The sequence below is a fragment of the Exiguobacterium sp. s128 genome, assembly GCF_018618815.1.
Classification (GTDB): Bacteria; Bacillota; Bacilli; order Exiguobacteriales; family Exiguobacteriaceae; genus Exiguobacterium_A; species Exiguobacterium_A antarcticum.
This window is the reverse complement of the sequence record NZ_JACSMT010000007.1, coordinates 57,672-100,282: the sequence shown is the minus strand read 5'-3', so window position 1 is coordinate 100,282 and position 42,611 is coordinate 57,672. Positions and strand designations below refer to the sequence as shown.

At 49.7% G+C, this 42,611-nt stretch carries 43 protein-coding genes and 2 pseudogenes; 13 read left to right on the top strand and 32 right to left on the bottom strand.

Features of this window, described 5'->3' with window-relative positions:
- Nucleotides 1–120: 120 nt before the first annotated feature.
- The 3 genes from KNQ13_RS05025 to KNQ13_RS05015 all read right to left on the bottom strand — a co-directional run bounded on the left by KNQ13_RS05025 (nt 121) and on the right by KNQ13_RS05015 (nt 1,799).
- Nucleotides 121–306: a hypothetical protein gene (locus KNQ13_RS05025; RefSeq protein ID WP_026831214.1), complete on the bottom strand. Its 186-nt coding sequence runs from the start codon at nt 304–306 to the stop codon at nt 121–123.
- A gap of 13 nt (nt 307–319) precedes the next feature.
- Complete coding sequence (locus KNQ13_RS05020; RefSeq protein WP_026831213.1) at nt 320–1,195, bottom strand: SDR family oxidoreductase; 876 nt, start codon at nt 1,193–1,195, stop codon at nt 320–322.
- A 142-nt stretch (nt 1,196–1,337) separates the two neighbouring features.
- The gene (locus KNQ13_RS05015) at nt 1,338–1,799 is read right to left on the bottom strand and encodes an NUDIX hydrolase (RefSeq protein ID WP_026831212.1); all 462 of its coding nucleotides are present in this window, start codon (nt 1,797–1,799) and stop codon (nt 1,338–1,340) included.
- A gap of 352 nt (nt 1,800–2,151) precedes the next feature.
- On the opposite strand from KNQ13_RS05015, the gene KNQ13_RS05010 reads away from it, so the two are divergent.
- From KNQ13_RS05010 to KNQ13_RS05000, 3 genes are all read left to right on the top strand, one after another.
- Nucleotides 2,152–2,886 (top strand): peptidoglycan DD-metalloendopeptidase family protein, encoded by a 735-nt coding sequence (locus KNQ13_RS05010; RefSeq protein ID WP_014970141.1) that lies wholly within the window; start codon nt 2,152–2,154, stop codon nt 2,884–2,886.
- A gap of 393 nt (nt 2,887–3,279) precedes the next feature.
- On the top strand, nt 3,280–4,209 hold the full coding sequence (locus KNQ13_RS05005) for a peptidoglycan DD-metalloendopeptidase family protein (RefSeq protein WP_026831211.1): 930 nt from the start codon (nt 3,280–3,282) through the stop codon (nt 4,207–4,209).
- Between the two features lie 126 nt (nt 4,210–4,335).
- Complete coding sequence (locus KNQ13_RS05000) at nt 4,336–5,265, top strand: cation diffusion facilitator family transporter (protein ID WP_209548134.1); 930 nt, start codon at nt 4,336–4,338, stop codon at nt 5,263–5,265.
- Nucleotides 5,266–5,413: 148 nt separating this feature from the next.
- Here KNQ13_RS05000 and KNQ13_RS04995 read toward each other — a convergent pair whose 3' ends face one another.
- The 9 genes from KNQ13_RS04995 to KNQ13_RS04955 all read right to left on the bottom strand — a co-directional run bounded on the left by KNQ13_RS04995 (nt 5,414) and on the right by KNQ13_RS04955 (nt 15,763).
- A complete protein-coding gene (locus KNQ13_RS04995; RefSeq protein ID WP_026831209.1) occupies nt 5,414–6,523 on the bottom strand; it encodes a glycerol dehydrogenase in 1,110 nt (369 codons plus the stop codon).
- Nucleotides 6,524–6,626: 103 nt separating this feature from the next.
- Nucleotides 6,627–7,454, bottom strand: a complete 828-nt coding sequence (locus tag KNQ13_RS04990) for a sugar phosphate isomerase/epimerase family protein (RefSeq protein ID WP_026831208.1) — start codon at nt 7,452–7,454, stop codon at nt 6,627–6,629.
- On the bottom strand, nt 7,402–8,400 hold the full coding sequence (locus tag KNQ13_RS04985) for a DUF6005 family protein (RefSeq protein ID WP_201770347.1): 999 nt from the start codon (nt 8,398–8,400) through the stop codon (nt 7,402–7,404). Before KNQ13_RS04985 ends, KNQ13_RS04990 begins: the two co-directional genes overlap by 53 nt.
- Complete coding sequence (locus KNQ13_RS04980; protein WP_026831207.1) at nt 8,397–8,654, bottom strand: hypothetical protein; 258 nt, start codon at nt 8,652–8,654, stop codon at nt 8,397–8,399. Before KNQ13_RS04980 ends, KNQ13_RS04985 begins: the two co-directional genes overlap by 4 nt.
- A complete protein-coding gene (locus KNQ13_RS04975; RefSeq protein WP_026831206.1) occupies nt 8,651–9,859 on the bottom strand; it encodes an AMP-binding protein in 1,209 nt (402 codons plus the stop codon). Before KNQ13_RS04975 ends, KNQ13_RS04980 begins: the two co-directional genes overlap by 4 nt.
- The gene (locus tag KNQ13_RS04970) at nt 9,846–11,495 is read right to left on the bottom strand and encodes an IucA/IucC family protein (protein ID WP_026831205.1); all 1,650 of its coding nucleotides are present in this window, start codon (nt 11,493–11,495) and stop codon (nt 9,846–9,848) included. The genes KNQ13_RS04975 and KNQ13_RS04970 overlap by 14 nt, the downstream gene beginning before the upstream one ends.
- Nucleotides 11,452–13,179: an IucA/IucC family protein gene (locus KNQ13_RS04965; protein WP_051590528.1), complete on the bottom strand. Its 1,728-nt coding sequence runs from the start codon at nt 13,177–13,179 to the stop codon at nt 11,452–11,454. The genes KNQ13_RS04970 and KNQ13_RS04965 overlap by 44 nt, the downstream gene beginning before the upstream one ends.
- A 94-nt stretch (nt 13,180–13,273) precedes the next feature.
- Nucleotides 13,274–14,191 carry an ABC transporter substrate-binding protein gene (locus KNQ13_RS04960; RefSeq protein ID WP_026831204.1) on the bottom strand — a complete coding sequence of 306 codons (918 nt, stop codon included), beginning with the start codon at nt 14,189–14,191 and terminating at the stop codon, nt 13,274–13,276.
- 87 nt (nt 14,192–14,278) lie between these two features.
- Nucleotides 14,279–15,763, bottom strand: coding sequence for a helix-turn-helix domain-containing protein (locus KNQ13_RS04955; RefSeq protein ID WP_209548135.1), 1,485 nt, complete (start codon nt 15,761–15,763; stop codon nt 14,279–14,281).
- Between the two features lie 104 nt (nt 15,764–15,867).
- Between KNQ13_RS04955 and KNQ13_RS04950 the strand changes: the two genes are divergently transcribed.
- Entirely contained in the window at nt 15,868–16,875 is a 1,008-nt protein-coding gene (locus tag KNQ13_RS04950; RefSeq protein ID WP_034774575.1) for a FecCD family ABC transporter permease, read from the top strand.
- Nucleotides 16,875–17,870 (top strand): FecCD family ABC transporter permease, encoded by a 996-nt coding sequence (locus tag KNQ13_RS04945; protein WP_026831203.1) that lies wholly within the window; start codon nt 16,875–16,877, stop codon nt 17,868–17,870. The genes KNQ13_RS04950 and KNQ13_RS04945 overlap by 1 nt, the downstream gene beginning before the upstream one ends.
- A gap of 41 nt (nt 17,871–17,911) precedes the next feature.
- On the opposite strand, the gene KNQ13_RS04940 is transcribed toward KNQ13_RS04945, so the two are convergent.
- Together KNQ13_RS04940 and brnQ are read right to left on the bottom strand one after the other, a co-directional pair.
- Entirely contained in the window at nt 17,912–18,229 is a 318-nt protein-coding gene (locus tag KNQ13_RS04940; protein ID WP_026831202.1) for an antibiotic biosynthesis monooxygenase, read from the bottom strand.
- Between the two features lie 177 nt (nt 18,230–18,406).
- Nucleotides 18,407–19,747 (bottom strand): branched-chain amino acid transport system II carrier protein, encoded by a 1,341-nt coding sequence (brnQ, locus tag KNQ13_RS04935; protein ID WP_026831201.1) that lies wholly within the window; start codon nt 19,745–19,747, stop codon nt 18,407–18,409.
- Nucleotides 19,748–19,990: 243 nt separating this feature from the next.
- Between brnQ and KNQ13_RS04930 the strand changes: the two genes are divergently transcribed.
- The gene (locus KNQ13_RS04930; RefSeq protein WP_026831200.1) at nt 19,991–20,845 is read left to right on the top strand and encodes a DUF2268 domain-containing putative Zn-dependent protease; all 855 of its coding nucleotides are present in this window, start codon (nt 19,991–19,993) and stop codon (nt 20,843–20,845) included.
- A 94-nt stretch (nt 20,846–20,939) separates the two neighbouring features.
- On the opposite strand, the gene KNQ13_RS04925 is transcribed toward KNQ13_RS04930, so the two are convergent.
- From KNQ13_RS04925 to KNQ13_RS16100, 7 genes and pseudogenes are all read right to left on the bottom strand, one after another.
- Nucleotides 20,940–21,758 (bottom strand): MetQ/NlpA family ABC transporter substrate-binding protein, encoded by an 819-nt coding sequence (locus tag KNQ13_RS04925; RefSeq protein ID WP_026831199.1) that lies wholly within the window; start codon nt 21,756–21,758, stop codon nt 20,940–20,942.
- Nucleotides 21,759–21,776: 18 nt separating this feature from the next.
- Entirely contained in the window at nt 21,777–22,439 is a 663-nt protein-coding gene (locus KNQ13_RS04920) for a methionine ABC transporter permease (RefSeq protein WP_026831198.1), read from the bottom strand.
- Entirely contained in the window at nt 22,432–23,178 is a 747-nt protein-coding gene (locus KNQ13_RS04915; protein WP_051590526.1) for a methionine ABC transporter ATP-binding protein, read from the bottom strand. The genes KNQ13_RS04920 and KNQ13_RS04915 overlap by 8 nt, the downstream gene beginning before the upstream one ends.
- A 362-nt stretch (nt 23,179–23,540) precedes the next feature.
- Nucleotides 23,541–24,731 (bottom strand): acetyl-CoA C-acetyltransferase, encoded by a 1,191-nt coding sequence (locus tag KNQ13_RS04910; protein WP_026831197.1) that lies wholly within the window; start codon nt 24,729–24,731, stop codon nt 23,541–23,543.
- A gap of 13 nt (nt 24,732–24,744) precedes the next feature.
- Nucleotides 24,745–24,897 (bottom strand): annotated as a pseudogene (locus KNQ13_RS16305) (SDR family oxidoreductase); the annotation flags it as partial.
- Nucleotides 24,898–24,990: pseudogene (locus KNQ13_RS16300) on the bottom strand (SDR family NAD(P)-dependent oxidoreductase); the annotation flags it as partial. It abuts the pseudogene before it with no gap.
- A gap of 5 nt (nt 24,991–24,995) precedes the next feature.
- A complete protein-coding gene (locus tag KNQ13_RS16100; RefSeq protein WP_026831195.1) occupies nt 24,996–25,535 on the bottom strand; it encodes a CoA-transferase in 540 nt (179 codons plus the stop codon).
- A 261-nt stretch (nt 25,536–25,796) separates the two neighbouring features.
- Between KNQ13_RS16100 and KNQ13_RS04890 the strand changes: the two genes are divergently transcribed.
- From KNQ13_RS04890 to KNQ13_RS04880, 3 genes are read left to right on the top strand one after another with little or no spacing between them, the layout of a single operon-like run.
- Complete coding sequence (locus KNQ13_RS04890; protein WP_236624431.1) at nt 25,797–26,912, top strand: GGDEF domain-containing protein; 1,116 nt, start codon at nt 25,797–25,799, stop codon at nt 26,910–26,912.
- A gap of 55 nt (nt 26,913–26,967) precedes the next feature.
- Nucleotides 26,968–27,144 carry a hypothetical protein gene (locus tag KNQ13_RS04885; RefSeq protein WP_014970130.1) on the top strand — a complete coding sequence of 59 codons (177 nt, stop codon included), beginning with the start codon at nt 26,968–26,970 and terminating at the stop codon, nt 27,142–27,144.
- Between the two features lie 12 nt (nt 27,145–27,156).
- On the top strand, nt 27,157–27,561 hold the full coding sequence (locus KNQ13_RS04880) for a DUF350 domain-containing protein (RefSeq protein ID WP_012370068.1): 405 nt from the start codon (nt 27,157–27,159) through the stop codon (nt 27,559–27,561).
- A 38-nt stretch (nt 27,562–27,599) separates the two neighbouring features.
- On the opposite strand, the gene KNQ13_RS04875 is transcribed toward KNQ13_RS04880, so the two are convergent.
- The 4 genes from KNQ13_RS04875 to trhA all read right to left on the bottom strand — a co-directional run bounded on the left by KNQ13_RS04875 (nt 27,600) and on the right by trhA (nt 31,146).
- Entirely contained in the window at nt 27,600–27,857 is a 258-nt protein-coding gene (locus KNQ13_RS04875; RefSeq protein WP_014970129.1) for a hypothetical protein, read from the bottom strand.
- Between the two features lie 40 nt (nt 27,858–27,897).
- Nucleotides 27,898–28,596 (bottom strand): ribose-5-phosphate isomerase RpiA, encoded by a 699-nt coding sequence (rpiA, locus tag KNQ13_RS04870; protein WP_026831194.1) that lies wholly within the window; start codon nt 28,594–28,596, stop codon nt 27,898–27,900.
- Between the two features lie 46 nt (nt 28,597–28,642).
- Nucleotides 28,643–30,379, bottom strand: coding sequence for a M3 family metallopeptidase (locus tag KNQ13_RS04865; RefSeq protein WP_051590525.1), 1,737 nt, complete (start codon nt 30,377–30,379; stop codon nt 28,643–28,645).
- Between the two features lie 119 nt (nt 30,380–30,498).
- Entirely contained in the window at nt 30,499–31,146 is a 648-nt protein-coding gene (gene trhA / locus KNQ13_RS04860; protein WP_026831193.1) for a PAQR family membrane homeostasis protein TrhA, read from the bottom strand.
- A gap of 113 nt (nt 31,147–31,259) precedes the next feature.
- On the opposite strand from trhA, the gene KNQ13_RS04855 reads away from it, so the two are divergent.
- Together KNQ13_RS04855 and KNQ13_RS04850 are read left to right on the top strand one after the other, a co-directional pair.
- Nucleotides 31,260–31,781 (top strand): DUF1836 domain-containing protein, encoded by a 522-nt coding sequence (locus KNQ13_RS04855; protein ID WP_014970124.1) that lies wholly within the window; start codon nt 31,260–31,262, stop codon nt 31,779–31,781.
- A 54-nt stretch (nt 31,782–31,835) separates the two neighbouring features.
- Nucleotides 31,836–32,810 carry a DUF4003 family protein gene (locus tag KNQ13_RS04850; protein ID WP_026831192.1) on the top strand — a complete coding sequence of 325 codons (975 nt, stop codon included), beginning with the start codon at nt 31,836–31,838 and terminating at the stop codon, nt 32,808–32,810.
- A gap of 134 nt (nt 32,811–32,944) precedes the next feature.
- Here the strand turns inward: KNQ13_RS04850 and KNQ13_RS04845 are convergent, their stop codons facing one another.
- The 4 genes from KNQ13_RS04845 to KNQ13_RS04830 all read right to left on the bottom strand — a co-directional run bounded on the left by KNQ13_RS04845 (nt 32,945) and on the right by KNQ13_RS04830 (nt 37,211).
- The gene (locus tag KNQ13_RS04845) at nt 32,945–33,211 is read right to left on the bottom strand and encodes a hypothetical protein (RefSeq protein WP_026831191.1); all 267 of its coding nucleotides are present in this window, start codon (nt 33,209–33,211) and stop codon (nt 32,945–32,947) included.
- Between the two features lie 52 nt (nt 33,212–33,263).
- Nucleotides 33,264–35,018, bottom strand: a complete 1,755-nt coding sequence (locus KNQ13_RS04840) for a sensor domain-containing protein (RefSeq protein ID WP_236624424.1) — start codon at nt 35,016–35,018, stop codon at nt 33,264–33,266.
- Between the two features lie 21 nt (nt 35,019–35,039).
- Nucleotides 35,040–36,683 carry a sensor histidine kinase gene (locus KNQ13_RS04835; protein ID WP_236624423.1) on the bottom strand — a complete coding sequence of 548 codons (1,644 nt, stop codon included), beginning with the start codon at nt 36,681–36,683 and terminating at the stop codon, nt 35,040–35,042.
- Between the two features lie 87 nt (nt 36,684–36,770).
- Nucleotides 36,771–37,211: a YaiI/YqxD family protein gene (locus KNQ13_RS04830; RefSeq protein WP_014970121.1), complete on the bottom strand. Its 441-nt coding sequence runs from the start codon at nt 37,209–37,211 to the stop codon at nt 36,771–36,773.
- 133 nt (nt 37,212–37,344) lie between these two features.
- On the opposite strand from KNQ13_RS04830, the gene KNQ13_RS04825 reads away from it, so the two are divergent.
- Complete coding sequence (locus KNQ13_RS04825) at nt 37,345–39,090, top strand: ABC transporter ATP-binding protein (protein ID WP_026831188.1); 1,746 nt, start codon at nt 37,345–37,347, stop codon at nt 39,088–39,090.
- Nucleotides 39,090–39,971 (top strand): NAD(P)-dependent oxidoreductase, encoded by an 882-nt coding sequence (locus KNQ13_RS04820; RefSeq protein WP_026831187.1) that lies wholly within the window; start codon nt 39,090–39,092, stop codon nt 39,969–39,971. Before KNQ13_RS04825 ends, KNQ13_RS04820 begins: the two co-directional genes overlap by 1 nt.
- 58 nt (nt 39,972–40,029) lie before the next feature.
- On the opposite strand, the gene KNQ13_RS04815 is transcribed toward KNQ13_RS04820, so the two are convergent.
- From KNQ13_RS04815 to KNQ13_RS04805, 3 genes are all read right to left on the bottom strand, one after another.
- Nucleotides 40,030–40,668 carry a DUF975 family protein gene (locus tag KNQ13_RS04815; RefSeq protein ID WP_014970118.1) on the bottom strand — a complete coding sequence of 213 codons (639 nt, stop codon included), beginning with the start codon at nt 40,666–40,668 and terminating at the stop codon, nt 40,030–40,032.
- A 442-nt stretch (nt 40,669–41,110) separates the two neighbouring features.
- On the bottom strand, nt 41,111–41,776 hold the full coding sequence (locus KNQ13_RS04810; protein WP_034774571.1) for a copper homeostasis protein CutC: 666 nt from the start codon (nt 41,774–41,776) through the stop codon (nt 41,111–41,113).
- A 25-nt stretch (nt 41,777–41,801) separates the two neighbouring features.
- Nucleotides 41,802–42,566, bottom strand: coding sequence for a DeoR/GlpR family DNA-binding transcription regulator (locus tag KNQ13_RS04805; protein WP_026831185.1), 765 nt, complete (start codon nt 42,564–42,566; stop codon nt 41,802–41,804).
- Nucleotides 42,567–42,611: the final 45 nt, after the last annotated feature.

Here is a 42,611-nt window from a genome sequence, read left to right as displayed (position 1 = left end):
CATGCAAAAACACCTCCGATGTTAGTACTTTTTAAAAGTGTACCACTCCGAAGGTGTTTTATATTGTCTCAAAATTTTAGGTTAGCCCAATGAACGATGTCCAGAATCAGCCTCTCTTGTTTAGTATGGTGTTGGGTCTTCCTGTGGCGTCTCCGGAATTTCGGTTGGTTCCGGGAACGTATCCGGCTCGGGTTGACGGATCGGATCTTCCTGCGGTGTCTCCGGAATCTCCGACGGAGGTGTCGTCGGAATCTCGTCCGGTTGATTCGGTTCGTGTTCCGGGACTTCATTCGGATTTTTCTTCATGATTATTTCCTCCTTATGATGTGATGTAGTCGCCGCCGTTGATATGAATCGTCTGACCTGTGACATAACTCGAGTCGCGTGACGCCAGGTAGACATAGGCTGGCGCATTCTCAGACGGTTGTCCCCGTCGCTTCATCAGTGTGTCTTCCCCGTGTGCTTCTACTTTTTCTTTTGAGAACGTTGCCGGAATCAAAGGTGTCCAGATCGGACCCGGTGCGACGGCATTGACACGAATCCCTTTTTCAATCAAGTTCGACGCCAGTGAACGGGTCAACGTCGTAATCGCCCCTTTGGTTGCTGAATAATCAATCAACGACGGTGCTCCCCGGTACGCCGTGACGGACGATGTATTGATGATCGTATCTTCTTTTTTCAAATGCGGTAGTGCGGCCTGCGTCAAATAGAACATGGAGAACAAGTTCGTTTCGAATGTCTCTTTTAATTGTTCTGGTGTGATCGCTAAGAAGTCGTCCTGCGGAAATTGTTTTCCGGCGTTATTGACTAAGATATTCAGCTGACCAAATTCTTGGATGACGGCCTCGATAATCGGTTGGGCGTTTTCCGGACGACTGACGTCTTTCGCCAGTGCCAACGCCTTGACGCCATACCCTTCAATCAACTGTTTCGTTTTTTCAGCGTCCTGTCCTTCATTTAAGTATACGATGGCAACATCAGCGCCTTCTTTGGCATAAGCAATCGCGACGGCACGCCCAATGCCGCTATCTCCACCCGTCACCAAGGCGACTTTCCCTTTTAATTTGCCAGAACCGACATATTCCGGGTCGTCGTAGACCGGTTCAGGATTCATTTCGGATTCGATTCCCGGTTGCTGATCCTGTGTTTGTCCCCGTGCTTGTTGATGCATCTGTTCCAATTCTTCTTCACGCATCTAATCCAACCCCTTTTTGATTAATGAATGGCTACCTTCATTAACATTCCCTTGCCATGTATCAATAAACGTCCAGACACAAAAAAACGACAAAATTCGTCGTTTTTTCAGAATCGGTTTCTTCTATAGGATGATATGTAATTCATCCTTCATTCGAAAATAGTCCTGACCATTCGCCGGACTGAATCATTTCTGTGAGTTGGACTGGATACAACTTCACGGATTGCAGGCGATCAATCGGTACATATTGATAGATGAATTGTTCTCCTTCGATCCCATGAAACGGCTCTAACGTCAGTTCCTCTGGTGTCATCAACTCCACTCCATAGAAAAAGGCAACTTCATGGAACTGAATCCCGTCATATTCAAAAAAGTTTTCCTGAGCGGATAAAAATCGTTTGACACGAGCCGTCTTACCCAACTCTTCTTCGATTTCCCGCACGATTGCCTGTTCGCCGTACTCCATCAGTTGAATCCGTCCCCCCGGCAATGCCCAAAAGTCATCCCGGACATTTCGATGTATCAACAGATGACCTTCTTTCACGATCACGGCAGCGGCCCGGTGATTAAATCGTTGCTGCTCCACGGTAAAATTAATATCCATCTACTTTCACTCCTCGGTTTTTGTTATCGACCCATACTTTTTCACATTTTCCCACATTTTCGAATATGTCAAGATTCGTGTTGTTTGTAACAAATGAATTGTTGGTACACCTTCATTTCAGAATTATTCAAAACAAAAGATTACAATATAACTTATTTGAGTATAATTCAGAAATCAAACTGAAATGTTATTTTCAAAACGACCGATGCTATACTCGATTTATTCAATTCACTACTACGACGCAGTATTCATATACAGCCCACACATATAACTCACATCAAACAGGCAGAATATCTTCTGTCATCCACTTTCATTGACCGTCACTTTTTTCACCATCAGGAGGAACTACAACATGAAACGTATTTTAACAACAGTCACGATGAGCGCACTCGTCGTTTCAGGATTTGCAAGCACGGGTACAGGTAAAGTTGAGGCTGCTAGCTCTTCTTCTTATAAAGTCAAGATCATGGCAGACGGGCTACGCGTTCGGACCGGCCCTTCAACGAAATACAAGGTCATCGCTGGTGTCAACGCCGGTCAAACCTTTAAGTATTATGGTAAAACAGGCAACTGGACGAAGATTTCATACGGCGGCAAAAAACGATATGTCTATTCCGGTTATGTAAAACGTTATAGCGCCGGCAAAAAAGTATATGCTGCTAAAGCTTCTGTCTCGACCGGCTTCTTACGTCCGACAAGTGGACCTGTCACACAAGGATATGGCAATGCAAGCGGCCGCTACGGATATACGTTCCATAACGGCATTGATATCGCAGCAGCAACAGGGACAACGGTCCGTGCGACTGCTTCAGGTAAAGTGATCACATCTGGTTATCAAGCTGCATACGGTAACTATGTCATGATGACACATAAAGTGAACGGACTTTCCTACACAAGTGTCTATGCACACCTTAGCAGTCGTTCGGTTTATGCCGGTCAATCGATTGCCAAAGGGACAAAAATCGGAAACGTCGGCAGCACAGGAAACTCAACAGGGTCACACCTTCACTTCGAACTCCACCGTGGTGGTTACGTCTACAGCGGATCGTCAGCTGCAAACAGCATCAACCCACTCAACGTCTTATAAGTTAACTCTCGGACACCCTGCAACGGGTGTTCTTTTTTTAAACCTTTTTGAAAATAGGTCCACTGAAATAAACTCATCCTAATTATTGTAAAATTCATCTTATCATAACATGGTACGTTTTTTTGTCTTTTTTTCCTAAAGTCTATTCCGATAGGATTTCCTTTGATTTCAGTTACACTTGAACACCGGTATAAAATTACCATATTAAGTAAATTAATGATTTTTATTCGATAAAATATAAAATACTGAAACATTTTAGAAATAATATTGTAATATTTAAACATTTTCACAGATGGTACACTCATCTAAGAAATTCCAATCAGTGTTTTACATACCGTACGACATGAACCACATACGAAACAGCCCGATAGATTCAAAGGAGGATTTACTGAATTGAAAAAATTACTGACCACGTTGACGGTCTCAGCCATTGCCGTCGCCGGATTCTCGACATATGCGGTTCCAAAAGCAGAAGCCGCAACCTTTTATAAAGTCAAAGTGATGAATGATGGACTCCGTGTCCGGACGGGCCCTTCGACGACAGCTGGTGTCATCACGGGTCTCGATAAAGGGGATACATACAAATACTTAGGTCGGACCGGAAATTGGACGAAAATCCTTTACGGTTCCAGGAAAGTTTACGTCTCTTCTACATATGTCAAAAAATATTCCGTCACGACATCGTACAAAATCAAGATCATGGTCGACAACTTACGGGTTCGAAGCAGTTCCTCGACAAGCAGCCAGCACGTCGGAACGGTCAACAGTGGGCAAACGTTCCGTTACCTCGGACGGACCGGCGATTGGATCAAGTTTTTATATAATGGAAACAAGCGGTTTGTTCATGCGGATTATGCAAAAAAATATACGGTCACCAGCTTAACAAGTTCAGGTGGCGCAACAAAAGCGTCAAACGATTTCATTACGCCGACGAGCGGTCCGATCACACAAGGATATGGAAAAGCCAGTGGCGTGTATGGTTACACATTCCATAACGGGATCGATTACGGCGCACCGAAAGGCACACCTGTCTATGCGACGGCAGCCGGAAAAATCATCACGTCCCAACTCAAAGGAGCGTACGGTAATTACGTCATGGTCAAACATACGATTGACGGTGCCTCGTTTACGAGCCTGTATGCTCATTTGAACAGCCGCTCGGTTTCTGTCGGACAATCGGTCTCTAAAGGTCAAGTTCTTGGAACGGTCGGAGCGACTGGTAACGCGTTCGGTGCGCACCTTCACTTCGAACTTCACCGTGGCACGTATGTCTACAGTGCGACTTCTGCTGCGAGCAGTGTCAATCCCCTGAATTATCTATGACTCTGAACACCCTCTCATTTCTCTTGAAGTGAGGGGGTGTTGTCGATGAAACATACGTCGGTTGACCAAAGACGTGTAACATCCTATAATTCAAATAGACATTTGAATGTATAGGGAGGCATCGTTATGACGCATGATCATCACCACCATCACACCGACAACAAAAAAGTTTTGCGTCTATCGTTTATCATCATCACGCTGTTTATGATTGTCGAGGTAATCGGCGGGTTTTGGACGAACAGTCTCGCCCTTTTGTCAGACGCCGGGCATATGCTGAGTGACTCGATTTCGCTTGCGATCGCTCTCGCAGCCTTTCACTTCTCAAACCAAAAACCGGATGCGAATAAGACGTTCGGTTCGAAGCGGTTTGAAATTCTCGCGGCAATTTTCAACGGTGTCGCCCTGATCGGTATTTCGCTTTATATCTTCGTCGAAGCCGTGCAACGGTTTGTAAATCCACCGGCTGTCGCAACGACCGGGATGTTGATCATCAGCGTTCTTGGACTCCTCGTCAATCTGCTTGTTGCTTGGATCATGACCCGCGGCAGCGGGCATGAAGATAATCTAAACATGCGCGGCGCCTACCTGCACGTCTTAAGCGATATGTTCGGGTCGATTGGTGCCATCGTTGCCGCCCTATTGATTCTTTTCTTCGGCTGGTGCTGGGCGGACCCACTCGCGAGTGTCATCGTCGCCATCCTCGTCCTGCGCAGCGGCTATTATGTGACGAAGGCCGCAGTCCATGTGTTGATGGAAGGGACGCCAAGTGACATCGACATCGAACAGGTCCTCTCGACCATTCAGAAAAACGAAGCAATCCTTGGTCTGCACGACCTCCACATTTGGTCGATTACGAGCGGCTACAATGCGTTGTCCTGCCACGTTGTCGTCAAAGACGACATGACGGTCCACGAGTCTGAGACGATTCGTAAACAATTGGATCATGACTTAAAACATGTCGGCATCACACATGCGACGATTCAAGTCGAGACAGCACAGCATGACCATGAAGATCAACTCTACTGTCACGGCGAACAGGAACCGCACGTTCACTAAAAGTCATTTTTTTCTCCAACTAAAAGCTAAAAGGCAATTCTTCTCTTCATCGAGAAGGATTGCCTTTTTTAATGACCGTTCATACAACACGCTCTCATTTTAGAATTAAAATCAGGGAGTGTCCGCTGTTTGAATACATAACGTCAAGTCAGTTCTTTAGTTTTGCCTGATACGCTTTTGAATAACGATCGGCTGCAATGATCGCATCCGCCACTTCGTCCGCCGTGACAGCAAAACCACTGTGGATCGTCTCTCCTTCAGCCGTCGCTGCCTGACCGACTTTCAGGATGTCTTCGCGAGAAGCGTCTTTCAGTTTCACGTCTTCGAGCGTGACCGGCAGACCTAAATCCATATAAAACGCGATGTAGCGCTCGATCTCTTCTTGAGGATGTTCTTCAAGTGCCAACTGAACAAGTGTACCAAATGCCACCTTTTCGCCGTGTGTCAAATGGTGGATGTCCCCGTCAAGTGCCGTAAACCCATTGTGAATCGCATGAGCCGCTGCGAGTCCACCACTTTCGAATCCGAGTCCACTAAGCAGGGTATTCGCTTCGACGACGGCTTCAAGCGCCGGGGTGACGACTTTCGCCTGAACGGATTCGTAGGCGAGGCGTCCATGTTCAAACAGCACTTCTTCACAACGTTTTGCGATTGCTTCTGCCGCGATCGTCGGGCGCCCCCCCGCCATCGTCGAACCTCCAAAGGCAATGACACTACGGACTTCGACCCATGTCGCCAGTGCATCGGCAATACCGGACGCAAAGAAGCGGGCCGGTGCTTCGGAAATCAATTTCGTATCAACTAAGACGAGATCCGGATTTTTATTATAGAAGCGGTAACTCTCAAAAATGCCTTCATCGGAATAAATGACGGATAACGCACTCGTCGGCGCATCGGTCGACGCAAGTGTCGGTACGATGACGACCGGGTGATGCAGTTCGTCCGAGACGGCCTTCGCTGTATCGAGCGTCTTCCCGCCGCCCACACCGATGACGAACTGGACACCGACGTCTTTCGCTGCGGAAGCAATCCGTTCGACCTCATGCCGCGAAGCTTCCCCACTGAAATCCGCTTTCTCAATCTTGATGCCAGCCGTCGCTAGTGACGTTTTTACTCGTTCCTCGACAATTCCCCAAACGACATCGTCGGCAATGACGAGGGCCGTCTCACCGAATGGGCTCACGTATGTACCGAGCCGGTCGATGACATTTTTTCCTTGGACATACTTTGCTGGACTGATGAATACACGTTCTGACATGATCAACATCCTCTCAAGAGTAAACCAGGCGCAACGAACAATAGACTTACATTATGTTCCATTCCTTTTCAGTCACTTCGCTAAACACTGGACTGTGTGAACATTAGATGAACTGGGGAACACGCAGCGTCAATGCTTTTGCAATCAAGCGGCGGTCGTTTGCGACACTTTCATCCGGGGCGTCCCCGAACCATTCAAGACTCGCCGTTTTGTGGATAAGGATCGAACCCAGTTCGCTAAAAAAGGTCTCGTAGTCGACGATGCCATCAAACAACGGGACCATTCCGTCTCGCGTCCCGCTTGCCGCATAGACGTTTTCCGGCGCGAACACAGAAAATTGATCCATCCGGGCGATACTCTTTAAATGCAGATGCTCGATGATGGGCTCGAGCCGGAGATAGGAACTGACCGGATCGGCACCGGATTCGACGACGTGCAGAACATCAAAATTAATCCGGCATGCGGGATGATTGACTTCTCGCAACAATCGTTCCGTTGACTCAATCGTATCGGCCGCTGTGTTCGGATGAATTTCAAGTAAAACCAACTGGTTGTTTTGATCGAGGATTTTGCAAATGCCGCTCAGTTGATAAACAAGGCGCGCCCGTTCTGCTTCAGTGAGTTGATGACTGGCCTTGTTTCCCGCAAAAATCCGAATCCGGCGCGTTCCGATTCGTTGTGCCAGGTACGATAACTCCTTTGTTTGCTCCAACAAAACCGATAAAGGGGCATCAAACGAAACATAATGACTGAGCATACTGACTTGAATCGTACTTTCCTGTAAGGCGGTGATTTCGTCTGCCCGCAGGTGTTTCGCATGGACACCCCAAACGTCCATCGCGTCGAACTGTTCCGTCGCCGCAAAGGTCAACAGGTCTTCAAATGAGCGTAGATGATGGCGGTAGCTGATCGTACAAAGTGCAAGTTGCATCCGTGTCCCCTTCTTTCTGACGATATTGGCTGAACAAGTCGACGAGCTTCCGTTTGATGGTGTCTTCTGATGTCGTCTGTGCCGCAAGCAAGTCCTGGATTTCCCTTAGGACTGCGCTGTCGCGTGTCACGCTGTATTTAATCGCCCGATGCTGAATGACCGTATATTGATGGACAAGCCGTTCGATTTGGTCACACCAGTCTTCAAAATCGGAAGTCACGAGATCGATCGCTAGGTGTTCATAAAAATAGGCGAAGGCATGCTCATAGGCGTACTTCCGAATCGCAATGACCGGCAGTTGTTTTAACGCAGCCGGCAGCCGGTCCGGAGTCTCGATATGATGCAGGACGATTTGTTCTACCGCTTCCGTCAAGGGATGATGTCGCTTGAGACCACTCATGAAATAGGCCGAAACGGTTTCTGCGTCCGGCAGCTGGACCTGACTCGAATCAAACCAAAACCCTCCAGAAACAGTGGGCTGATTAATCGCCTGGATGATCCGCATCCGATCAAATTCCCCTTCGTACCGGAAATCCGGGTCCAGCATCTGCCACGTCTCCTCGTCAGCGGTCGGCTCGAGCATCACATAATGTGGAAAGACGTCATGGTGGAACTTATTTTCCCGCTCCGGTAACCGGGCGAGATCCAGCATGACGATGATGGATTGTTCTGGTCGTTTCGTCGCCATCAACTCGTCCAGACGCGCAAGATTTTCCGCTTTTGATCGGCTCGGCTCATACCAACGATGGACCGTGATACCGTACAGCAAACGATACCACTCAAGCATCGCTTGATGATCGATCCGTTCGTCATGATGCGACAAGATAAAGTCAGGTGTCACGGCAAAATCCGCATCCCAGACCCCAAAATAATACGGGCGATGGTCGGCTTCCGACCGTTTGATCGTTTCACAGACGCAGCTGACGAGACAATGCACCTTAATCATCGGAGGACCTCCTTTTTCTGAAGTGACTGAAGGAACTGGTCGACCGTCATCTGCGGAAGCTGACCGAGTTTTTCATCGGCCAGAATCAAATCCAGTTCAAGTTCGAGATGGACGAGCAACTGTAACAGGCGCATCGAGTCGAGTTGCAGCTCGTCACGAAGGCGTTCCTGTCCCGTCAGTTCTTCCGGCAGCACGACATCCAGGTGGTCCCGGACGAGTTGCCGAAATGCCAGGTGATTGAGTACTCGCTTCATGACGTCACCCCCAGTCGGATCCGGCTCACTTTTCCGTTCGGTAATTTTTCAATTGCCGGGACAAACGTCCAATCGGTCGGACATTGATGTGGGGCGAGCTGTTCCCGGCAATAGTGCCGTAACGTCTCTTCCGTCGCCGTGCTGACGAGTTGCACACAAACCCGTTCCCCCTGCAGCCGATCACTTCGTTTAAAGACGACGGCTTCTTCGACGTCGACGTGACGTAACAACACATCCTCGACGTCTGCCGGATAGACCGCCAAACCGGACACGTTGATCATCTCGTCCAGACGACTGAGGAAAAACAGTTCGCCGTCTTCCGACTGACTCATCAAATCCTTTGTCCCGATCCATATTCCATCCGATTTGACCCGTAATTCCGCCGGCTGATCGCTTGTTCCGGTCTCGATTTGCAGATGTGGTAACGGATAACCGATTGCTTGCGCGGTTTTAGGCGCAGGATGTAAGGCGATACAGCCGACTTCCGAACAACCATATTGTTGCAGGAGATGATCCGTCACGTTCTGAATTGCTTCAAACCAGACGGCAGGCAACGTCATTCCGGAGATCATCACCGCGAACAGCCGTTGTTTAAATTGACTGAGCAGATAAACAAGTCCCGGTCCGGCATACAAAATCGCGTCCGGGTGTGTCTGACAAACCTGTAAGACATGGCGTGGCGACAGGTTTTCGAGAATGACCGGTGTCGCGCCGCGATGCAACGTCGCGAGGATACCACAAATCAAGCCGTAGGAATGCGACGTCGGACAGGCGACGATCGTTCCGGTCGTGCGTGGTAACGGAAAACATTGATCGTATGCGGTCAACTCCTGCTCAATCGATGCCCATGTCCGGTGAATGACTTTGGCGTCTCCCGTCGTCCCGGAGCTGAACTGGATCAGTCCACCTGGACGAGGTTTCGCTGCGGTCAAGCGGATCGGTTGCTGAAAATCGTGATAGACCAAATAATCGCACCCGGCTTGTTCGGCCAGACGGCGTGCTCCTGCTTCCGGTAAATCAGGATGAAGCGGTACGACCGTCCCATTGATTCGTTTCATGTACAGGCAAAACGCAATCCAGCTCGCAGCATCCTTCACGCAGACGGCGACGACCGTCCGAGCAGGATCCGTGAGCCAGCTTAATCGACAGACCGGATGATCGGTCAGCATCTGTTCGGTGTAAATCGTTTCTTCAATGTATAGCATACGTTTCGCTTCCTTTCTTCGTTTCTGCCGCCAAGGGATTGCGGACAAGATGTTGGGTCTGAGTTGTCTTGAATTTCCGGGTGACCAGCGATTCAGCTTGAATCATCGGCGCGTCCAGCTCGAGAACAGCGAGACGGTCCGGTGGCAACTGCAGTCCGGCGAGTGTCTCGACGACCCAATCAAAAAACGTCGCTTCTTTTAAGCCGTACTGTGCCTCCAGCTGATGTGATAATTCCGTCAGATGGAAGACAAACACCGTATCCATGATGAGTTCACGTAACGCTTCGACGTCTGCCATCTCATAATACGTATTCAGTGACGAACGAAAAGCGGGATGAATGGCTTCAAAATCAGGTATGTCCTCCCGTTGACGGACAAACGATGTGACGTACTCGACGCTGTCGTGAAAGTCCCGGACGATCAGTCGCGTCGGCCACCCGTCCTCTAACACCAGTAAGGTATTTTGGGCATGTGCCTCGATGGCAATCCCTTCTTCGATCAGCAACTGAAAAACCGGTTCTAGATACACGCTCAGAAACTGTTTCAGCCAGGGCTCGAGACCGTATGTCTTCACCCAAGGATCCAGAAACAGTGCCCCGGTCGTTTCACGGAGGGGTAGTGCCGTCAAGGGGACGACGGTTTCGTTCGCCGTCACGTTTGCCAACACATTGTCACGATAAAGGCAGCCGATCCGTCCGGATAATCGTCCGTCTTCCGTCTCGACGACCTGACTGGCAAATTCACGCAGTAAGGTGACATGTTTCCCGTCTGTCCAACGGGTCAACCAGTCCGATACAGAAGGTGCCGCCATGATGTTCGGGACGGTGAACGTCCGCCGTGCTGACGTCTGCATCAAATCGAGCGGAAATTTAAGATGCGGTACATCCGGTGCCTCCGGTTGAAAGACCGTCCGGATCGACTGGGTCGCTTGAAAATGAGGACCCGTTTCCCCAAGATCGATTCCTCCGCACCGTTCGACTTCCCGCTCGACCCGCGCCCACTGCCATGGATGGACGGGCAGGATCTGGTAGTTTTCCCACTTACTCGTCAAGCTTGTCAGTCTGGTCTCTAATTGGGCCAGGATCGTTCGACCAAACGTCTTCTCCATCACCCCGTCCATCCGTGTCGCACGGACGACTGAAGTCGGAAGGGCGACGAACCGTAATCGGAATCGTTGTCCCGCTTCCGGTCCATATCGCCAATGATCTTCGTTTGAGAAGCCGATCCGTGACTTAAAACAGGGATGATACGGATGTCCTTCGACTAACGCTTGTTCCAATACTTCATACGACAAGTTCGTTCGGGCGACGATCAGTCTTGGACAGATTTCATCCAACTGAACCGTCTGCTTCAGTTCTTGTCGCAATTGGTCCTCGATTTGAAAGCAATCGAGCACATGCTTAAGCGTCAGCGGTTGGACTTGTTGGTGTTGTGTCAAGACGGCCGTCTCGAGTTCGAGCCAGACACGGTCGAATGCCCCACGTCCACCCTCGATCGTCAGTTCGTAGGGCGGTCGGACGAACCGAAATGTCGTTTTCCCCTTTGGTCGCCGGTGTTCGATGAACGGCTCGATCCGTTCGAACAGGATCGCTTCAAGAAGTTGTTTGCAGACACGTCGTTCGCTCAGTCGTGACATGGTACCCCTCCCGCTGTAATGGATTATCGATATCAATGAAGATGACCCGTTCCCCGCTGACTTCCAGTTCGTCAAGTGCATGCAGGCGCGTCAACAAGTTTGCCTTGTAAGGTAACGTCTGACGCGAACGGAGATACTCGATCCAGTCTTTTCCGAGTCCGAATAACATCGCTTGTCGGTCGTCGAACCAATTCCCGAGCCAATCGAGCAACTCTTGTTCCGGCAAAAGTCCATCACGGTCGAACCGATGAATCAGACCCGCCAAGTGATTCCAGATCACGTAATAGGTCAACCGTTCTTGAATCGTCGTTTCGTCATAAAACAGATCTGGTGCCTGTGCGAGTGAGGGTTCCAGTCGTATTAACCGTTCTTCATGTGACCGGGCGAGATAATATCCTTGATTATCGCGGAACTGATAGCTGACCGGACGTCCCTGTTCGACGCGGATCAAACTGTTCTGTTGGTGCGCTTCGAGAGCAATCCCGTAAGTCTCATACAATTCAATCAGCGCTCCGGCGGTCAGTTCGATATACGCTGCAAACCACTCCCAGGCAGCTTCGTCTAACGATTGACCCGATTGTCTGGCTTCGTGGACAAGCGACATCAAGACAGATGGTTCTTGATCGAGCGGTTCCTGAACGAGTGCCGCGACGTTGATCGCATCGCCTTGCGCTTCGCGGTAGATGACCTCAAAACCGGATTCTTCCGCCTCCGTCCGAATCGTCGCATAGGCCGGATCGTGCGTAATTGAAAATCTCTTTGGCAACGTCAACTGTTCAGCGAGACGTCGCATGACGAATCCCGCCGTCAGTTCGTGCCGTTTATTGACCCGGCGCGAATTGGTGACTTGAACCGGAATCGAAAACTTCAGCATGTGCGACCGATCCGCTTGCAGGACTGTCCGGATCGAGGATGTCGCGAAGTACATCGGACCCAGGCGGCCGAGATGGCGGAGTTGGTTCGTCGCGAGCAACTGTTGCACGGTCGGTTGCAACAAAAGATGTTGTGCCTGCAAAGGATGCGCGGGTAACAGGCGTTCTGACGCTGACAGTGCCACTGCTGATCCGAGTTGCTTCCGCATCTGTTCGCTGATCCATTGATCCGTCGCACTGGCTTCCGTCAGCAGGGACTCATCAACCGCAAAATAATCGAGTTGAAACCCGTTCCTGAATTCCGGTGCATACGCGACTTGCTCCCAGTCATGCATCCCGACCCGGCTTTTCGGCGTCGGGTGGAACCAATGTCCGAACCGGACCGTCTGCTCGTGTTCAAGAAACGTCTCAGGACAAACCGGCTCGTTCAGCTCATGCGCGATGATGTGACACATACCCCGGTGACTGTCGAGAACCCGGTACAATAAATCCGTCACGCCGGGAGCAAGCCGTTGCAGATGTTGGCAACAAGCGATAATGAAAGTCAACGGTGCTTCCTCTGTCCACCCGCTCGTCGTTTGCCGGTAAATCCGTCCGATTTCGTGACGACCGATCCGTGAACGGCGGCGGATTTCAAGGACGTAGACGGTCCCAACGTCGATCCGGCAGGCGGTATCACCGAACCGGACATTCTCCTCGTCTGTTGGAATGAACCACTCGATCATGTCGATTTCACGGAGGTAGCTGTTGCCGAATGCTTGGAGCGTTGCATGGGTTGCAATCTCTTCGGTTCGTTCTGTACGTGTCGTCATGACTGTCACACTCCTTCTAACAATTGATAATCATTCTCACTCTTGAAAAAGAGAAAAACGGGTTTCCCCGTTCTTTCTCCTGCTCTTCATCTGGTCATTTCAATAAGACGTCTTCCAGTTCCATTAATCCTTTTTGGCGTTCGATTGGATCCCAGAAGCCCCACGTCGTCGACAATTGATGGACTTGATCTTGTTTGACTGCTGTCAGCCCTTTCCAGACCTTCCCGTTCGTCACTTCATCGTAGTACGGTCCACTGTTGAAGTACGACAGATCAATGATGTGGTCGGGATTGTATTTCGCCAGTCCTTCGATCGAAATGTTTTCCCCGAAGTCTTTTGGCAGACCTTTCGTCGGTGTCAGCCCGATATCATCAAACAAGAGCGAGTTCGTCGCGTGGTTCGTCAGACCGTAGACACGAATATCTTTTTTGTTGACCGAGACCGCCATAAACGTCTCGTCCTTGACGTTTTCCTTAATCCGTTGACCGATGTCTTTTGCTTCTTTCGCCAAGTCATCGATGACTGCCTGTCCTTCTTCTTTCTTGTTGACCGCTTCCGCAACCTTTAGGTGATCCTCTTTCCAGTCACCCCCCACCTCGACGACGACTGTCGGGATTGTTTTAGCCAGTTTGTCATACAGCGGTTTGTACCGGTCACTGATGATCAACAAGTCCGGATCCAGTTTGACGATTTCTTCCGGATTGATTTCGTCCGCGTACGGCAACGCCTTCGTTCCTTCGAGTTCTTTCGTCAAGTGTGGTGGAAACTCATTATCGTACGCCATCACGGCATACGGTTTGACACCGACGGAGACGAGCGACCCTTCCCACGATACGTGCGACAGGACAACCACTTTCTTCGGATCATTCGGAACTTCCGTCTTTCCAAAAATATGTTCAACGGTGTGGACGGCGGCTGCTTTTTTTGTCGGTTGTTCGCTTGCCTCGCCTCCACAGGCGGCTAATACAACACACGTCGCGAGGACTGATGTGACACTGATGATTTTTTTCATGTGGTTCTTTTCCCCTCTCACTCTCGTTCTTCATTAGTAATGATAATCATTATCACTAAAGAGCAACATGGACGAACCGATCAACTTTCATGGACAAATCAAGCGTGGTTCATTTTCGATGTAGTCTAACAATTGCTTCAGCATGTGGGTGCGCCCGAGTGGTCCCCAAGGATCCCAATCAACGCTGTCCGGATAATGGACTTGATGGCGCCTGACCGCCTGCAAGGTCTGCCACGACTCTTCTTGCTGAATCCGCTCGACATCAACCGGTTGACTCCATAAGATCAGCAGGTTTTCGGGATCAACTCGTTGTAACGTCTCCAGCGTGACAATCTCATAAATGGTTTCCGGTAATCCCGGTGCCGGTGTCAGACCCAAATCATGAAATAAAAAATCGAGCATTGTATGTTGCTTCGTCCCGTATAACCGCACCTCATCCGGTCGAATCCAGACGACAGCCCATGTTCCGGTCTTGTTCCACGTCAGACGTTCCTTGACCGTTTGTTCGAGCGCTGTAATCTGCGCGACGATCGGCTCGATCCGGTCTTCCCGATTCGTCGCGACGGCAATCAGTCGGAGATAGTCACTCCAGCAGGTTTGATGCGGCAGTTCAAGGACATGGTCCGCCGGCAACCAGCTGATATCCTGTCCCTTCTCTAAACTCGGTGTCTTGATAATCAAATCGAGTGCCGTCGTCTCGAACCATTCCCGTTGAAGCGGTTGATTGGCGTCGTACAAAAGGGTTCCGTCCAGTCCGGTCAAAAACACGGGTAATCCGCTTGCTCCGTATTCCGTCGGATAACTCGGTGCCAGGATCGGTTGCAGACCAAGTGCCAACAGATGATCCTGCAATAAGAGGCGGCTGGCAATGCCGATCCGGGGCGTAATCCGTTGTAAAAAATAGGTCGGCGACAAGCCGGTCCGTTTTTTGAAGAGGCGGCTGAAGTAAAATTCGTCCTGCAGCCCCACTTTTTGTGCGATTTGCGCCAACGTCATCTCGTGTGAAGCGAGCATCCACTCCTTTGCCGTGCGAATCCGCAGTTGCGTCACATATTCTTTTGGTGTTGCGTGATACCGCTCTTTAAACAGCCGGTTAAATGTCGGGACCGACATTCCGAGATCAAGCGCCAGCTCATGGACGGACCGTTGCATCGACAAGTCCTTCAGCCACGAAGCGACCACTTCCTCAAACACATGATTCTCCTGTTCGCGGCTCAATGTCTCAAGCAATTGATACAGAATTCGTAGTTGAGTCAACCCTTCCTGTTCCGAAGTCGGGCTGACATGCAGTTGCCGTAACCAGTCATGCAGGATGTCTGCATCTTGTCGGTACAGCGCACACCGGTGTCCTGTCAACGTCAGGTGATAGAACAAACAGGTTTCTTTTACAGTTGGCAACACCTCATCGATTTGTTCGATCCAGACGGCGTCGCCCGGGTATAATCGGTGCCGGTTGCTGTATAAAAATCCGCTCCCCGCAACGACAATGACCAGTCCCGGCTTGACTGATCGCCGGTCGCCTTCAAGCAACCAGTGCTTCTCGATTGGTAACGGTTTGATCTGTAACTCCATCCTGCCCACTCCTTAAAAAAACATTTGACAAAAAATTGGTCTTCGATGTACGTTTAATCGCGTTGATAATGAATCTGATTCTCAATTAAAAAGGAGAGACGTCTATGACTACATCCGTTCGACCACGCTCAATCCTGACGATTGTTGTTCTCACGGTTGGACTGCTCACGCTACTCAGTACACTGTCCTTGTTTTACGGTGCCGTGCCGATTTCCCGGGCGACCGTCCTCGCCTCGTTTCATGCCTTTGACGCCGGTAATCTGCAGCATCAACTCGTCCAAGAAGTCCGGCTTCCGCGTCTGATTTGCGCCGGGCTTGTCGGCATTGCACTGGCGCTGTCGGGAACGATGATGCAAGGGTTGACCCGGAATGCGCTGGCTGACCCCTCCCTGCTTGGCATCACCCACGGAGCGGGACTTGGAGTCGCCTTGTCGCTAGCCTTTGTCTCGGAGCATTCATTTGTGACTTCGCTTGCCTTTTCGTTTGGCGGCGCTGCACTTGGAACAGCCGTCATTCTGCTGATCACGGTGTTTGCCCGCGGTCGCTTTTCACCAGTCACGTTGACCGTAGCCGGTGCGGCACTGAGTGCTTTATTCAGCGCCTTGTCGACCGGCATCACTCTGTTTCACCAAGTCGCCCAAGATCTCAGCTTTTGGTATGCCGGCGGGTTATCCGGGGCAAAATGGGCGCACGTGTTTGTCTTGCTTCCGGTCGTCCTGCTTGGACTCCTCATTTCCTTACATATCGCCCGCAGCATGACCGTCCTCTCGCTCGGAGAAGATGTTGCGACCGGGCTCGGTTCCTCGTTGACGAAAGTCCGGCTGCTTGGATTTTGCAGCATCGTCCTGCTTGCCGGTGTTGCCGTGTCGGTCGCCGGTGTCATCGGCTTTGTCGGCTTGATCATTCCCCATATCAGCCGCTTTTTAGTCGGAACGAACTATTACCTGTTGCTACCGGTCAGCGCTCTGTTCGGCATGACGTTATTGATCGCTTCCGATTTGCTGGCGCGCATGATCAATCCGCCGTTCGAAACCCCGCTTGGAGCCGTCACCGCCTTGGTCGGGGTACCCTACTTTCTTTATCTCGCCCGCCGAAAGGAGTTGTCCGTCTGATGGATGTCTGGCATGCCGTAAAACAGGCGCGATTGACGCTGGTTTGTTTATGTAGTCTGCTCATTTTGACATTCGTGTACAGTCTGTCGACCGGAATTCTTCCCGTTTCGTTTGGTGCGATCGGCCGAACGTTGATCGGACAAGGGACGGAAGCGGAACGATTGATTCTCATCGATCTCCGGCTACCGCGGATGTTGCTCGCCTTGTTGATTGGTGCCGGACTGGCTGTCTCCGGGACATTACTTCAAGGGATGTCACGCAATGCCCTCGCTGATCCCGGCATTCTCGGAATCAATGCCGGTGCCGGACTGTTCGTGGTCTTGACGCTGTTTTTCTTTCGCTCCGCTACACATCAACTTCCGGTTCTGCCGTTCGTCGCTTTTTTCGGTGCGACGCTTGTCGCCTGGACGATTTACCGGTTGGCGGGAAAAGCGGTCCAACCGGGACGTCTGTTGTTGGTTGGGGTCGGAATCAACGCCCTCTGCGGCGCTCTCTTGATCATTTTTCAGTTGAAGATGGATCCTCGCGATTTTCAGCAGGCGACGGTCTGGTTGACCGGAAGCATCTGGCAGGCAGATTGGTCATCCGTCTTGACGCTTGCCCCTTGGATCGTCAGTTTGGTGCCGCTTGCCTTTTTACACAGCCGGTCGTTGAATCTGTTGCAACTGAGCGGCTCGCTCCCGCAGACGTTAGGACTCCGAGTCGAACGGACACGGAAACGGATTTTATTGATCGCTGCCGCACTTGCCGGTTCCTGTGTCGCTGCCGGTGGCGGAATTTCCTTTATCGGATTGCTCGCCCCGCACATCGCCCGGCGTCTCGTCGGACCAAATCATTACAGTCTGATTCCGGTCGCCGCCCTGCTCGGCAGTCTGCTCGTGTTGCTCGCCGACTTGATCGGGAAAAATCTGCTTGCTCCGGCCGACATTCCGGTCGGGATTGTCATCGCAATTCTTGGGGCACCTTATTTCATCGTATTATTGTTCCGAAAATAAAGGCAGACCGATCTGTCACGAATCGACGGATCGGTCTTTTTTTAACTTTTTACTTTTTGACCAAGGACCTCGTAATACTGCTGGTCACTTCCTAAAATGAACGACGGCACCGGTTGACCACGACGTGCACGGTGACCTGCAAGATGGACGTCACTCGTCTCCCACGCTTTCCAGTCGTCTTCCGACTCCCAGCGAATCAGTACGATGACTTCTTCCTCGCCCCGCGTCCGCTTTTTTTGCAGGACACTGAGATCGATGAAGCCGGGTTGTTGTTCGATGATGCCTTCGCCTGCGAACCGTTCAATCATTGACTCGGCATGACCGGTTTCCACCCGGATTGTTTTAAGTTGAATAAACAGAAAAACCACTCCCTTTTAATTGATAATGAATCTCATTTGCAATACTACTATATCATCGATCCTGTTCCCTTTGTCAATACCATTCCAATTTGTTTCCATCGATGATAGTTGGGCAGACAGCAAAAAAGCTGCTTCGATTTTAAAATCGAAACAGCTTCCGTCTAAATAAAATTGAAATTAAGCAACACGTGATTCTTCCGAGCGGTACGCTTTTTTCCGCCCGAATAATCCGCCTAAGATGGCTCCGATGATGGCCGGAACGACCCAACCGAGTCCGACGGAAAAGAACGGCAACACGTTTTCAAAAACACGTAAGACCGGTCCAACCGGTGCTTCCGCGACCTTCAGTCCGTCAAACAGACTGACGGCAAACGTCATCCACATCGCGCCCTGGTAGACAGCCGGTTTTCCTTTAAAGACGTTATGTAAGAACGTCAGGAAAATCAGACAGATTGCCAGTGGATAAAGTGTCAGCAGAACCGGTTTCGAAATCGCGATCAACTGTGTCAGACCGATGTTGGCGACGAGCGCGCTGAAGATCGACAGTCCAATCGTCCACTTGACGTATGAAATCCGTGGCAACAAGAGGGAGAAGAAGGACGCACAGGCCGTGATCAGACCGACACTCGTCGTCAGACACGCGACCGTGATCATCAGACCGAGTAGAATCGAACCGTACGAACCGAAGTAATAATCGGAGACGGCAGACAAGATTTCCGCTCCGTTCTTCAACGGACCGATTTTCGAGACACTGGAAGCCCCCATGAACGCAAGGGCCGAATAGGTGATGGCCAGCAAGCTTGCCGCAATCAGAGCTGCTTTCGAACAGATGATCAGCAGTTGTTTTTTCGACGTAACCCCTTTTTCCTTGATTGCCGAGATGATGATGATGCCGAAGACAAACGCGCCGAGGGCATCAAGCGTCAGATATCCTTCCTGGAAGCCGTTAAAAAAAGCGTTGTGTTGATACGTCGTCAAAGGATTCTGAAAACTTCCAATTGGCTTAATGACGGCAACGAGAATCAACAGCCCGATGAATGTAATCTTGATTGGTGTCAAAATCTTTCCGACGACATCCACGATTTTTGTCGGATTCAGCGACAACAGGCAAGCAAGCGTATAAAACAGAATCGAAAAGATCAACAGTGGTGTTGATGACGCCGATTCTCCGAAGAATGGTTTGATCCCGATTTCATAGGAAACGGTTCCGGCGCGCGGAATCGCAAAAAATGGACCAATTGCTAAGTACAGGATGATGGCAAAGACAAGACCGAAGATCGGATGGACCCGGGACGCCATCGCCCGTAAGTCCGGTTCACCGGAATAGGCAAAGGCTAAGATCGCAAGCAACGGTAAGCCGACGCCTGTGACCAGGAACCCGGCATTGGCAATCCAGACGTTCTCCCCTGCCATTTGCCCGAGCATCGGTGGAAAAATCAGATTACCGGCCCCGAAAAACAAGGCAAACAGCATCATACCGATGACGACGATAAAGGATGTTGGAACTGTTTTAGACATAAGAAACCCCCACGATTTAATTACGACCTGACTCATGTTTTATCAACGAATCAGGTACTTCGTTCGAAAGGATAACATAGGTCTGTGACCTCGTGCTAGGAGTTTATCTGGTGAATATTCTGACATTTCTCAAAAAAACTTGCTGTTTCACCCTTTTCTAAAATAATGACTGCTGATCCGCTCGAATGATGTAATCGGTAACATAAGTTCATCTGACTAAATGGAAATGACGAACCACAGAAATTGACTTTCAAGCAAGACAATCAGACAATCACCGTCATTCCGCTCTACGACGCGTATCAGTCGTATGTCGATGCTGCATTGAAAAAACCGACCGAGAATGGAGCATTATTCGAAAAATACGTTTTGGCGGAAAACGAACGAGTCCGGAAACAAGAAAAGGTATCCGAACAATCTGGCGTCTATAATCCGCTGGACCAGCCGACAAACAACTTAAAATACTTAAAAGAATCCGTAACCTATTTGAAAAAACATGAGACACGTATTAATAAGCAAATTAAGAAGTCCTTACAGCGTTCAATCAAAGAACTCCCACGGCAGAATGATCTTGTTGTACTCGTTGCGCCAATCAGTCCAGATGATCCAAGTCACAACAAAAAAATGGAAGGAGTTAGCGGAATCGCTCTTTCAAAAGATTTGTTTGTCCTGTATCTCGATGTCGATTTTGCAGAACCGATGTTAGCCTATACGACGGCTCATGAATACCATCACACTGTTGTGGCCGAACAACTATCAACTTCCTCAGTTACTGATAACATCGTTACAGAAGGCAAAGCAGACCTTTTCGCAAAAGACCTGTACCCGGACGTGAATCCCCTTTGGACACAACCACTCGTTGCACATTCCTTAAAACATGTTTTACATGAAGTGAATGCGTACAATATCAAATATTCTGACTTACAAAACGGAAATTATGAGTTACAGATTCCAAGTTGGTCGAATTACGCCATCGGCAATACAATCATGACAGAATTCATTCAAAAGAATCCCGATGTCCCGGTCACCAAGTGGACCCATATGCCGACAGCTGACGTTCTACAAAAAAGCGGCTATGCGAAAAAACTGACCGCTCAATAAGCGAAACTCTAATAAAACTATAAGCAAAAACCACTGATCGCGTGTCTGTTTAAAGACATGCATCCAGTGGTTTTTGGTCCTTACATCTGATCACTTATTTAAAGGCCGGAATCGCTGTTTCATCATAATTGTCTTCGAGGAACTTTTTGACTTTCGGACTTGTCATCGCTTTCGCAAGTTTTTGAATCGCTTCTGCATCCTGATTGTCCTTCCGGGCGACGAGCGTGATCGCGAAGTCATTCTCGACGCCTTCCGTGACAAGGGCATCCTTCTTCGGCGTCAGACCGAGTGGAGAAGCGTAGGCCGGCGTCATGATGACCGCATCAGCATCGTCATAGAGACGGGCCAGCATCAACAAATCCACTTCCTTGAACTTAAAGTTACGTTTGTTTTCCGTGATGTCTTTCATCGTGTAATACGGACCGGTTTTCTTTTTCAACTTGATCGCATCATGTTGGGCAAGTAAAGCCAGCGAGCGGTCAATGTTCGAGACGTCGTTCGCGATTGCGATGACGGCACCTTTCGGCAATTGGTCCAGCTTTTTGTATTCTTTCGAATAAAGACCGTAGTTCGCGAAGTAGATCGGTTCAATCGGGACGAGTTTGGCATCGTTGTTCCGGTTAAACTCTTCCATGTACGGGACGTGTTGGAAGAAGTTCGCATCCACTTCTTTTGCCGCCAGGGCACTGTTCGGTTGAACGTTATCACTCAAGACGACGACTTCCAGGTTAATGCCCTCTTCTTTTAATTGGGGTTTAACGAGATCCAGAATTTCTGTCATCGGTTTGATCAGTGACGCGACTTTTAACGTCTCCGTTTTTTCCGTCGAACCTTGTTCGTCCTTCTTGTCCGCGTTCCCGCATCCGGCTAATGCCAGGACAAACACGCTGAGTAATATCATGATTTTTTTCATTTGAATTCCTACTTTCGGTTAACGTTTATCGAGCAAGCGTGCTACGGTCGTCCCGGCAAACTGAATCAGTTGCACCAGGATGACCATAATTAAAATCATATACAGCATCAATTCCGTCTGAAACTGTTGGTAGCCGTACCGGACGGCAAAGTCGCCGATTCCTCCGCCGCCGACAACTCCCATGATCGTCGAATAGGAAATGAAGCTGACGATCGACGTCGTCAGACCGAGCACAAGACCGGACCGGGCTTCAACAAATAAAAATTTTACGACGACTTCGCGTGTCGAAGCCCCCATCGAGACGGCCGCTTCGATGACACCTTTCGGCACTTCAAGCAACGACTGTTCGACGAGCCGTGAGTAATGGGCGATCGCAATGACCGCAAGCGGGACGGTCGCCGCTGCTGTTCCAATCGCCGTCCCGATGATGATCCGCGTAAACGGAATCAGGAAAACGACGAGCAATAAAAATGGAAATGACCGGATTGTATTGACGAGTAAGTTCAAACTTGAAAAGACGAACCGGTTCGACAATAACTGGCCTTTGCGTGACAGATAGAGCCAGGTTCCGAGCGGTAAACCAACGAGAACTGCCGCGAGAATCGAGATCCCGACCATCACGAACGTTTGTCCGATCGCCAGTCTGATTTCCGAAGCATATTCGAGCACGATGTCAGGCATGTGGATCCCTCCGCTCCGTCAATTGGGTCAGGAACCAACCGGCATCACTCGTAATTTCCGTGATTCCAGCCGGTTCGGTCGCAATCGTCGTTTCAATCTGCCCGTCCGCCATGATCGTGACCCGATTGCAAATGCTTTGAATCACCTGCATCTCATGACTGACAAGGACAATCGTCACCCCGAGTGTCTGATTGATGTCCTGCAGCACCCTTAAAATTTCCGACGTCGTACTCGGATCAAGCGAAGACGTCGGTTCGTCACACAGCAAAACGCGCGGGCGGTTGGCGAGCGCCCGGGCAATCGCGACACGCTGCTTCTGTCCTCCGCTCAGTTCGGACGGATACTTCCGGGCAAAGGATTCCAGTCCGACAAACCGGAGACACTCCTGAATCCGGTCCGCCTGCTCACATTTTTTGACACGGGCCAGTTCAAGCGAAACACCAATGTTTTGTTCGACCGTCTTGTTTCCGACCAGATTAAAGTCTTGAAAAATCATCCCGATATTTTGTCGGGTCTGCCGCAGCTGTCGGTTCGGCAGGTTTGTTAAATCCATCCCGTCAAATTCGACCCGCCCGGTATCCGGCCGTTCGAGCAGGTTCATCAGCCGGAGTAAGGTCGATTTCCCGGCACCGCTCGCACCGATGATGCCATGAATCTCGCCCTGTTCAATCGAGAGGGCGACGGACTGGATGACCGGTTGTCCGGAAAAAGCTTTACTGACATTCTGTAATAAAATCATCTGACACCCTCCCTTACAACGTGTTTCATTTTACCGTAAGCCGTTTCTTTTTGTCATGTCTTGTGCTCTTTTTCTTTCCCGCGTCATTTCGCTAATCCAGTAAATCATTTAAACCAAACGCAAAAGAAGGGTGGCAGATTTTTATTCTGCCACCCTGATCTCATAAAAAAAGAAACACTCTTTTCACGCGACTCCTGCAGGAAAAAGCGCATTGTTGCGCTGTCAGAGACAAACAAGACCCGCTTTCCTGCCTGATTGAGGCAGGAAAGCTGGCTTGTGTCTCGCCTGAGGAAAGGGCGTGAAAAAATGAGTGCTTCCTTTTAGAGTCAGCCTCTTCAATTTTTACTGTTTAACAATCAGAATCATTCTTCAAACTTCTTGACGATCGTCGCAATCCCTTGACCGCCGCCGATACAGAGTGTCGCGAGACCATGGCTTTCGCCGGTCCGTAACATCTCGTGGATCAATGTCACCATGATCCGTGTTCCGCTGGCGCCGATCGGATGACCGAGTGCAATCGCTCCGCCGTTACGGTTCAACTTCGCCGGATCAAACCGGAGTTCCGCGTCAACCGCAAGTGATTGCGCAGCAAACGCTTCGTTCGCCTCGATGACCTCGATGGCGTCAAGTTCAAGACCGGCTTTTTGCAACGCCTGTCCGACCGCCTTGACCGGACCGATCCCCATGATGCTCGGGTCGACGCCGGACGTGCCGTTTGCGACAATCTCGACGAGGGGTGTCAGTCCGAGTTCTTTCGCTTTGCGAGCAGACATGACGACGACTGCTGCCGCTCCGTCATTGATCCCGGATGCGTTACCGGCCGTCACCGTCCCGTCCTTCTTGAAGGCCGGGCGCAGTCGTGCGAGGGACTCGTTTGTCGTACCGGCACGCGGGAACTCATCTTGCGTGAATACGACAGGCTCGCCTTTACGTTGCGGAATTTCAACCGGTGTGATTTCCGCTTGGAAACGATCCGCTTCAATGGCTTGGCTTGCTTTTTGTTGACTTGTCGCTGCAAACTGGTCTTGCGCCTCCCGGGAAATCGTATATTGCTCGGCCAGATTTTCCGCTGTGATCCCCATATGGTAATCGTTAAAGGCACATTCGAGTCCGTCCTTGATGATCGTATCGACAAGCGGCTGGTCACCCATCCGTAAGCCGGTCCGGGCACCACTTAACACGTACGGCGCCTGGCTCATGTTTTCCATCCCGCCGGCGACGATGATATCCGCCTCTCCGGACTTGATCGCCTGAAACGCGAGATGAATCGCCTTTAAGCCGGAACCACAGACTTTATTGATCGTCATCGCCGGAACCGTTTCCGGAAGACCGGCGAGGAGACTTGCCTGACGCGCCGGATTTTGTCCGAGTCCTGCCTGAAGGACGTTGCCCATGATGACTTCTTCGACGAGATTGGGCGCGACGTTCGCTTGTTCCAGTGCTGCCCGGATGACCGTCGCCCCAAGCGTCGTTGCCTTGACATCTTTTAAACTGCCGTTAAAACTGCCGATTGCCGTTCGTGTCGCACTGACGATGACAACTTGTTCACTCATCCTGATTTCCCCCTTATTGAATCGTATAACCACCGTCCAAGACGTTGGCCTGTCCCGTGATGCCTTTTGCTTTCCGACTGGCGAGGAATAACGCATAGTCGGCGATTTCTTCGACGGCGAGCAACCGTTTTTGCGGAACAAGCGGGTAGATGACGTCCGTGATGACGACCTTCGCCCCTGCCTCGGCAAACGCTTTTGAAATTTCAAGACCAATCCCGCTTCCTGCTCCCGTCACGAGGACGATATCTCCCTTGACCATTTGACTCACTCCCCTACTGGCATTCGTTCAAGTTCCGGACTGACCGTGAAGTTCGCTTCTGTGACAGCGCGAATGTCTTCGACGGTGAGTCCGTTTAACGCCTCGATCAGGACCATCCCCGATTCCGTGAAATCAAAGACGGCTTTATCCGTGATCAGCCGATTGACGACTTGGCTCCCGGTCAACGGTAACGTACAACTCGTCTTGACCTTCGACTCGCCGTACTTATTGACGTGTTCCATGATGATGACGACCCGTTTCGTCCCGATCATCCGAATGATCGACTTCGCGATCGATTCAGCGATCCCTGACATCTCGACGACTTTCCCGAAAATCGCTCCGAGGAGGAAGACAGGGAAATAGGCCTTGATAAAGCCGACCATTTTTTCCATGAAGATGTTGGAGAAGAATGGTAAGACCCAATCCGGGTTCGTCAGTAAGACAGCGAACAAGGCACAGATTGGAGCAAACAAGATGACCGAAAACCCTCGATATGCCACGAACATCAATAAAGATAAGGCAAGAAGAATGATGACAAGTTCCATGGTGTGTCTCCTTTTAATTTTAGTAAGCGCTTTCAATTGCTTCTTCATCATTTAACAATTGAATCTGGCAACGGTCAATCAAAATCCATGAACCTATAAGTACAGCTTATAGGTTCTATAAGTTCACATTATGGACATACTTGATTTTTAGATGCTTTTTCTAGAAATCTTTTATCAGAATACAGGATTTTGTACAGCAACTAGCGTATTCTAACGATAAGTATGATTTGTTTGACGAAAGCAAGGTGAATAAGCTTGAAAGTGATTTTATATGATGTGCTGCATAACGTGACTCTATTGATGAGTGGTTTTTATCTGCTTGGTAAATTATCACCACATCCGATCACCGTCGACTCCAAACGATCGGTCCGGATTCTCTATGGCATCAGTTTAAGTGTCCTGTCGCTTCTGTTAATGCAGTTGACGATTGAGCCCGTCCCCGGCGTGCTTGTCGATTTACGACATATTCCTGTCATCGTTGCCGCCTATTTTGCCGGACCCTTACCGACGGTCATCGTCACGGCGGTCATCGTCCTCTACCGGTTCAGTATCAGTACGAACGCCGCCGCCTATGCCGCCACGCTTTTCATCATATTGGTTGCCGGCGGGACGTCTTTGCTCGTCAACTGGTTCCCGATCTACTCGAAACGAACCTTTACGCTCGTCACGATTTATGCGACTGTTCTGCACGGTGCCGTCCTGACCTACGTGCTGGCGGCGACCGGACTGATGACAACGATTTTGAGCGTCGTCCTTCCCGCCTCATTCGTCAGCAGCTGGCTCGCCCTTGTCATCATCCGTGACATCCGGCTGACGAAACAGTCAATGCGGACGTTACAACAGACGGCTCAACGTGATTTTTTGACCGGTCTACATAATTTCCGTGCCTTCACGGATCATTTTGATGACTTGAAACAACAAACCATCCTACACCAACACGAAATTGCTTTGATTACGATTGATATCGATCATTTCAAGCAGGTCAACGACACGTATGGGCACGAGGCCGGTGATGAAGTGTTACGTCAATTCGCAGCCCGCCTGCGGGATGGTGTGACGGATGCCGGGTATGTCTCCCGAAACGGCGGTGAAGAGTTTTCGATTCTCGTCGAGCAGCTGACGATCGCTAAGGTCGTCGCTCTCGCAGAACAGTTACGGGAACGGATCGCGACCTCCCCTTTTCAGTTATCGACCGGTGTCTTTCTGCCGTTGACCGCTTCGTTCGGGGTCGCGAGTTTTCCAAAAACGACAACAGAGATCCAACATCTTGTCACCGATGCCGATGCCGCCCTCTACCATTCGAAACAAAATGGTCGGAACCAAGTCACTCTTTTTTCAATCGAACAAGAGGTGGCGACGACACATCATTCGGATTAGGGATGGACGAATCTGAAAAAATCAGCTACGTTTGACAGTGAGGTAGGTGAATTTGATGCAATTAACAAAAGGACCTTACATTTTAATCGGTCTGATCCTCGGGCTGGTCTTCGGCTTCATCGGTGATAATTTTTATCTGTACGTCTCAGCCGGGATTTTAGTCGGTGCGATGCTCGAAGGGTATGTCTCGTGGCAACAACGAAAAGAACGAAACAAATCAAATCATTCCTAAGGGGGAAGTACAGTGGGTTTTAGTGAACTGTTTTTATCGACGCTTGCGTATATCGGGGTCGCAACACTCCTGCTAGCAATCGGGGTCGTCCTGTTTGAAGTGACGACGAAGTCAAAAGAGATGGAGCTGATCCGTCAAGGGAAAAAAGCAGCCGTCTATGCGTTCGGCGGACGGATCCTTGGTCTTGCGATCGTTCTTTATTCAAGCATCACGAACTCCGTCAGCATTCTCGACATGGTGTTGTGGGGAGCGCTTGCGATTGTTTTCCAGATCGTCTTGTTCTACTTGGCTGACTTGATCATTCCACGTCTCAGCATGACAAAAGAAATTGATGCCAACAACGAAGCGGTTGGTTTGTTATTACTGTTTCTATCGATTTCAATCGGATTGATCATCGCCGGTTCCCTTACATACTAAAATCACGCCAGCGCCCCGAACCGGAGTGCTGGCGTGATTTATTTTTCTAAATCCTCGAGTTCTTTTCTGGAACGTGGATAGCCGTTCGCTTGCCACTCGGCACGATAAATCGAATCCAGTTTCGTCAACCCGACTTCATCCGGATCTTTATCCGCATCCGGACTCAAATCTTCGTCCAGATGTGACAAATATTCCTTGAGGTGGCTGGTCGAGGCCGGCTCTTTCTTTTTTAATAACAAGAGGCCGGCACCGGCAAGCATACTGGCACCAAACAAATACCGTTTTCGTAATCGCATGTGTTCCCCTTCTTTCTGCTTCAAACATCAACTTGCCCCGCTAGACAAGACCTCCGCCATCCCGCAGATTCGGATGAGCGAGCTGCCGGACGTTCCCCTGCTCCACCGTCAAGACGTGATCCGGCTGGCGTTCAAAGTATCCTGTCTCGACGACACCTGACCATCCCTTCAGTTCTTGTGCGAAATGACGCACATCTTGTATACGTTCTAGATCCACATCAATAATCAAGTGGCCACCATCCGTGACAAAAAGTTGTCCGTCTTGTTGACGTAACGTAAAGACAAGATGTTTCTCCTGCAGACGTTGCTCGACATAAGGTCCCGCAAACGGCTCGACTTCAACCGGCAACGGTCCACTGAGATGATGGACGAACTTCGACGCATCTGCGAGGTAGAGCACTTCACGGCTCATCAAGGCGACAACTTTTTCCCGAAACAAGGCGCCGCCGCCCCCTTTTAGCACCTGGAACTGGCGATCAATTTGGTCGATTCCGTCGATGACCAGGTCGATATGCGTTGCTTCTTCAAGCGATAAAAGCGGAATGTTTAATTGTTTCGCCTGCTCCGCTGTTGCGTCTGAGGTCGCGACCCCTTGAATCTGTCCACCGTCCTGCACCCAGTTCCCTAACACTTCGATGAAGAGACGGGCCGTCGAACCTGTCCCGAGTCCGAGAACCATCCCGTTTTTGACATGCTTCAATGCAGCTTCCGCCAGCAATCGTTTCTCCTGTTCATACATCGGCACCCCTCCTTCGTTAATTATCTATTCCCGATTGCCGGCGAGTTCAATCGACAGGAACAAGCGCTTCCGTCTCGCTCAGATACATCCCGATTGCGCCAAGCAACGGTTCAAGTGCCTGTTGCCAAAAAACGAAGGACTCCGGATCACCACCGATATGACGTTCGACCAGCTCTTCAATCGCTGCTTGTCCTGATGTACGCAACAATGGTTCAAATTGTGTTTCGAACGCCGCCGTTGATTGTTTGACCTTCGTGTACAACTGATTGCTCAGCAAGTAACCGACTGTATAGGGAATGTTGTAGAATGCTAAACGGGTATTATAGAGGTGACTGGCATAGATCCATTTGAAAGGAGCCGACTCCGCTAAGACATCGCCGTAATGATGCATCTCCTCTTCGAGTAACAGTTCCGACAACCGAACGCTCGAAACCGGCCCTTGTTTCCGTTCCGTATAAAACCGTTGCTCAAAACGAAACAGACTGGGAACGACTCCGACATACTTCAATCCTTCTTGAATCTTGATTTCAAGCATGGCGAGGCGCTCTTCCTGTTCCGACTCCTCGATGACAGCATCAAGGACCAAATTCTCCATGAAGGTCGAGGAGGTCTCGGCGATGCTCGTTCCTTTGATCTGATTGAAGAACGTAAGATCATGCAGCAATGAATTATGGTAGGCGTGACCCAACTCATGCGCCAGCGTGACGACGTCCTGATAGGCGCCGCGATACGTCATGAAGATCCGGCTTTCCTTGGCGACGGGGAACGAGGCACAAAATCCGCCTTCTGATTTGTTCGGACGATTTTCGGCATCGACCCAGCCGGCATCAAACAATTTTTTTGTGAACGTCGACAGCTGAGAAGACACCCGCCTGAATTGTTTCAGGATGAGTTCTTGTGCTTGCGTGTAGGAAATATGCCGGGCTGATGAAAACGTATTCGCCTCCAGGTCATGCCATTGTGGTGTGACAACATTAGCAAGACGGATCTTCCGCGCATAATAGGACTGAAACAAAGACTGATGTTGATCGATGGCTGAAAGCATCGCTTCAAGTGTCGTTCGCTTGATCCGATTTTGTTCACATAACTCGGTCAAAAGATCATCCCATCCCCGTTTCGCATATACATGAAGTCGAAATCCAGCAATCCGGTTCAGCATCAGTGCAAACGTATCGCTCTCTTTTTCGCACATCTTCATGATGGCCGTTGCGGCTTGTTGCCGGGATGTCCGCGTCACACCGTGCGTCGCTTCGTAGAGTGCCTGCCCAATCGTGACCTCTTGTCCATCGATTGGAATCCGCAGTCCCATGAACCGTTGTTCGTAGAGCTGTTCCCACGCTGCAAACCCATCGATCGACAAGGCTTGAATCAATTGTTCCTGTTCCGGTGGTAATCGACGGTCCATGATGGCATGACGCTCCTCTAGATAATAAGATGCAGTCTCTCCACTCCGTAACTCTGTCCACTCGTCTTCCGACAACTTCTGTAACCGCTCCTCAAACGCGGTCTTCATCCCGCGGAGATCGGCCTGCAATATTTCCGTTTGCTCTAGTAAATCGATGATATCTTTCTGTGAGACGTCTTCTGCATAGAGACAGTACACGAAATCATTCACTTCTTCCGACTGCTTCATAAGATCCTGAAACACCATCAATTGTGATCGAAACGTTCCTGGATCGTTTTGAAGTCGCTTGATCCCTTCTTGTATACTTTCTAACGTACGTGTGACATCCTCGTTCGAGTATAGTGATGCGAGATGCCAACGGGGTGCGGTGACCGACATATCTGTTCCTCCTTTTGTTTTCCTATTCTGCTTTCGTGCCTTTTAAGATGAAATCCTGTTTTTCTAATTATTCCCATAAAAAAAAACATCCTTTCTGATTGAAAGGATGAACACGTCCATTAGATGACGAAGAAATAGACACAAAGGAAATGCGCTAAACTGCCGAGCAAGACAAACACATGAAAAATCTCATGGAACCCAAGGTGCTTAAACGATAATGCAGCTGGTTTCAAGCCATAAATGACACCGCCGACCGTATAGAAAATCCCACCGAGGAACAGAAGACCGATACCGATCGGTGACAACACAGCGGCAAGTGGTGTGATTGCAAAGACCATGATCCATCCCATCCCGATGTAGAGCGTCGTCGACAACCAGCGTGGACTGTTGAACCAGACCAGTTTGAAGGTAATGCCAAAGACAGCAATCAGCATGACGATACTGAATAGTACCCAGCCGGTCGGTCCGTTGAGGCTGATCAGGCAAAACGGGGCGTACGATCCGGCAATCAATAAATAGATCATCGAGTGATCAAGACGTCGCCAAGTCGCAATCGCCCGGTCGCTTGCTAATACCATATGATACGTTGCTGAGACAGCATATAAGGCAATCATGCTGACTCCGAAGATGATCGTCGCGACAATCGGTAATCCCGCCCCCCGCTCAAGTGCTGCTTTGATGACCAGTGCAAGCAGACCGATGAAGGAAAAGACGGCTCCTCCGAGGTGGGTTAGCCCATTGATGGGTTCTCTCATATACGATTTCATAATTTCCCTCCGTTGTTATGTAGTTTTCAATACTACATGGCGTTATATGAACATTCTATCATATAGTAGAGAAATAGGAAGTCATTCTGTATTATTTTTTTGGAGGTTTTTTCATGACACACGCAGATCAACCAAAACCATCACTTGACCGGCAGCTGGATTTAACGGATATCCCGAATATCGATCTGTACATGGACCAGGTCATTCAATTGTTTGAACGGACATTCGAAGAGACGACCCGCTCCGAAGGCGAGACGATTTTGACGAAAACGATGATCAACAACTATGCAAAAAAGAAATTGTTTTTCCCGGTGACGAATAAAAAATATACGAAAAACCACCTCATCTTGATCAGTCTGATTTATCAGCTCAAAGGAACATTTTCGATCAACGACATCAAAACGATTCTGACGGACTTGAATACAGGAATCACCAATCAGACGATTGACCTCGAAGCCTTTTATCAAACGTATCTCGACACGACGACGACCAACCAGACTTTTTTTGAAGAACAACAGCAGCTTCCTGATGACCTGGATCATTTAGAACAGTTACAGCTGATTTTGTCACTGGCCCATATGAGCAACTTGTATCGCCGGGCAGCCGAACGGTTGATTGATCAATTAGAAGATTAACTTTTCGCCCTCTCTCATGGTAAAATAGGGAAAATGAACAGCGAGGTGGACAGGATGGATGTCGTCGGACCCTTTTTAGCGCGACTTGAGGAAACAGGACACTATTTCGTGAATTATCAGGACGGGATTTTAATTGAACTTGCTTTTGATGACACAGTCGGTCGACATCATAGGACGTTTACCGATTTGGAGCAAACCGCTGCCGATCTCGAAAAACGATTACGTTCCCACCAGACGCAAGCATTATTGCTTGCGTCAAAGATTCACGCCTATGACGCGTCACCATCAGAACGAGTCACCCAAATGATGTCGATCTACAGCTTTTTTGCGACCCATCGGCTTGTCCATCCGCTGAATGCCTATTCGACGGCATTATTGATCAGCCGGTTGGATGCGACCGATGCGCAGCTGCAACGAACGGTCGACCTATACCGACTTGTCAAGGACTCCCACCGCTTCATCGTCTCACCTTTACTCATGTCGTTTCTGTTCTTAAACAGCTTACGCCGTGGAGAGCTGACGGACATTCACGACCAGATCGAGTCGACCTATGCAGTGCTAAAAAAACAATTTGGTCGGTCCCAGCAGACCTATGTCACGGCTCTGCTTCTTTCCTTAGTACCGGTCGAGGATCATTCGACTTACATCGACCAACTGACCCAGTCCCGTAACTTGTACCGGAAACAAGGTATTCCGTTGTCGTTTCATGGTTTACTCGCCTTGCTTGGCGATCCGCGCAGCCATCAACCGGCGTTACAACAAATGACGGAACAGTTACGCCACAATTCGCACTTTAAGTACCGGAAAGATTTAGTGTTCCTGACCGCCGTTCGATTATATGTGGCTGATCATCCGACACTACATCAGCTGTTTGGTCCGTTGAGTCCGTCCAATCTGACAGACTCGTCCGACTTCTTGCCCGTCTATCTATTCCCCGTCGACCTGACGGATACGTCACATGCAACCGATGGCGGAATGGCGGACGGTGGATTTGATGGGGGCGATGGGGGGGGCAGTGGGGGTGATTGATCGTCCACTTCGACGGAACATACCTGTGCCGACAAACCAATACCATTCCTGCCCATGACAAAAAGACGGAAGCGACTTCAAAAGCGCTTCCGTCTTCTTATTTAGTAGAACGACAAGCCAGTCCGTTCTTTTGATTATTTTTCTTGGTTGTCCGCATCAGACGGAGTCACGTCCCCGTCCTCATCGGCTTCATGTGAGAGATCAGGTGCTTCGTCAGATGTTGATGAATCCGGTTGATCACTTGTTTTTTGATCAGACGCTTGGTTTGACGCTTCGACCGTCTGTGAATCGGATTTTTCTTGTGACGCCGTATCGGATTGGTCGCGACCGGCGATATCATCTTTTGTCATTTTATTACCTGATGTAATCGGATCTGTTTCTTTTTCATGTTGGTCTGCCATTGAAAATCCCCCTCAAGCTGTGATGTTAAGAGTATTCCCTCACGAGGAACGATTAAACATCCGACGTATGAATCACTTTTGAGAAATCAGCAATCAGATTGCTAATCGGCTGGGGATGATGGAGATAATGCCCTTGGACGTATAACCGTTCTCCGAGTGCAACGATTTGCCGGAATTGCGAGACGGTCTCGACTTCCTGTATGACAAGCGCGATCTCAAGGGCCTGTGTCAATGCATAAACCGATTGCAACATGGACTGTTCGAGCTGGTTTTGTGCCAATCTTCTCGTGAAGATTGGATCAAGTTTGACCGATTGGACCGGCAACCGTAACAATGAGTTAAGTGACGCATAGTGGCTCCCAAAATGATCGACACTTAATCGATATCCTGCTTGGCGTAGGCTTTCTAAACGTTCGATCGCCGTCCGTTTCCCCGTTTGGAGTACTTCTTCCCGAATCTCAAGGACAATCCGGTCTCGTTTGAACGTGTCTTGACCAGCAAATTGTAAGAGTTCAGCAATCATCGAATCCGACTGGAACTGACTCGCTGACAGATTAACGGAAATCATCACGGGTCGTCCCAGCTCGGTTTCCAATCGCAGACTATCTGAAATGGCCTGGCAGACCGTAAAACGTCCGATCTGACCGAATTTCCCCATTCGCTCTGCAATCGGAATGAAATCTGTCGGACTGACGAATCCTAGGATGGGATGATTCCAACGGAGTAACGCTTCGGCTGCAACCGTCTGTCCGAGTTTCGCATTCAGGATCCGTTGGTAATACAACTCGAACTGCCCCCGCTCTAACGCATGGCTCAGTTCTTGTTCGAGGACATGATTAAACGGGTGTTGTTCGAGATCTCGCTGCTGATCGACAAATAAAATGCCCGCTTTGCCATCGAGCTTGACCTGTTGCATCAATGCTTCTGCCGCATAGACCTGGTTCTGCCGGTTCATATGGTCGCCCGTCAACAGACTGACCCCGGACGATGCCGTCAAGTGAATCGGTTCGTCGGCCAGATGCACGATCGGCCGCTCAATCGATTCGATGATGGATTGCGCGAATTTTTTGCCTTGATCGGCAAACGCCATTTGTTCGAGTGGCGCCAAGATGATGAATTCATTTCCGTCCATCCGGCCGACGACATGCTCTGGGATCGGAACATGCTTGAGACGAGACGCGATTTCCTGCAAGACACGATTTCCGACCCGGTACCCGTACGTGGCATTTATCGCATGAAAGTTATCGAGATTCAGGACCATCAAAAAGGCAGGATGGTTCGTCACACTGGAAATCAACCGATTCATATACCGTTCATTGTACACATCCGTCAACGCATCCTTGATGACATACGTCTCGACACTGATCGATTTACTGATGATGTCTGCATAACTTTCAATCAGTTTCAAATCCGCTGAATCGAATTCATACGGTCGATCATCAAACGCACACAACGTCCCGATTTTTTCATTGTCAGCATTTTTGATCGCGACGCCTAAAAAACTACCCGTTCCAAGGTTCTGTGTGACCGGATGATTGACCGTCTGCGGATTTGCCAACAAATCATTGATTTGAATCTTCCCGTCCGTTTCATCGATGACAAGCTTACAGAGCACATGCTGAAAGACATGTGTCGTCCCTTCTTCAATCAACTCTTTGTCATGGTTGATCGCCTTGACGACGAAATTACTGTTCAAATCATTGAGCGCAAAAAACAGCGTGTTGACTCCGATTTTTTCACTCAACTTTCCTAAAATCTCTTCGACAAGCGGGTGTAATGCTTCATATCGCATTTGTGAATTATCCAATGCCGCTTCCTCCTTTCTCGATTATTCAGCGATCGTCTCAATCGAAAACTGAACCGTAAATACACTCCCGTGCCCTTCTTCCGATTGAACGGTGATAGTCCCGCCGTGATCCATGACGATCATTTGACAGATCGCCAAACCAAGACCTGTCCCGCCAATCTTCCGTGTATCGGAGTTATCCGCCCGGTAAAATTTATCAAAAATGAACGGCAGTGCTTTTTCAGGAATGCCGATTCCTTCATCTTCAACCATCAGAGAAATGAATTGGTCCTTCACTTGCCCATGAATTTTAATGGTCCCGCCATCCGGTGAATACTTAATGGCATTCATGATCAAGTTCGTAAAGAGCTGTTTCATTTTTTCTTCACTTGCCGTCATCCGGTAATCCCCTTCTTCAAATGAAACGCGAATCCGATGCAGATGACTCGCGAGATCAAACATCGGCTTCATGTCAAAGATCAATCTTTTCAGATCGAGGCGTCTTTTGACCGTTCCTTGCGACACATCTTCACCCTTTTGAATTTCCAGGATATCATCGATCAATTCCGCGAGACGGACCGTTTCCGAATGGATCGTCTCTAAATACTTTTTCTGACGCGGTCCATCTAACGTCCGGCGCATCAACAATTCTGTAAATCCCATGATGGACGAGAGCGGTGTCCGCAACTCATGCGACACGATCGAAACGAACTCGGACTGTTTTAAGTCCAATTCTTTTTCTTTCGTGACGTCCCGTAAGACAAGCATCATGCCCCATTCGACATTGGCGATCGCAATCCGCTCGGCATAGGCACTGAGCAACAAGTTGCCCCGAAACGCCGACAATTCAATCGTTTCACCTGGTATGTCCCCATTCATCAGTTGACCGATGTAGTCATGAAGCGCATCCGGCTGATCGACGTGTTCAAATAAAGACGTCGCCCGTTCATAGGCATGTCGAAACCCTTGTGCCTGACTGACCAGCTTCGGCGGGAACATGTTCAATAACGCCTGGTTGGCATAAATCTGTTCGCCACTGCTTTCAATATATAAAACGGCTTCCCGAATCGAATCGAGCAGCTGATAGGTCTTGATTTTTTCGTGTTCCATCTGATGAAACAATAAATGCCGTTCGAGTGTCATCCCAAGTTTACGGGACAAGTCGAGAATGTCACCGACCTGTTCCAAATTAAACTGTTCAAAGGGATGTTTCAAATAAATCACACCGACGACCCCCCCGTTGCTAGGTGACTGGACGGGAATCGCGGATTCATACACCCCTTCTGTCAAGGGCAACTGGACAGACTTCCGCATGACGAAGGCCCGGCGTAAGACTGAATACTGATCCAAATCTTTTTCGATCAATTCAATGTCTTCGACACCTTGCGTCACGAGATGACTCAACTGTTCACGACGGTACAACAAGATGGCACCGGCCTCTAAATCAACGAATTTAAGCAGCTTGACCAGTAACGTCTCACAGGCTGATTCGACATTTTGTGTCGCCAACGCTTCCATGATTTCGTTACGGTGCTTCAATTTATGTTCGACTTCTGCCAAGTTTTGTGTCAGCTGACCAATTTTTTGTTGATCCGTCGTTTTCAGCTCATACGCTGGAAAAGGACTGGTCTTCAAGCGATAAGGGCGGACCTTTTTTTCCGGACGATACCGTACGATTTTCTTCAATGCGCCTCTTCCTCCCAATTCGTAAATAGTTGTCTAAAATTATAACATGGGACGCAGTTTTTTCGTCGCATCTCACCTTGTTACGCCTTAAGAAATCGAGCTTGCATCCGCTAACAAACGGACAAAGGACTGCTCAAACGCCAGATCTTCCTGACGAGTCCGCTTCTTTGGTCCCTTTGTTCGTCCGCCCGCACGTCGAATTTCTTGTCCGACATGCCGTGTATGTAACAGAAAATCAATGTTCTCGTTCGTGAAGATCCGCCCATTCTGATCGATTGCGCGCCCTTTCCGTGCCAGTGACAATGCTGCAAGACCGTAATCTTGAGTCACGACGATATCGCCTGGAGCCATTCGATTAACGATGGCAAAATCGACGGCATCCGCCCCTTGACCAATCGTAATCGTCGTCGCGCCTTCTCGGCTAAATTGGTGTGCGGTATCACAAACTAAAAAAACCTCATACCCTGTACTCAGACGAATCGTCAGATCGACGACCGGACATCCGTCTGCATCAATCCATATTCTCACGTCTCATGTCACTCCTTATTTCCCAACACTTTCTTTTAGTGTCCGTGACGAAAGGAATTACTGTCAAGTGAATCGTTCGAAGTTGACCGTAATTCCTTTAGAACAGACAATAGGTAGGAAAGGATGTGCCAACTTGAAACCTGCCACGTTTAAATCATTTTTATCGCTACTCAAAAAAAGTGAACCACCTGTCGGCCTATTGTCTGCTGCCGTGACAGTCTCGATCATTCAAGCGCTTGCCGCCCTGATGATTCCCTGGTTCTTAAAATCGTTGATTGATAATTTTTCCGTCGACCGGATCACACCGGGATTGATTACCTTGTTCGTGCTCGTTTTCGTCATCCAGATGGTCAGCAATGCGTTTTCGATCTACTGGCTCCAGGTAGCGGGACAACGAATCGTCGCTAATTTACGGATAATGTTGTGGAAACACTTGCTAAGTTTACCCATTCCGTTCTACGACGAAACGAAGTCCGGTGAACTCGTCTCCCGTCTCAACAATGATGCGACGACCTTACAACAATTATTATCGGAACAACTCGTCCGTCTGTTGACGTCAATCGTCTCGATCGTCGGTGCAATCACGATTTTATTTTTCCTCGACTGGCAGATGACGCTCGTCATGGTGATTGCCGTCCCGTTTACGTTACTGATCATCATTCCGCTCGTCCGGAAACTGCATCAAATTTCCCGCGAGACTCAGAAAGAACTGGCCGGCTTGTCCGGATTTTTCGCGGAGATGTTAGGTGAAGTCCGCTTGATCAAATCGCAAGCGACGGAACAATACGAGATGGATCGGGGCCGGACTCGGATCGAGCATCTGTTTGGTTTTGGTGTCAAGGAAGGGAAAGTCCAAGCCATCTTGTTACCTGTCTTTAATGTCGCCCTGACCTCGATGTTGATCGTCATCATCAGCTTTGGCGCCTACCGCGTCTCGACCAATCAGATTACGGCCGGTGAGCTCGTCGCCTTTTCATTGTATCTGTTCCAAATCATGTCTCCTCTCATCATGATGACGGAGTTCATCTCTAAATTACAAAAAGCACGTGGCGCGACAGAACGGATTTCCGAACTCCTGGAAGAACAGCCGGAACACGACGGGACACGACACGTCGAACGACCATTTTCAGCTGTTCATTTTAATCAATTGTCCTTTGGTTATGATGACACCACCTTGCTGCATGACGTCAGCTTTTCCTTGCCACGTGGTCAAACGACGGCAATCGTCGGTCCGAGTGGTTCCGGGAAATCGACCTTATTCGCCTTACTCGAACGTTTTTATCTGCCGACGTCTGGTCAGATCGAACTGGGACCACATGCAATCGACCAGTTCGAGCTCGCGAGCTGGCGTAATGCGATCGGCTATGTCGCCCAAGATTCTCCTGTCTTGTCCGGGACGATTCGTGACAACCTGTTGTATGGATTAACGGGGGATGTCACGGAACAACAAATCCGGGAAGCGGCTGAAATGGCCAATGCTGACGAATTCATCCGCTCGTTCGCGAACGGATACGAAACGGAAATCGGTGAACGGGGTGTCAAACTATCCGGTGGACAACGGCAACGGATCGCGATCGCCCGTGCGTTGCTCCGTGATCCCGAATTGTTATTACTCGATGAAGCGACATCGAGTCTTGACTCGGAATCGGAACGGGTCGTCCAGGAAGCCCTCGAACGTTTGATGGAAGGAAGGACGACATTCGTCATCGCCCATCGTCTCGCAACGGTCCGTCACGCCGATCAAATCGTTGTTCTTGAACAAGGACGGGTCTCCGGCATCGGGACGCATGACTCTCTCGTCGAGTCGAATGTCTTGTATAATAAACTCGTAACGCAACAATTCATCGGGCAAACCGAAACAACAAGGGGGAGTAAGTGATGACAAAAACAATCGGCTTCATCGGATTAGGTGTCATGGGTCAAGGCATGGTTCGTAACTTATTAAAAGCCGGTTTTTCCGTCAAAGGGTATAACCGGACCAAGGAAAAAGGATTACCACTTGAGCAGGACGGTGCTGTCATCGTCGATACGATTCAGGAAGCCGTAACAAATGTCGACGTCGTCATCTCGATCGTCGGGTATCCGCAAGATGTCGAACAGATTTATTTCGCTGAGGACGGCATCCTGGCATCGGCGAAACCGGGAACGATCGTGATTGATATGACGACATCAAGCCCGGCGCTTGCGATTCAGATTGCGGAGAAAGCGGCAGAAAAAGGACTTTCCGCCCTTGACGCACCGGTCACAGGCGGGGATCTCGGTGCAAAAAACGGGACACTCGCGATTCTCGTCGGTGGCGAAGAAGCAGCCTTCGATACGGTCAAACCATTGTTCGAGGCGATGGGCACATCGATTGCCCGCTTTGGTGGTCCGGGACAAGGTCAGTCGGCTAAACTCGCCAATCAGATCGCGATTGCGGGATCGATGATCGGAACGGCTGAAATGCTGTTGTTCGTCACAAAATCCGGGATCAATCCGACGCAGTTCGTTGCGACGATCAAAAGTGGATCGGCCGGCAGCTGGTCGCTTGAAAATCTGATACCGCGTGTCATTGCGGAAAATTATTCGCCTGGTTTCTTCGTCAAACACTTCATCAAAGATATGAATTTAGCGCTCGAACGCGCCGATGAGATGGGCATCTCGACACCGGGCCTTGCACTCGTCAAGAAATTGTATGAGGAACTGGCAGCATCCGGTCACGCGGAATCCGGTACACAAGCCCTCTACTTGTTACTAAAAGAAAAAACACCGTCACGTTAAGCGACGGCACGACAAAACGAGTCTGACCTACCCAGTGATGGGAGGTCAGACTCGTTTTTTACGCTGAACGTGTCGCTGTCTGTTGTTCTTTTTTCAATTGTTCATAAAAATGTGCCATCGTCGTATCGAAATACGGTGTCAACAGGACAACTCCGACGGTACTGAGTAAGGCGAGGATGCCCCAGATGATGAAGCTGAGGTACAGCTTCACGAGACGCCACTTATGACCATACATCATCCGTCGGCTTTCCCCAAGGACCTGGAAAAACGACAGATCCGGTCGGTCGACCAATAAAAACGGAACCAATCGGTACATCAAATAGAAATAGATCGCTGGAACAACCAAAAAGGAGCCGAGGTAGACGAGCAAGGTGACCATCGTATAGGCAGCCATCACCTTCAGGTAAAAACGGACGGACGCAAAGCCCTCGAATAACGTGCCGATGCCTGCTGTCTCACCGCGGACGAGACGTAGATAGGAAATCGTCCGTCCAACCGTGACGGGCGCGAGTACGATCGTCACGACGATGTTCAAGGCGACGAAGCGAAGCATACTGTCGAGATTGTCCTGATCAAACGACATCCGGCTGGCTGCCAGGGCAAAGATCAAGAAATAAACGATCGAGATGCTGAGCGCTGTCAGCCACTTCCCTTTTAGCGTCGCAAGTGCAGCTTGTTTGTACTGTAGATTTGTCATGATGAACTCCTTTACCTTTCAACTTTCCTGTTATAGTTTACCGTAGTCTGTCTTGAAAAAATAGCAATCCCTGTCTCGATTCCTTCAAGATGTGTCGATTTTTGGACAGCTGGCTCTAATAAGACTTTGTTCTCTCCGTAAGCATTTCTTGTCGGAAATGAGAGCAGCTAAATACCTATCAAAATGAAATAATGAATCCAATCGTTATTTTCACAAAAAATAGGGAGACGGATTTGAAAGTCCGCCTCCCTACATTCGTTTCGAAGAAATGATTCGCTTCATGAGACTCCTACAGGAAAAAGCGCATTTTTTGCGCTGTCAGAGACAAACAAGACCCGCTTCCCTGACCATAAGGGCAGGGAAACTGGCTTGTGTCTCGCCTGAGGAAAGCGAGTGAAAAGCAGAATGATTTCTTCCTCAAACCCTAAAGCTAAAGCTCTTTTTAACGCGCAAGCAGCTGTTTCAGAGCAGCGACTTTATCAGGATCAACTTGACCGTCGACGAGAACAGCGGATCCAACATGTAACTCGGTTGCATTGGTTGCTTTAAGTAATTCTTCCGCCCGCTCAACCGTGATGCCGGAACCCGGCAAGACGATCAAGTCGGGGTGTTGCTCAATCAACTGGGCGATGACGGCTTGACCTTCCAGTGCCGTCGCGTGTCCGCCTGACGTTAAGATCCGGTCGACTTCTGGAAAATCAGCCAATACTTCAGCTGCTTCCACGATGTCACGACTGCTGTCGATTGCCCGGTGGAACGTCAGCGACAAATCGCCCTTATGTTTGATGATTCGTCCAAGGAATCCTTCGTCAACACGTCCGTCTGCCGTCAATGAACCGACGACGATTCCGGCTGCTCCGAGTTCCCGAATCAAATCAATGTCCGTGATGATCGTTTCCTGATCGGCTTTCGAATAAACAAACGATTTGCTGTGCGGTCGCACGAGGACGTGGACCGGAATCTCGACCGAAGACAAGACTTGCCGGATCAATCCGTAACTCGGCGTCAATCCGCCTTCTGATAAGGCCGAGACGAGTTCAAGCCGGTCGGCTCCCGCCCGCTCGGCGGCTGTTGCTTCTTCTACTGTGGCTGCAATGATTTCTAACATGATACATCCCTCCCACCCTAGTGTATCATGAGACGACGGTCCAATTCACCCGTTCATTAAACAGCTTCATCTCCCAAGACGGCGGATAGGTCGACGGACTGAGAACGATTTTAGCGCGGCGGAATTCCGCGACTTTATATTTCCGGTTGCCCTCGAATTCGTCACACGCTAAAAAGGCATAGACATCCTTCGTCCGACCAATGATGGCTTTTTGAATCAATGACGACTCGATGTCATCGCTGACGAATCCCCGTTCGATTTCGGCTCCGTCGAACGTCAAAAAAGACGCGTCAAACGCGTAGGCGTCAAGCGCCTGCAAAACTTCGACCCCAACCGTCTGTCCATATGAATCGACGGTTCCGCCGAGTAATCGAATCTCGCCGTGGAACGGTCCCGTTTCCCGGCACTGTTCGAGATGACTGGCGATCGACAGCGAATTCGTGACAATCGTTGCGCTGCCGCTCAAATACGGTAACAGATGTTCGACCGGCTCCCCTTTGCCTAAAAAGATACAGGAGTAGTCCGCAAGCCAGCCTTTCGCATACCGCGCCAGCCGGCGGGACAATTGATCGGTCCGTCTTGAAACCGGCGACTCTTGTTTGCCCCCTTGATAGATCGCTCCCCCGTAGACCCGTTTCAGTTGCCGTTCCCGCTCGAGTTCCTCGAGATAACGCCGGACAGTCTCCCCGGAGACATCCAGGCGGTCAATCAAATCCTTCGTCATGACTTTTCCTTCTTCTTCAAGCCATTGCATGATTTGTGATTTTCGTTCCTCTCCTAATAACGACACATGAACTACTCCCTTCACAGACAAGTACTACTTCTAGTGTAGCGA

Coding starts and splice junctions, on each gene's coding strand:
- KNQ13_RS05025 (WP_026831214.1), bottom strand. CDS start 306: ATGAAGAAAAATCCGAATGAAGTCCCGGAACACGAACCGAATCAACCG.
- KNQ13_RS05020 (WP_026831213.1), bottom strand. CDS start 1,195: ATGCGTGAAGAAGAATTGGAACAGATGCATCAACAAGCACGGGGACAA.
- KNQ13_RS05015 (WP_026831212.1), bottom strand. CDS start 1,799: ATGGATATTAATTTTACCGTGGAGCAGCAACGATTTAATCACCGGGCC.
- KNQ13_RS05010 (WP_014970141.1), top strand. CDS start 2,152: ATGAAACGTATTTTAACAACAGTCACGATGAGCGCACTCGTCGTTTCA.
- KNQ13_RS05000 (WP_209548134.1), top strand. CDS start 4,336: ATGACGCATGATCATCACCACCATCACACCGACAACAAAAAAGTTTTG.
- KNQ13_RS04995 (WP_026831209.1), bottom strand. CDS start 6,523: ATGTCAGAACGTGTATTCATCAGTCCAGCAAAGTATGTCCAAGGAAAA.
- KNQ13_RS04990 (WP_026831208.1), bottom strand. CDS start 7,454: ATGCAACTTGCACTTTGTACGATCAGCTACCGCCATCATCTACGCTCA.
- KNQ13_RS04985 (WP_201770347.1), bottom strand. CDS start 8,400: ATGATTAAGGTGCATTGTCTCGTCAGCTGCGTCTGTGAAACGATCAAA.
- KNQ13_RS04980 (WP_026831207.1), bottom strand. CDS start 8,654: ATGAAGCGAGTACTCAATCACCTGGCATTTCGGCAACTCGTCCGGGAC.
- KNQ13_RS04975 (WP_026831206.1), bottom strand. CDS start 9,859: ATGCTATACATTGAAGAAACGATTTACACCGAACAGATGCTGACCGAT.
- KNQ13_RS04970 (WP_026831205.1), bottom strand. CDS start 11,495: ATGTCACGACTGAGCGAACGACGTGTCTGCAAACAACTTCTTGAAGCG.
- KNQ13_RS04965 (WP_051590528.1), bottom strand. CDS start 13,179: ATGACGACACGTACAGAACGAACCGAAGAGATTGCAACCCATGCAACG.
- KNQ13_RS04960 (WP_026831204.1), bottom strand. CDS start 14,191: ATGAAAAAAATCATCAGTGTCACATCAGTCCTCGCGACGTGTGTTGTA.
- KNQ13_RS04955 (WP_209548135.1), bottom strand. CDS start 15,763: ATGGAGTTACAGATCAAACCGTTACCAATCGAGAAGCACTGGTTGCTT.
- KNQ13_RS04950 (WP_034774575.1), top strand. CDS start 15,868: ATGACTACATCCGTTCGACCACGCTCAATCCTGACGATTGTTGTTCTC.
- KNQ13_RS04945 (WP_026831203.1), top strand. CDS start 16,875: ATGGATGTCTGGCATGCCGTAAAACAGGCGCGATTGACGCTGGTTTGT.
- brnQ (WP_026831201.1), bottom strand. CDS start 19,747: ATGTCTAAAACAGTTCCAACATCCTTTATCGTCGTCATCGGTATGATG.
- KNQ13_RS04925 (WP_026831199.1), bottom strand. CDS start 21,758: ATGAAAAAAATCATGATATTACTCAGCGTGTTTGTCCTGGCATTAGCC.
- KNQ13_RS04920 (WP_026831198.1), bottom strand. CDS start 22,439: ATGCCTGACATCGTGCTCGAATATGCTTCGGAAATCAGACTGGCGATC.
- KNQ13_RS04915 (WP_051590526.1), bottom strand. CDS start 23,178: ATGATTTTATTACAGAATGTCAGTAAAGCTTTTTCCGGACAACCGGTC.
- KNQ13_RS04910 (WP_026831197.1), bottom strand. CDS start 24,731: ATGAGTGAACAAGTTGTCATCGTCAGTGCGACACGAACGGCAATCGGC.
- KNQ13_RS16100 (WP_026831195.1), bottom strand. CDS start 25,535: ATGGAACTTGTCATCATTCTTCTTGCCTTATCTTTATTGATGTTCGTG.
- KNQ13_RS04885 (WP_014970130.1), top strand. CDS start 26,968: ATGCAATTAACAAAAGGACCTTACATTTTAATCGGTCTGATCCTCGGG.
- KNQ13_RS04875 (WP_014970129.1), bottom strand. CDS start 27,857: ATGCGATTACGAAAACGGTATTTGTTTGGTGCCAGTATGCTTGCCGGT.
- rpiA (WP_026831194.1), bottom strand. CDS start 28,596: ATGTATGAACAGGAGAAACGATTGCTGGCGGAAGCTGCATTGAAGCAT.
- KNQ13_RS04865 (WP_051590525.1), bottom strand. CDS start 30,379: ATGTCGGTCACCGCACCCCGTTGGCATCTCGCATCACTATACTCGAAC.
- trhA (WP_026831193.1), bottom strand. CDS start 31,146: ATGAAATCGTATATGAGAGAACCCATCAATGGGCTAACCCACCTCGGA.
- KNQ13_RS04855 (WP_014970124.1), top strand. CDS start 31,260: ATGACACACGCAGATCAACCAAAACCATCACTTGACCGGCAGCTGGAT.
- KNQ13_RS04850 (WP_026831192.1), top strand. CDS start 31,836: ATGGATGTCGTCGGACCCTTTTTAGCGCGACTTGAGGAAACAGGACAC.
- KNQ13_RS04845 (WP_026831191.1), bottom strand. CDS start 33,211: ATGGCAGACCAACATGAAAAAGAAACAGATCCGATTACATCAGGTAAT.
- KNQ13_RS04820 (WP_026831187.1), top strand. CDS start 39,090: ATGACAAAAACAATCGGCTTCATCGGATTAGGTGTCATGGGTCAAGGC.
- KNQ13_RS04815 (WP_014970118.1), bottom strand. CDS start 40,668: ATGACAAATCTACAGTACAAACAAGCTGCACTTGCGACGCTAAAAGGG.
- KNQ13_RS04810 (WP_034774571.1), bottom strand. CDS start 41,776: ATGTTAGAAATCATTGCAGCCACAGTAGAAGAAGCAACAGCCGCCGAG.